At 55.9% G+C, this 57,671-nt stretch carries 46 protein-coding genes (1 of these 46 running past the window's edge); 19 read left to right on the top strand and 27 right to left on the bottom strand.

Annotation, left to right across the window (positions count from 1 at the left end):
- A protein-coding gene (locus ACQ4N8_RS06705; protein ID WP_430703561.1) for a hypothetical protein crosses the window boundary here: on the top strand, positions 1 to 109 show its final stretch. Its footprint begins 767 nt before the window's first position; the window shows 109 of its 876 coding nt (coding positions 768-876); its start codon lies beyond the left edge, outside the window; it ends in the stop codon at positions 107 to 109.
- A gap of 9 nt (positions 110 to 118) precedes the next feature.
- Here ACQ4N8_RS06705 and ACQ4N8_RS06700 read toward each other — a convergent pair whose 3' ends face one another.
- From ACQ4N8_RS06700 to ACQ4N8_RS06685, 4 genes are all read right to left on the bottom strand, one after another.
- Positions 119 to 286: a CxxH/CxxC protein gene (locus ACQ4N8_RS06700; RefSeq protein WP_430703560.1), complete on the bottom strand. Its 168-nt coding sequence runs from the start codon at positions 284 to 286 to the stop codon at positions 119 to 121.
- 184 nt (positions 287 to 470) lie between these two features.
- Complete coding sequence (locus ACQ4N8_RS06695; RefSeq protein WP_430703559.1) at positions 471 to 1,901, bottom strand: CAP domain-containing protein; 1,431 nt, start codon at positions 1,899 to 1,901, stop codon at positions 471 to 473.
- 105 nt (positions 1,902 to 2,006) lie between these two features.
- On the bottom strand, positions 2,007 to 3,815 hold the full coding sequence (locus ACQ4N8_RS06690) for a glycerol-3-phosphate dehydrogenase/oxidase (RefSeq protein WP_430703558.1): 1,809 nt from the start codon (positions 3,813 to 3,815) through the stop codon (positions 2,007 to 2,009).
- A gap of 96 nt (positions 3,816 to 3,911) precedes the next feature.
- Positions 3,912 to 5,192, bottom strand: coding sequence for a S1C family serine protease (locus tag ACQ4N8_RS06685; RefSeq protein ID WP_430703557.1), 1,281 nt, complete (start codon positions 5,190 to 5,192; stop codon positions 3,912 to 3,914).
- Between the two features lie 418 nt (positions 5,193 to 5,610).
- On the opposite strand from ACQ4N8_RS06685, the gene ACQ4N8_RS06680 reads away from it, so the two are divergent.
- From ACQ4N8_RS06680 to ACQ4N8_RS06640, 9 genes are all read left to right on the top strand, one after another.
- Positions 5,611 to 5,820 carry a hypothetical protein gene (locus tag ACQ4N8_RS06680; protein WP_430703556.1) on the top strand — a complete coding sequence of 70 codons (210 nt, stop codon included), beginning with the start codon at positions 5,611 to 5,613 and terminating at the stop codon, positions 5,818 to 5,820.
- A 706-nt stretch (positions 5,821 to 6,526) separates the two neighbouring features.
- Positions 6,527 to 7,381, top strand: a complete 855-nt coding sequence (locus ACQ4N8_RS06675; RefSeq protein ID WP_430703641.1) for a carbohydrate ABC transporter permease — start codon at positions 6,527 to 6,529, stop codon at positions 7,379 to 7,381.
- Complete coding sequence (locus ACQ4N8_RS06670; RefSeq protein ID WP_430703555.1) at positions 7,382 to 8,272, top strand: carbohydrate ABC transporter permease; 891 nt, start codon at positions 7,382 to 7,384, stop codon at positions 8,270 to 8,272.
- Between the two features lie 50 nt (positions 8,273 to 8,322).
- Entirely contained in the window at positions 8,323 to 9,726 is a 1,404-nt protein-coding gene (locus ACQ4N8_RS06665; RefSeq protein ID WP_430703554.1) for an ABC transporter substrate-binding protein, read from the top strand.
- Positions 9,727 to 9,925: 199 nt separating this feature from the next.
- Positions 9,926 to 10,918, top strand: coding sequence for a LacI family DNA-binding transcriptional regulator (locus ACQ4N8_RS06660; protein WP_430703553.1), 993 nt, complete (start codon positions 9,926 to 9,928; stop codon positions 10,916 to 10,918).
- Positions 10,919 to 10,924: 6 nt separating this feature from the next.
- Positions 10,925 to 11,941: an N-acetylglucosamine kinase gene (locus ACQ4N8_RS06655; RefSeq protein ID WP_430703552.1), complete on the top strand. Its 1,017-nt coding sequence runs from the start codon at positions 10,925 to 10,927 to the stop codon at positions 11,939 to 11,941.
- Positions 11,942 to 12,149: 208 nt separating this feature from the next.
- Positions 12,150 to 13,502, top strand: a complete 1,353-nt coding sequence (locus ACQ4N8_RS06650) for a 6-phospho-beta-glucosidase (RefSeq protein WP_430703551.1) — start codon at positions 12,150 to 12,152, stop codon at positions 13,500 to 13,502.
- A gap of 538 nt (positions 13,503 to 14,040) precedes the next feature.
- Complete coding sequence (locus tag ACQ4N8_RS06645; protein ID WP_430703646.1) at positions 14,041 to 14,418, top strand: hypothetical protein; 378 nt, start codon at positions 14,041 to 14,043, stop codon at positions 14,416 to 14,418.
- Positions 14,327 to 14,680 carry a transposase gene (locus ACQ4N8_RS06640; RefSeq protein WP_430703640.1) on the top strand — a complete coding sequence of 118 codons (354 nt, stop codon included), beginning with the start codon at positions 14,327 to 14,329 and terminating at the stop codon, positions 14,678 to 14,680. Before ACQ4N8_RS06645 ends, ACQ4N8_RS06640 begins: the two co-directional genes overlap by 92 nt.
- Positions 14,681 to 14,948: 268 nt before the next feature.
- On the opposite strand, the gene ACQ4N8_RS06635 is transcribed toward ACQ4N8_RS06640, so the two are convergent.
- From ACQ4N8_RS06635 to ACQ4N8_RS06625, 3 genes are read right to left on the bottom strand one after another with little or no spacing between them, the layout of a single operon-like run.
- The gene (locus tag ACQ4N8_RS06635; protein ID WP_430703550.1) at positions 14,949 to 15,794 is read right to left on the bottom strand and encodes a carbohydrate ABC transporter permease; all 846 of its coding nucleotides are present in this window, start codon (positions 15,792 to 15,794) and stop codon (positions 14,949 to 14,951) included.
- Position 15,795: 1 nt separating this feature from the next.
- Positions 15,796 to 16,686, bottom strand: coding sequence for a carbohydrate ABC transporter permease (locus ACQ4N8_RS06630; protein ID WP_430703549.1), 891 nt, complete (start codon positions 16,684 to 16,686; stop codon positions 15,796 to 15,798).
- 38 nt (positions 16,687 to 16,724) lie between these two features.
- Complete coding sequence (locus ACQ4N8_RS06625; RefSeq protein ID WP_430703548.1) at positions 16,725 to 18,095, bottom strand: ABC transporter substrate-binding protein; 1,371 nt, start codon at positions 18,093 to 18,095, stop codon at positions 16,725 to 16,727.
- 259 nt (positions 18,096 to 18,354) lie between these two features.
- Between ACQ4N8_RS06625 and ACQ4N8_RS06620 the strand changes: the two genes are divergently transcribed.
- Both ACQ4N8_RS06620 and ACQ4N8_RS06615 read left to right on the top strand, forming a co-directional pair.
- Entirely contained in the window at positions 18,355 to 19,107 is a 753-nt protein-coding gene (locus tag ACQ4N8_RS06620; RefSeq protein WP_430703547.1) for a response regulator transcription factor, read from the top strand.
- Positions 19,104 to 20,870: a sensor histidine kinase gene (locus ACQ4N8_RS06615; RefSeq protein ID WP_430703546.1), complete on the top strand. Its 1,767-nt coding sequence runs from the start codon at positions 19,104 to 19,106 to the stop codon at positions 20,868 to 20,870. Before ACQ4N8_RS06620 ends, ACQ4N8_RS06615 begins: the two co-directional genes overlap by 4 nt.
- A 70-nt stretch (positions 20,871 to 20,940) precedes the next feature.
- Here ACQ4N8_RS06615 and ACQ4N8_RS06610 read toward each other — a convergent pair whose 3' ends face one another.
- Positions 20,941 to 21,810: an AraC family transcriptional regulator gene (locus ACQ4N8_RS06610; protein ID WP_430703545.1), complete on the bottom strand. Its 870-nt coding sequence runs from the start codon at positions 21,808 to 21,810 to the stop codon at positions 20,941 to 20,943.
- 174 nt (positions 21,811 to 21,984) lie between these two features.
- Here ACQ4N8_RS06610 and ACQ4N8_RS06605 point away from each other — a divergent pair, with 174 nt between their 5' ends.
- Positions 21,985 to 23,382 (top strand): alpha-glucosidase/alpha-galactosidase, encoded by a 1,398-nt coding sequence (locus tag ACQ4N8_RS06605; RefSeq protein WP_430703544.1) that lies wholly within the window; start codon positions 21,985 to 21,987, stop codon positions 23,380 to 23,382.
- 206 nt (positions 23,383 to 23,588) lie between these two features.
- On the opposite strand, the gene ACQ4N8_RS06600 is transcribed toward ACQ4N8_RS06605, so the two are convergent.
- On the bottom strand, positions 23,589 to 24,962 hold the full coding sequence (locus ACQ4N8_RS06600) for a transcriptional regulator (protein ID WP_430703639.1): 1,374 nt from the start codon (positions 24,960 to 24,962) through the stop codon (positions 23,589 to 23,591).
- A 104-nt stretch (positions 24,963 to 25,066) separates the two neighbouring features.
- On the opposite strand from ACQ4N8_RS06600, the gene ACQ4N8_RS06595 reads away from it, so the two are divergent.
- On the top strand, positions 25,067 to 25,402 hold the full coding sequence (locus ACQ4N8_RS06595) for a hypothetical protein (RefSeq protein ID WP_430703543.1): 336 nt from the start codon (positions 25,067 to 25,069) through the stop codon (positions 25,400 to 25,402).
- 762 nt (positions 25,403 to 26,164) lie between these two features.
- Here ACQ4N8_RS06595 and ACQ4N8_RS06590 read toward each other — a convergent pair.
- The 5 genes from ACQ4N8_RS06590 to yycF form a co-directional block, all read right to left on the bottom strand.
- A complete protein-coding gene (locus tag ACQ4N8_RS06590) occupies positions 26,165 to 26,971 on the bottom strand; it encodes an MBL fold metallo-hydrolase (RefSeq protein ID WP_430703542.1) in 807 nt (268 codons plus the stop codon).
- A gap of 9 nt (positions 26,972 to 26,980) precedes the next feature.
- Complete coding sequence (yycI, locus tag ACQ4N8_RS06585; RefSeq protein WP_430703541.1) at positions 26,981 to 27,730, bottom strand: two-component system regulatory protein YycI; 750 nt, start codon at positions 27,728 to 27,730, stop codon at positions 26,981 to 26,983.
- A 460-nt stretch (positions 27,731 to 28,190) separates the two neighbouring features.
- On the bottom strand, positions 28,191 to 29,504 hold the full coding sequence (locus ACQ4N8_RS06580; protein WP_430703540.1) for a YycH family regulatory protein: 1,314 nt from the start codon (positions 29,502 to 29,504) through the stop codon (positions 28,191 to 28,193).
- Positions 29,501 to 31,249, bottom strand: a complete 1,749-nt coding sequence (walK, locus tag ACQ4N8_RS06575; protein ID WP_430703638.1) for a cell wall metabolism sensor histidine kinase WalK — start codon at positions 31,247 to 31,249, stop codon at positions 29,501 to 29,503. Before walK ends, ACQ4N8_RS06580 begins: the two co-directional genes overlap by 4 nt.
- Before the next feature lie 76 nt (positions 31,250 to 31,325).
- The gene (gene yycF / locus ACQ4N8_RS06570) at positions 31,326 to 32,042 is read right to left on the bottom strand and encodes a response regulator YycF (RefSeq protein WP_430703539.1); all 717 of its coding nucleotides are present in this window, start codon (positions 32,040 to 32,042) and stop codon (positions 31,326 to 31,328) included.
- Positions 32,043 to 32,215: 173 nt separating this feature from the next.
- Between yycF and ACQ4N8_RS06565 the strand changes: the two genes are divergently transcribed.
- The 4 genes from ACQ4N8_RS06565 to ACQ4N8_RS06550 all read left to right on the top strand — a co-directional run bounded on the left by ACQ4N8_RS06565 (position 32,216) and on the right by ACQ4N8_RS06550 (position 38,490).
- The gene (locus ACQ4N8_RS06565) at positions 32,216 to 32,902 is read left to right on the top strand and encodes a response regulator transcription factor (protein WP_430703538.1); all 687 of its coding nucleotides are present in this window, start codon (positions 32,216 to 32,218) and stop codon (positions 32,900 to 32,902) included.
- A complete protein-coding gene (locus tag ACQ4N8_RS06560; protein ID WP_430703537.1) occupies positions 32,899 to 34,260 on the top strand; it encodes an ATP-binding protein in 1,362 nt (453 codons plus the stop codon). The genes ACQ4N8_RS06565 and ACQ4N8_RS06560 overlap by 4 nt, the downstream gene beginning before the upstream one ends.
- Before the next feature lie 68 nt (positions 34,261 to 34,328).
- Complete coding sequence (locus tag ACQ4N8_RS06555; RefSeq protein ID WP_430703536.1) at positions 34,329 to 37,442, top strand: efflux RND transporter permease subunit; 3,114 nt, start codon at positions 34,329 to 34,331, stop codon at positions 37,440 to 37,442.
- Positions 37,435 to 38,490, top strand: a complete 1,056-nt coding sequence (locus tag ACQ4N8_RS06550; protein ID WP_430703535.1) for an efflux RND transporter periplasmic adaptor subunit — start codon at positions 37,435 to 37,437, stop codon at positions 38,488 to 38,490. The genes ACQ4N8_RS06555 and ACQ4N8_RS06550 overlap by 8 nt, the downstream gene beginning before the upstream one ends.
- Before the next feature lie 93 nt (positions 38,491 to 38,583).
- On the opposite strand, the gene ACQ4N8_RS06545 is transcribed toward ACQ4N8_RS06550, so the two are convergent.
- From ACQ4N8_RS06545 to ACQ4N8_RS06535, 3 genes are all read right to left on the bottom strand, one after another.
- A complete protein-coding gene (locus ACQ4N8_RS06545) occupies positions 38,584 to 40,149 on the bottom strand; it encodes a peptidoglycan DD-metalloendopeptidase family protein (RefSeq protein ID WP_430703534.1) in 1,566 nt (521 codons plus the stop codon).
- A gap of 239 nt (positions 40,150 to 40,388) precedes the next feature.
- Positions 40,389 to 41,063, bottom strand: coding sequence for a hypothetical protein (locus tag ACQ4N8_RS06540; RefSeq protein ID WP_430703533.1), 675 nt, complete (start codon positions 41,061 to 41,063; stop codon positions 40,389 to 40,391).
- A 110-nt stretch (positions 41,064 to 41,173) separates the two neighbouring features.
- Positions 41,174 to 42,877 (bottom strand): MFS transporter, encoded by a 1,704-nt coding sequence (locus tag ACQ4N8_RS06535; RefSeq protein ID WP_430703532.1) that lies wholly within the window; start codon positions 42,875 to 42,877, stop codon positions 41,174 to 41,176.
- Between the two features lie 158 nt (positions 42,878 to 43,035).
- On the opposite strand from ACQ4N8_RS06535, the gene ACQ4N8_RS06530 reads away from it, so the two are divergent.
- On the top strand, positions 43,036 to 43,662 hold the full coding sequence (locus ACQ4N8_RS06530; protein WP_430703531.1) for a TetR/AcrR family transcriptional regulator: 627 nt from the start codon (positions 43,036 to 43,038) through the stop codon (positions 43,660 to 43,662).
- Between the two features lie 133 nt (positions 43,663 to 43,795).
- Here the strand turns inward: ACQ4N8_RS06530 and ACQ4N8_RS06525 are convergent, their stop codons facing one another.
- From ACQ4N8_RS06525 to ACQ4N8_RS06480, 10 genes are all read right to left on the bottom strand, one after another.
- A complete protein-coding gene (locus ACQ4N8_RS06525; RefSeq protein ID WP_430703530.1) occupies positions 43,796 to 45,082 on the bottom strand; it encodes an adenylosuccinate synthase in 1,287 nt (428 codons plus the stop codon).
- Between the two features lie 381 nt (positions 45,083 to 45,463).
- Positions 45,464 to 47,131: a methyl-accepting chemotaxis protein gene (locus tag ACQ4N8_RS06520; RefSeq protein WP_430703637.1), complete on the bottom strand. Its 1,668-nt coding sequence runs from the start codon at positions 47,129 to 47,131 to the stop codon at positions 45,464 to 45,466.
- Positions 47,132 to 47,227: 96 nt separating this feature from the next.
- Positions 47,228 to 48,889, bottom strand: coding sequence for a pyridoxal phosphate-dependent decarboxylase family protein (locus ACQ4N8_RS06515; protein WP_430703529.1), 1,662 nt, complete (start codon positions 48,887 to 48,889; stop codon positions 47,228 to 47,230).
- A 684-nt stretch (positions 48,890 to 49,573) separates the two neighbouring features.
- Positions 49,574 to 50,938, bottom strand: coding sequence for a replicative DNA helicase (dnaB, locus tag ACQ4N8_RS06510; protein ID WP_430703528.1), 1,365 nt, complete (start codon positions 50,936 to 50,938; stop codon positions 49,574 to 49,576).
- 1 nt (position 50,939) lies between these two features.
- Positions 50,940 to 51,383, bottom strand: a complete 444-nt coding sequence (gene rplI / locus ACQ4N8_RS06505; protein WP_430703527.1) for a 50S ribosomal protein L9 — start codon at positions 51,381 to 51,383, stop codon at positions 50,940 to 50,942.
- On the bottom strand, positions 51,380 to 53,362 hold the full coding sequence (locus tag ACQ4N8_RS06500; protein ID WP_430703526.1) for a DHH family phosphoesterase: 1,983 nt from the start codon (positions 53,360 to 53,362) through the stop codon (positions 51,380 to 51,382). The genes rplI and ACQ4N8_RS06500 overlap by 4 nt, the downstream gene beginning before the upstream one ends.
- 11 nt (positions 53,363 to 53,373) lie before the next feature.
- On the bottom strand, positions 53,374 to 54,294 hold the full coding sequence (locus ACQ4N8_RS06495; RefSeq protein ID WP_430703525.1) for a DUF2232 domain-containing protein: 921 nt from the start codon (positions 54,292 to 54,294) through the stop codon (positions 53,374 to 53,376).
- Positions 54,295 to 54,300: 6 nt separating this feature from the next.
- Positions 54,301 to 54,603 carry a MazG-like family protein gene (locus tag ACQ4N8_RS06490; RefSeq protein WP_430703524.1) on the bottom strand — a complete coding sequence of 101 codons (303 nt, stop codon included), beginning with the start codon at positions 54,601 to 54,603 and terminating at the stop codon, positions 54,301 to 54,303.
- Between the two features lie 144 nt (positions 54,604 to 54,747).
- Entirely contained in the window at positions 54,748 to 55,176 is a 429-nt protein-coding gene (locus tag ACQ4N8_RS06485) for a CBS domain-containing protein (protein ID WP_430703523.1), read from the bottom strand.
- A 245-nt stretch (positions 55,177 to 55,421) separates the two neighbouring features.
- Entirely contained in the window at positions 55,422 to 56,525 is a 1,104-nt protein-coding gene (locus ACQ4N8_RS06480; RefSeq protein WP_430703522.1) for an LCP family protein, read from the bottom strand.
- Between the last annotated feature and the right edge of the window lie 1,146 nt (positions 56,526 to 57,671).

The following is a 57,671-nucleotide window of genomic DNA, read 5'->3' as shown; positions in this document are numbered from 1 at the left end:
CCATATGGCGGCGGTGGAAATCATTCTGTTCCCCGCGTTTAACCTGGCTGGCATCGCCATTGCGATCCTTCTTTTCAAACATATCAAAGAGCCCGAGACGACGCCCTAAACGCCGCTATTATACCACCAAAAACCGCGCCTCTCGCTCGCATTCCTGGCATTTCACCGGGGGCTCCCAGTCGATGAACTTCGTGTGCTCCAAATCGACCACATCGGGGGCTTCCTCAAATTCATCCACGAACATATCGATGGCCAGTTCCACATGATCTTTGCATACGACGTACATAATTCCAAAGCATCCTTTCTCTGCGCCGCACTCCCGCGGGGCTTGCGTATTAACAGGTTGTCCTTTATCTTTTCTACCATACTCCGCGCAAAAAAGGAACCGCCCCGGTCACATCGACCGGACGATTCCCCTTCGCTTCTGCTGTCGCAACCGAGCTATCGACCGGCTTTCGCGCCCACCATATTCAATTCAGCGGCGTGTAGAAGTTTTGCGTATAGTACGTGTCGTAATCGCTGCTATCCAGACCATCCACCACACCGACGCCGAGGGTCGTAAACGCGGGCTCCAGCAGGTTGTGCCGATGCCCCAGGGAGTTCAGCCAGCCGTAATGCCCGTCAATGGCATCCAGGTAACCCGCGGCGATATTTTCGCCCCAAGCCCGGAACGCCCCGATCCCTCTCGCCATCATGCGGTCGCCGGCCGACTTGCCTTCGGGATTGTCATGCTCGAAATAATTCCGTTCCGCCATATCCTTGCTGTGCAAGCGGGCCACTTCCGCGACGGGCTCGTTCCAGGTCAGCACGTTCAGCCCTTTTTGCGCGCGAAACGCATTCGTCAGGTCAAAAATTTCCCGCTCCGTCGCTTTCAGCGATTCCGGCGTGGAAGGCTCGTAGACGTTCGTCTCTACAAACATTTTGTCCATCAGCAGGACCCCGTCGACGCGGTTGTTCTCGTGCTCGTCCAGATACAGATTCACATACAGGCCTCTCGGCGTATACGTTTCGATATAGTCCCGCGGCGGATTTTCGCTTTTGTCCCACAACGCGGCCAGACGGGTCTGCAGCTTCTCCAGTCCCTTCTCCCCGTCGGGCTCGAACCGCCACTCCTCATGGTTGCCGAACAAGCCGACCACGCGCCCGCCCTGGATGCCCACCTGCGTATAATGCTTATAATCCTTGTTGTAAATGTACCATTCCAGCCCGTAGTTGGTGACATCCTTGCGCACCGGTTCGCCAAGCAGCTCGACGACGCGGGCCGCCGTATCGCCGATCTCCACGCCCTGCAGCTGGATATTCGGCTTGATCAGATCCGGGCTCGTCGCCTTCGGCAACGTCAGTTTCAAGCGATACAGGAACGTTTGCGCCTCCGCCCGCGACAATTCGTCACCGGGAGCGAAGCCTTCCACGCCGCCGCCGGTTTTTCCTTGGGCCAAGCCCTGATTAAGCACCCACTGAACCGCTTCGTCTTCGGACAGGGTTTGCCCGTAGAATGCTGCCAGCAAGCGGGCTACCTCGCCGCGGGTGATCGGCAGGTTCGATTTGTGCGTCACCGGCCATTCCATTTCCATCGCCAAATAATAATAGGGAGCGAACCACGCCTCATCCTCTCCCGGCGGGAGCTCGTCCAATACGATTTCCGGGTAAGCCCGAACCAGCATTCCCAGAAACTCCGCTTCCGTCACCGGCTGGGCAGGACGAAACGTGCCGTCCGGATATCCGTCCGTGACCCCGTTTTCCTTGGCCCACATCACCTTGTCGTAAGCCCAATGGGACGCCGGCACATCGGAAAATCCGGCTTCCGCCGCATGAACCGGCTGCCCTGCCCCCAGCATAGCTAAGCCTGCTGCCGCGAGAATTGCCAAAGCGCAAATGCCTCGCATCCATGTTATCTTCATAAACACCCTGCCCTCTCCCCCTACCCTAACATGTACCTGCATCCAATCATGGTTCGACAGAAAAAGGACAGATTCCTTGTTCCTACAAAAAATTCACATGATCTGTTACCTTCCACGCTTGACCCCATCCGGATTGATTCCATCGGCCTGATCCGCGTCCGTCGGAACTACCGCCTCAACCAGCGCCCGCTCCAGCTCATCCGCATACCGGCCCTTCTCTTCCTCCGACCAGCCGAAATAACGCGCCATCGCCGCGATAACCGGCTCCTTCCAGCGCCGGACCCAAGCGATATCAAACAACAAAGCTCCCGTTCTTCGCACGAAAAAATCCACCGGCGTCATCGCCATCTCCGCCTCCAAGGCATACCGCAGCGGCGCCGATACCTCCACCGGCAGGCTCTGTGCAACGGCAAACGAAACACCCCCGCTTCCCCCGCAATCGTTCCGATCCTCGGCCGCCCGGTCCGGCCCGGAACCGATTCGCGCCGCGGGAACCCACCCCTTCGCTTCAAGCGAAATCTCGATCAGCCGGTCCGCGTTCGAGCCGTATTTCTTCGCCCACTTGGCGGCCAGCTCCCGCGGGAGGCCGCTCTCCGCCGCTTCCTGCGCCTTCCGCGCCACAAAGCCGGGCAAAGCCGCAGCACCGCCGACCTTCCCGCCGGAAATCGGCAGCGTCCGGGTGGAGCAGGCCGCGAAGCTTAGGCCAAGCTCCTGCTTGAGCTTGGCGGCTACGCGGTCGACGACCGTCTCGGCCATTTTGCGGTAGCCGGTCAGCTTGCCCCCCGCGATCGTGATCAGGCCGGACGCCGACTCCCAAATTTCGTCCCTGCGGGAAATTTCCGAAGGCGACTTGCCTTCTTCGTAGATCAGCGGCCGCACGCCCGCCCAGCTCGATTCGACGTCCGCCTCGGTGATGGCGAGGCCGGGAAACATGCCGTTGATCGCGCCGAGGATATAAGTGCGATCCGCCGCCGTCATGCGCGGATGGGCGATATCGCCGCGGTATACGGTGTCCGTCGTCCCCACGTACGTCTTACCCTCCCGCGGAATGGCAAACACCATGCGGCCGTCCGGCGTATCGAAATACACCGCCTGCCGCAACGGAAACCGCCCCTGGTCGATCACCAGGTGCACGCCTTGGGTCAGCTCCAGCATTTTGCCCTGCTTCGACCGATCCATTTCACGCAGCGCGTCCACCCACGGTCCCGCCGCGTTCACGATCTTGCGGGCCCGCAGCTCGTAGCTCCGCCCGCTGAGCAAATCCGTCACTTCGGCGCCGCTCAGCCTCGCGTCCTCGTACCGGAACCCGGTCACCTTGGCATAGTTGACCGCCAACGCCCCGCGGGCGGCCGCTTCCTTGAGCGCCTCGATCGTCAGGCGGGCGTCGTCCGTGCGGTACTCCACGTAATAGCCGCCGCCGAGCAATCCGCCCTGCTTCAGCAGCGGCTCCTTCGCCAGCACCTCCGCCGCCGGCAGCATGCGGCGCCGCTCCCCGCGCTTCACCCCGGCGAGGAAGTCGTATACGCGCAGTCCCAGCGAGGTGCCGAACCGGCCGAACGTGCCGCCCCGATAAATCGGCAGCAGCATCCGCTCCGGCGTCGTCACATGCGGACCGTTCTCGTAGACGATCGCCCGCTCCCGCCCGACCTCGGCCACGACGCCGATCTCCAGCTGCTTCAAATAGCGGAGCCCGCCATGCACCAGCTTCGTCGATCGGCTCGACGTCCCGGCGGCAAAGTCCTGCATTTCCGCCAGTCCGACGCGCATCCCCCGGGCCGCCGCATCCAGCGCGATCCCGGCCCCGGTAATCCCACCGCCGATCACGAGCACATCCAGCGGTTCATCCGTGCCCGCCATTTGCGCCAGCAGGGCATTCCTGCTCTTGCCCGAAAACGGTATGGTCACCTCGATCATCCCTCTTTTCTCCGCCAGCTCTCAAAGAGAGACCCCGACTACACCTCAGTCGCTTGTTCTACGGCTGTCATGTAATGGAGTCTCTTTGGCTTGCCTTTACTTCTCGTCCTCCAGCCCGTCTTCGATTTCCGCATCGGACGGTTTGTCGGTTAACAGCAGCGTCATCTTCTGCAGTTTGCCTTCCCGGTAGTACGTAACTTCCAGCTCGTCGCCGATCTTCTTGTTCTCATACAAGTAGCGGCGCAGTTCCATCGTGGACTTGATCGGCTGCTTGTCGAGCTGGGTAATGATATCGTTGAGCTGCAAGCCCGCTTTCTGCGCCGGGCCATGGGCCTCGAGCACGATCACGCCTTCCGTCACGTGGCTGGGCAGCTGCAAATCCTCGCGCTGCTCGTCGGTAATCGGCGAATAGGGATTGTTCAGGTCCAGCGTATATACGCCCATATAAGGTCGAACCACTTTGCCGTGCAGCAGCAGATCGTCGACCGTCTTCATCACGTCATTAACGGGGATGGCAAAGCCAAGACCTTCCACGCCGGTATCGGCGATCTTCATCGTGTTGATGCCGATCAACCGGCCGTTCAAATCGACCAGCGCCCCGCCGCTGTTGCCTTCATTGATCGCGGCATCGGTCTGGATAACCTCCTGCTCCCAGTCGTAAACGCCATCCTGGTTCAGCGACACCGGAATCATCCGGTTGGTATAACTCACGATGCCCGACGTCAGCGTCCCCCCGAGTCCAAGCGGATTACCCACGGCGATCACCGTTTCCCCGGCCCGCAGCTTCTTGGAATCCCCAAGCTCGATCACCGCATCGATGCCTTTGCCGTCAATCTCCAGCACCGCGATATCGTTGATGGAGTCCTGCCCGGTCACCTTGGCTACGCGCGAATGTCCGTCGCTGGTCACGACCTCCAAATCCTCCGCGCCGCTAATGACATGCGTGTTGGTAATGATGTAGGCCTTATCTTTATCCTTCTTGAAAATCACGCCCGAACCCAGAGCCGCCTGCTCCGGATCGCCATTCGAAGGCTCCCCGTGATTGAGGATGCTTACGACCGCCGGGGCAACCTTTGCCGCCGCCGCGCTGATCCGTTCATACGGATCGGCGGCATCCGCGCTTACAGCCACGCGTTCGGATGCGGAATGCCGGGAGGTATAGGAAGGAAGTCCCGTGATCAAACTGAACAGCAGCACGGCAACTACCGCGCTTAATACGGAAGAGATCAATGAGATTTGCAACGTGGACAGCGAAAGCCCGGGCCGGTGGTTCTTCCGCCTTCCGCCCTGCCAACGCCGGCGGCCGCCGCCTTCGGATACGCGCACACGGCGTCCGGTCACCTTGGTGGAATAAAAATCATCGTCAAACAATCCCATCTCTACTCTCCCCCTCCATAACTCTACCCCAAATATCCGGTGGCCATTGTCTGTCTCGATCCCCTGCAAGCAAAGGTCCCCTTCAACTGTATGCCGATACGGCAAAGCTATATTCACGAGTTTCCCTTTATTACCTTAACGTCATGAACCGGGCATAAGTTGCCGTGATCTTGGGAAGTTTGCAGCTTTTTTTCTGTAAATTGGAATGTTTGACTTCCTTGCGGACTACACTAATACCAATGCGATAGATTGATAGATTTATTTTACCATATTTTGATGGCTCTGAAGCATTTATCTATCAGGGAATTTTCGGGATTCACGCGTGGATTCCGGCGAGCAGCCAACCCGTCGCAGGCTTGATTTATCAAGGAAAAACTGCCGTCGCCACCGACGGAAGCCTACCTGAAGGAGGTTAATCATGGATTCCTATTATTCCACTCCGATGAATGAGGTTAACGTGCTCGCCAAGCTGGCGGATATGAAGGAAGAGCATTACCACCAGCTGGTCGCCCTGAGCGCAATGATGGAGCTGCTGATCGACAAGGGCATTTTGACCCGCGAGGAAATCGAGAAAAAAGCGCTGGAAATCGACGGATTTCTGACCCAGCCGCCGCATCCCCCCGTTTAAGCCGAAAGCAGATCTACCTTGCGGACGCACTCCTGCCATCTTTAGCGCTACCTCGCCGGAAATAGCGGAACCAAAGGGCCTTATTTTCGCAAAATCACAAGTTTTCTTTAAAATAGGGCCATAAAATGGCCTTATTTCACTTTGCAAGCAGGAAAAAGGCCATTCACCCTGCCGACCGGGAAAAATAAGGCCCTATATTACCTCTATTTTTGGGGTTAGCGGGGATAGACCGGAAATAGCGTCCAAAAAGTCCCTTATTGCCGCTCGAAATTACCGCTTCCGCTCGAACCCTCTCGAAATGCCTCCGTTGCCCCTTCACTCCGAATACCAAACCGAGCATCCATAATGACTCACAGTGTCGTTTGACGTTATACAACCTGACATAGACTCTCCGCAATCCATCGAGTTTCTCGAATTATCCCAGCAATCACTTGCGAAAATTTTCAATTTCCCGCCCTTTATGTCACATATCTTTACAGAAAGCGATTCCATTTCAAAAAAAGAGGGTTGATTATTTCCATAGCATCCCCTATGATAGGGTTAACGACGGATCAAAATTAAAGCACTTTAACTTTAATCCGTACAAACCTTACACAATCTATGTCTAACTCTATTTTGTTATTCGAAAGTTAAAGCGCTTAAACTTTTAATGAGAAAGGTTGGTGGTTCCGTGACTCATCGTGAAGGCCGGCGGCAAACGTTCTACATGTATCTGTTCATCTCCCCCTGGCTCATCGGCTTCCTGGTGTTCGCCTTGTATCCGATCCTGGCCTCGCTGTACTACAGCTTTACCGATTACGACATTATCCACCCGCCCGAATTCGTCGGATTCGCCAACTACGCCGAGATGTTCCGGGACGATTTGTTCTGGCAGTCCGTGGCGGTGACGCTGAAGTTCACCTTCCTCAGCGTACCGGTGCAATTGCTGCTGTCGCTGGGATTTGCGCTGCTGCTCCATCAGACGATGCCGCTGCGGGGCTTTTTCCGGACGGCGATGTATTTTCCCAGCATGGTCTCCGGGGTGGCGATGTCGTTGCTGTGGTACTGGATTTTCAATCCGCAGATCGGCCTGTTCAACTACATGCTGTCCTGGTTCGGCATCCGCGGACCGGCCTGGCTCATGGACCCCGACACCGCCCTCTATGCGCTGATCATCATGACCTTCTGGACCGCCGGGTCGGGCATGATCCTGTTTCTCGCGGGGCTGCAGGGCGTGCCGGCCAGTCTGATCGAAGCCGCCAAGCTCGACGGTGCCGGCCGCTTGCGGATCTTCCGCAACGTGACCCTGCCGATGATCTCGCCCGTCCTGCTGTTCCAGCTCATCATGGGCATCATCGATTCGTTTCAGGTGTTCACGCAGGCCTTCGTCATGACACAAGGCGGTCCCAATTACTCCACCTGGTTTTACGTTTACAACCTCTACACCAGCGCCTTCAAAGAGTATCGCGCCGGGTACTCCTCGGCCCTCGCCTGGGTGCTGCTGATCGCCGTCATGCTGTGCACCGCCCTCATCATGAAGGTCTCGAACCGTTACGTTCACTACGAAGGAGGGGGACGATAGATGAACCCTTTTCCGGCAGCCATGTCATCTTCCCGCTCCACCGCCGCAAGGTCCCGCCGCCGAAAGCCGGACGCGGTAAAAATCGTCAGCTTCATTGCCTTGGTCGCAACTACATTCCTGATGCTGCTTCCTTTGTTCTTCATGGTTTCCACCTCGCTCAAATCGCATCGGGAAATGCTGAAGTTTCCGCCGACCTTTCTGCCGACCAGCTGGAGCTTCGGCAATTACGTCGAAATTTTCGATACGCTGCAGTTTGCCACCCTGTACAAGAATAGCTTGATCATCGGGGTAATGACAGTGGTAGGCACGCTGCTCTCCTCCGCGTTGGTAGCCTACGGGTTCGCACGATACCGCGGCCGGGGCAATAACTTCTGGTTCATGCTGCTGCTCAGTACGATGATGCTGCCTTACCCGGCGATCATGGTTCCGCAGTTCGTGCTGTTTTCCAAGCTGGAGTGGATCGATACGTTCCTGCCGCTGATCGTGCCGGCGTTTTTCGGGTCGGCGTACAACATCTTTTTGCTGCGCCAATTCTTCTCCACCCTGCCCGAAGAGCTGTTCGACGCCGGTCGCATCGACGGCTGCAGCGAGTTGCGCATGTGGTACACGATCGCCCTTCCGCTCTCCGGACCGGCCCTGGCCACCGTGGCGATCTTTGCTTTCATCTACAGCTGGAACGACCTGTTGACCCCCGTGCTCTACTTAAGCTCGTCCGATCTGTTTACGCTTCCGGTCGGCATGGCCTCCCTCACCTCGTCGCGGTTCCGCATCCCGCCGTGGCATCTGCTGATGGTAGCCTCCTTGCTCGCGATGGTCCCGATCGTCACGCTGTTCGCCGTCGCCCAGAAGCAGTTCGTCGAAGGCATCGTACTCACCGGCATCAAGTCCTGACTGCCGCAACGGGCGGCGTCCACCACATAAACCAAGGAGGATTCGGCATTATGACAAAGAACCCCGCAGCACCGAAGCAAAAGTTATCCGTTTTAGTAGGGACCATCCTGCTCCTTGCTACCATCCTGTCCGCCTGCAGCGGCGGCAAATCCGCCGGCGACGTCGGCTCCGGCACCAGCTCCGGCGGGGACTCCGGCAATGGCGGGGGCAACACCGAACAGGTCACGATCACGCACTACACGATCGACTCGCCGGACCGCACGTTTATCGAAGAGCTGATTCCGGAATTTGAGGCCGCCCACCCGAATATTAAAGTAAAAGTGGAGAAAGCCCCTTACGAGCAGTTCGACAGCAAGCTGCAGACGCTGATCGCCGGTGGCAATTCCCCCGACGTGACCAGCCATTACGGCTACGGCGGCTTCGCGGAGTACTACAACAAAGACATGCTGCTCGACCTGACCGACCTGATGGCGGAGGATGGCTTTAACGCGGACGACTACAGCATTCCCTCGCACCTGATGGACATCTACAAAGTAAACGACCGCACGTACGGCATTCCCGTAAACATCTACGTCACGCTGATGCTGTATAACAAAGACATGTTCGATGCGGCCGGGGTTCCTTATCCGCCAAGCGACTTCGAAGACAAGAGCTGGACGTTCGAGAAAATGGTCGCGGATGCCAAGCAGATGACCGTCATCTCCGACGACATCGCCAAAACGCAGTACGGCGTGGACTTCACCTGGGCCGAACGCGACATGCGTCCGCTGTATTTCGGCGCGGAGCCTTATTCCGCGGATACCTGGACGAACGGCGGCGTGCCGTCGGAAACCCATTTTGACTCGCCGGAAGTGATCGCGGCCTACAACAAGCTGTTCGATCTTATTTTCAAGGACAAGGTGTCGCCGAACTCCGAGTGGAGCAAAAGCGTCGCCGGCCAAAACGGCGATCCGTTCGTCGCCGGCAAAATCGGGATGTCCGTCGGCGGTTCCTGGAACCTGGCCGGAGCAAACGATTTTCCGTTCAAAATCGGGGTAGCGGCCGTGCCGTGGGGCGGCAACGACAAGGTGCGCAGCACGCTGTTCGTCGACCCGCTGCTGATCCTGAAGGACTCCAAGCACCCGAAGGAAGCGTTTGAGTGGATCAAATTCCTGCTCACCGACGACGTACAGGAGAAGTCGATCGAGCTGAGCGGCGGCAATCCGCCGGTGAATACCCAAGCGGCCGAAACGTATTACAAGCATTTTGAAGGCATCGATCCGGCGGACGTGAAGAAGGTGTACGAAGGCGCGACGAAATACGGGTTCGAGTCCTACAACCATTTGGTCACCAATTATTCGCAAATCAACGATATGTTCATCAACGAAATGCAGCCGATCGAAACCGGCCATAAATCCGTAGAGGAAGTGATGCCGACGATACAACAGAAGGTCGAAGAAATTCTTAAACGTTGATCCGCAACCGCCGTTCATTATCCAGGAGCCGCCGACTGCGGGCGAATCCAAAGCGGAAGATGCCGCCCCGGCAGGGGCGGTCTTCCGCGCCTTATCGTGCAACCCAGAACAAGCGGACAGCGTAGCCGGGCCTGATATATACTAAAGATAACGAGATAGCGTTCCAGGTACGGAAAATCCGCCGCAAGGAGAAATTGAAATGAAGGTTAGCATTTTTGACGTCGCCAAAAAATCCGGGTTGTCCGTCGTTACCGTGTCCCGCGTCCTGAACGGCGCGGAAAGCGTGCGCGAGAAGAACCGGCAGAAGGTGCTGGAAGCCATGAAGGAGCTGGACTACCGCCCTAACGCGGCCGCCCGCAGCCTCGCCAGCGGGAAAACCGGAATTATCGGCGTGATCGTGACGACGCTGCAGGATTCTTTTTTCGACCAGGTCGTCAAGGAATTGAACGAAGTACTGGCCCTGCACGGGTATTTCCTGGCGATTTCGATTACGACCGGGATCGATAGCGACGAGACCCACTACCTGATTCAGGAGGACCGGGTGGACGGCTTGATCCTGCTCTCCCCGATGGAGGAGGACAATTACATCGTCGAGCTGAAGCGCCGCGGCATCCCGTACGTGCTGATCGACAACCAGAAGCCGGAGAACGACAGCTTCTCCGTGACGATCGACAACTTCAAGGGCGGGTATGCGGCCGCCAAGCATTTGCTGGAGCTCGGCCATACGTCCATCGCCCATTTGTGCGGACAGGAGATGTTCCGCAGTACAAGGGAGCGGCGCAGCGGATTTCTGCAAGCCCTCCAAGAACAGGGGCTGGAACCGTTCGACATCGTGAACGGGGAATTTGAAATCGCCTTCGGTTACGACACGTGCAAACGTTGGATTGGCGAAGGGCGCCTGCCCTCCGCCGTGTTCGCCGGCGACGACAACATCGCCCTCGGAGTGATGAATGCCCTGATGGAAGCCGGCATTTCGGTGCCGGGCCGGGTCACGGTCGTCGGCTACGACGATCACTATATCGCTTCGCGGCTGCGTCCGCAGCTCACCACCGTCCGGCAGCCGGCGGACCGAATCGCGCTGGCGGCAGCCGACATGCTGTTGAAGCGCATCGACGGGCGCATGAAGCGCGGCGCCGGTCAGCGGATCGATCCGGAGCTGATCATCCGCGAAACTACCGTCCATAAGGAGTGACGACGATTGGCTTATTATTTGGGGATCGACGGGGGCGGCACGAAAACCTACGCCCTGTTGACCGATGAGCACGGCCATGTGCTCGGCAAAGGCCGCAGCGGGAACGGCAACCATCAGACTGGTGCCGCTACGGCGGCCGCCAGCATCCGCGAAGCCGCGGAGATGGCCCTCGGCGAAGCCGGACTCCGCCTGGAGGACCTGCGGCACGCCTATCTGGGGCTGGCCGGCGCCGACCGCGAGGCGGATTACCGGATTCTCCACCCGATGGTGCAATCGATCGGGTTTACGACATATACGATCAACTGCGACACGATGATCGGGCTGCGCGCGGGCACGAACCGCCCTTACGGCGTCGCCCTGATCTGCGGCACCGGCACCAACTCGGCCGGTCGCAATCCGCAGGGCGAGCATGTCCAATGCGGCGGATTCGACTACATGTACGGCGATTTCGGCGGCGGCGGCGCGCTCAATATCGAGGTGTTCCGCTCCGTCATCCGCGCCTGGGACGGGCGAGAGCAGCCCACCCGGCTGACCGGGCTGCTGCTGGAGATGCTCGGCTACGCGCGCGTGGACGACATGTTCCATGATTTCCTCGATCATGGCAAGCACGTCCCGGTGGACGCGGCGCGGCTGTTGTTTGCGGCGGCCGCGGAGGGGGACGCGGTGGCGCTGGAGATTTTGCTCCGCCAGGGGATCGAGCTCGGCAAATCGGCCGTGGCGGTGATCCGCAGGCTGGGAATGAAGGACGACGCGTTTGACGTCGTCCTGGCCGGCAGCCTGCTCACCCGGGGCGACCGCGGCTGGATCCGCGGGCCGATCGAGCGGGCCGTTCGGGCGGAGGCGCCGCACGCCGCCGTGGTGACGTTGGCCACGGAGCCGGTCGTCGGCGCGGTGTGGGCGGCGATGGAGGAAGACGGCCTCGCCGTCTCCGGCGAAGTGCATGAGCGGATGGCAGCGTACCGCGACTTTGACGCCATTAAGTGCGAGTTCAAAAAGTCGGGTTTCCAGGACCGAGAAGGTTGAAAGAAGCTAGGGACGAAAGTAGCGGAGCGTAGACAGATCTACGTGAGCAACTCAAATGTTTCCGGAGGAAACATGCATCGGAAGCATAGGCTTGGCCGGCTGAATTCAAGATTCGACGTCGATTCCGCTCCCTGTACTGTTTCATCATGGGAAGACGACTTTTTTGAACAACCTCTTTAAACTAACGACAAGACAGGAGTGATCAATCTTGGCAACGACGGAACAAGGTTTAAAGATCGTCGTCATCGGCGGCGGATCATCCTATACGCCCGAGCTGGTCGAGGGCTTTATTCTGCATCACAACGAGCTTCCGGTGCGCGAGCTGTGGCTCGTCGACATCGAACCGGGCTTGCGCAAGCTGAACATCGTCGGCAACCTGGCCAAACGGATGGTCGAGAAGTCCGGTCTGCCGATCGAGGTGCATCTGACGACGGACCGCCGCGCGGCCATCGCCGGCGCGGACTTCGTCAGCACGCAGATGCGCGTCGGCATGCTGGACGCCCGCGCCCGCGACGAGTCGATCCCGCCGAAATACGGCGTGATCGGCCAGGAGACGACCGGCCCCGGCGGCATGCTGAAGGCGCTGCGGACGATTCCCGTGCTGCTGGACGTCTGCCGCGACATCGAGGAGCTGGCGCCGGACGCCTGGCTGCTGAACTTCACCAACCCGGCGGGCATGGTGACGGAAGCGATCCTCAAGTATTCCAGGGTGAAGAGCATCGGCCTCTGCAACGCCCCGATCGGCCTGATCAAGCAGGTGTCGGCCAAATACGGCGTCGCCGCCGACCGGGTCTATGCCGAATTCGTCGGCCTGAACCATTTGCATTGGGTGTCGCGGATCGACGTGAACGGCGAAGATAAGCTGGACGAAATGCTGGCCGATACCGCCGGTTATAGCGCCAAAAACGTGCCGGCCCGCGAATGGAACCCGGATTTCCTCCGGTCCCTGCGCGCCCTGCCCTCCTACTATCTGAAATATTTCTACATGACCGACGCGATGCTCGAGGAGCAGTTGGATTCCCTGAAGCAAGGGCAGAATCGCGCCGAGGTCGTCAAACGCGTCGAAGAAGAGCTATTCGAGCTCTACAACGATCCCGAGCTGAAGGAGAAACCGAAGCAGCTGGAACAGCGCGGCGGCGCGTTCTACTCGGAGGCGGCAGTCAACCTGATGCGTTCGCTGCATAACGGCACGAACGACATCCAGACGCTGAACGTGGCCAACAACGGCATCCTCGATTTCCTGCCGGACGACGCCAGCATCGAGGTGAACTGCGTGGTCACCAAAACCGGCCCGCTCCCCCTCCCGTTGACGAAAATCCCGCCGATGGCCAAAGGCTTGATCCACGCGGTCAAGACTTACGAGCAGCTCGCCATCGACGCCGCCGTGACCGGCAGCCGCGACCTCGCCCTGCAGGCGCTGGCCCATCATCCGCTCGTCCCGTCGGTGGAGGTCGCTATCCAACTGCTCGACGAAATGCTGGGAGCGAACAAAGAGTACCTGCCGAACTTCTTTAAAGCGGAAGCGGCTGGGGCCGGCGCTTCCGGGAAGCAGTTAGGGTAGGCTGCCCCGCAGCCCCGTAGGTTTGAATGGAGTGATCCCCTCACGGTTGTCGCCGGAGGGGATTTTTTATGAACAAGGTCTTGCATGAAAAACCTGGCGAGGTACAGAGGTTTGTATGAAAAATCGTATAAAACGCTCATGTCACAGCCGGTTGTGGGAATTTTGAATGAAAAATCGTACAAAATCACTCATGTCACGGCCGGATGCAGGGATTTTGTACGATAAATCGTACAAGAAGCATTCGTGTAATCACCAGGTGCAGGATTTGTACGATAAATCGTACAAAGTCACTTGCAAAACCCTGGCGATTAACAAAAAAATCGACCGCTCCCCTGTCCAACAGGAAAGCAGTCGCTACTTAGTGACGCGGATTCGGATTGTTGCATAACGTACAACATTTTTCCGGGCCCAGTGTCCTCACACGCGCTAATGTTGCATTTTGTACAGGCCTGTTGATTAGCCAAAAAAAGGTAGAAAAAAGGCCGCCGATTCGGTAAAGTGTTTGTACCCCTACAAACATCCGAAACGAGGCGACCTCATGAAAAAGTCTACTTCATTCTCCAATATTCTGCAAACGGTATTCTCTCGTGAGCAAATCACCGATTTGCTTGCAGAAGTTGGCTACACGGATGTTGCCCGAAAATTCACAGGATATGACCTGTTTTTGTTCTTGGCCGAAGCGGCCTTTCAGCGGTGGAGCGGCTATCGGGATGCAGCCCCCCGCCTAGCAGACAGTGGCCTCAAGGTGGTTGACCACTCCACGTTGTCCAAGAAAGCTAAAGATGTGCCGTTTGGTGTGTTTAAGCGTCTACTACACGCGGCGATTGCTCTTTGCAGTCCTGATTCTGGCAACGAATTTGCATCAGCATTCAGCAGAGCGGATCGCCCACATTTACAAGACCCGGTGGCAAATTGAAGTTCTTTTTCGCTGGATAAAACAGCATCTGAATGTCACTAAACTGTTTGGGACAACGCCCAATGCGGTGTACGGCCAGTTGTATACGGCGTTGCTCGTCTATGTGTTGCTTAAGTTTTGGTTTGAACAGGGCAACTCATGGGTACACGTTTCCGCCCGGTTGTCGTTTGCCCAATTCGATCGTTTATTTAAGTTAGAGAAATTACCTGTTGAGTGGAAATCGTATTTGATGAACGAAATCTCATTTCCTAATATTGGTTAATCAACAGGCCTGCATTTTGTACAACAATTTCGCTCTATACCTCGGTATACGCCCCAAAATCCTGCACAAAATGCAACATTTCGGCTTCCAGAGGCGATATTGCGGCTAAAATGTTGTACGGAATACCACATTTTAGGCAGAATCAGCTAAGGCAGAATCAGCTAGTTCAACTCATCCCGCCCGCGACTCATCCGCACCATTGAGAATTCATGCCTCCCGCTCAGCTCCCCGCACGGATTGCGCAGCTCGGCAAGGTCGCCGCTCTCCCCTACCCCTTCAACCCGGTCGTCGAGATCCCCTCGACGAAATATTTCTGGGCCAGGAAGAACAGCAGGACGCAAGGGACGATGCTGACCACCGACATGGCGATGACCTGATTCCAGGATACCGCCGACGAGGCGTCCAGGGACAGCCGCAGCCCCAGCGACACGGTGAATTTCCGCACGCTGCTGATGTAGATGATCGAGTTGAAGAAGTCGTTCCACGTCCACATGAATTGGAAGATCCCCACCGAGAAAATCGCCGGCTTGCTGAGCGGCAGCAGCACCCGGGTCAATACCGTAAACGAATTGCAGCCGTCGATCGTCGCCGCTTCGTCCAGGTCCCGCGGGAGGCCGCGGATGAACTGGATCATCATGTACACGAAGAAGGCCCCCGTGGCAAAAGCCGCCGGTATAATAAACGGCAAATACGAATCCAGCCACCCCAGCTCATTGAACAAAATATACCGGGGAATCATGATCGAAGCGTTCGGCAGCATCAAGGTAGCGATCATGATCGAGAACAACGTCGTTTTCAGCGGAAACTCGAACCGGGCGAACCCGTAGGCGACCACCACGCTGGAAAAAATCGTAAACAGCACGGTCGGCACGACCAGAATAAACGTGTTGACGAAGAAATCCTGGAACCCGTATTGCCCCGTCCCCTGCCAGCCCAGCGCATAAGCATCCCACACGTACGTGCCGGGCAGCAGCTTGCTGGACCCGAAGATGTCGGCATTCGTCTTAAACGAGGAGGTAAACAGCCAAATGAGCGGGTAGATCATGACGAGGCCGAGCAAGATCAGAAACACGTAGTTGAATAAGCGGCCTTTAACTGTACTGGAACCTCTCATATTAACCCCTCCCGTCCTCGTAATGCACCCAGTTGCCCGAGGTTTTGAAAATGATGGCCGTCACGCCCATGATGATCACGAACAGAACCCAGGACAAGGCCGAAGCGTAACCCATATTAAAGAACGTAAAAGCTTCCTCATACAGCTTCAGCGCGTATAAATACGTCGACTTCAGCGGCCCTCCGCCCGTGATGACGAACGCGCCGGTAAATTCCTGGAACGCGTTGACCATCTGCATGACCAGATTAAACAGGACGATCGGCGTTAGCAACGGCACCGTGATTTTGAAGAACATTCTCGTCTTCGAGGCCCCGTCAATCGAACCCGCCTCATACAATTCGCTGGGGATCTGCTGAATCCCGGCCAAGAACAAGACCATCGACGAGCCGAACTGCCATACCGTCAGCAGACCCAGCGTATACAGGGCGACGTCCGGGCTGCCCAGCCAGTCGACCGGGCCTAAGCCCAGGCCGCCCAGCATATGGTTTACCACGCCTTCTTTCATAAACAGAAACCGCCACAACACCGATATCGCCACGCTCCCCCCCAGAATGGAGGGGAGATAATACACCGTACGGAAAAAGTTGATGCCCTTCAGCTTCGCGCTTAACAGCATGGCGATAAATAAAGCGAAGGCCAGCTTGACCGGAACGGCCAGCACCACGTAGAGTCCCGTCACCTTCAATGACTGGTAAAATTCCGGATCCCCCGTGAAAATTTTGCTGTAGTTATCGAACCCGATCCACTTCGGCGCGCTCACCATATTGAAATTCGTAAACGAATAATACAGCGAGGACAGGAACGGATAGAACTGAAACAACAGCAAGCCGATGATCCATGGCGAAATGTAAAGCAGTCCGACGTATTGGAAGTTCTTCTTGCGCTTGATCACTGCGGACTCTCTCCCTTCCTACCGCTAAACCCGTATATTTATTGTCTGTCCTTGATCTCGGCCAACTTGGAGGTCAGGCTGGCGATCAGCTCATCCGCCGCTTGGTCCGGCGTGGATTTGTTATAACTGACCTTCTGAATCACGTCCTCCAGAATTTTGCCGATTTCCGAGTTGTTGGAGAGGCTGTTGTCGACCAGGCCCGCATGGCTCAATCCCAGCTCGACCGCATTCGTGATGGCGGCATCGATTTTGCCCGCCGCAACGGCAGCCTCCTGCGAGGACTTCACCGGCGGAATCGAGCGCACGCCGCCCAGAATGACCGCCGCATCCGGATCGTTCATGAACCAATTGAGGAACTTCACGGCTTCCTCTTGATGTTTGCTATTCTTGCTCACCGCGATCAGCTGCGACGGACGGACGACGACGCCGCTATTCTTCGCGTCCTTGGCGATCGCCGGCAACGCCGTGACGATCTCCGTCCCTTCCGGCAGCACCGTTTTCAAGGTAGGCAGCGTACTGCTCATCGACGTGGTCATCGGCATTTCCTGATTGATCCATTTCGGGTTCTGATCCAGCTTGCCGAAGAACAGGTCGGCTTCGCCGATCGGTTGGTACACGCCCGCCTCCATCGCCTTCTGCAGCCATTCGAAGCTGGCGGCGGCATCTTCCTTCGCAAATCCTACGGTGTAATCCTCTTTGATCCACTGCTCGCCCGTGCGCTGCTTCAACATCGTGCGGAAATCCTGGGTCAGGGCCGCATGGTCGGCGAGCAGCAAATATTTGCCGCTATCCGCTTCATGCAGTTTCTTGCCTTGTTCGTACAGCGTATCCCAATCCCACGCGATGTCCGCCGGAATCCCAAGCTGGTCGGCCAGCGTTTTGTTGATGATCAGGCAGTACGCGTTGACGCCGGTCGGAACCGCAACAAGCTTGCCGTCATAAACGCCGAAGTTGTCCAGGAACGTCGGGTCGAATCCCGTCGCGTCGAAATCCGACATCGTTTTCAGGTCGAGGAAAAAGTCCCCTTTCGTCACCAATTCCTGCACCCATGGCAAGTCGAGCTGCATAATGTCGGCCGACGTTCCGCTGGTCAGCTGCGTTTTGATCTTTTGCTCGTATCCGTCAAAGCCTTGATATTCCGCTTCGATCGTGACGTTCGGAGCGATTTTCTTGTAGGCCTCGATCGCCTCCAGCGTCGCCGCGTGCCGGTCCTCGCCTCCCCACCAGCTGAATCGCAAAGTAACCGGTTCACCGGAATCCCCGGCGCTTGGAGCGTTGCCCGCGTTACCCCCATTGCCTGTATTGCCGCCCGATGTCGCTGCGTTATTCCCCCCGGAAGAACAGCCGCCCAGAAGCGAAAGAAGGAGTGCCAAAGTGATGCCCCATGCCCAACCCTTTTTCCTTTTCATCATTCATTCTCCTTTGACCGCATTTAATGTAAGCGCTTTAAGTATAAAATTGATTTCCGTGCAAAGTAAGGTAGCTGGTCTTAGAAAAAGGTATCCTTTTCCGCGCAATCCTCGGCCGAAGGTATCCTCTTGTTATAAAAGGAATCGTTTCTTCAGATGTTTCCCTCCGTCTATAAAATCGCTTGCAATCCGATTCGGACGATCTGATATAATGAATGTAAGCCGTTACATTCAACTTCTGAGGACCTGGGGTGAGAGGATGTATAACCTGTTGATCGTGGATGACGAGGCGGAAACGCGGGAGGCGTTGTCCAGTTATTTTCCGTGGAGCGAAGTCGGCTTTCATGTGGTCGGCCAGGTGAACAATGGACAGGAAGCGCTCCGGTTCATCGCCGGCGGAGAACGCGTCGACATCGTACTGACCGATATCAAGATGCCGGTCATGTCCGGGATCGAACTCGCCGAAAATTTGTACAACCACAAACGGAATATCAAAATCGTCTTCCTCAGCGGGTACCGGGATTTCGAATATGCCCAGCAGGCCCTGCATTACCGGGTCAAAAACTATGTGCTCAAGCCGGCCAAATACCATGTGCTCATGGACGTGTTCGGCAAGATCAAGGAAGAGATGGAAGCCGAAGCGGCTCCGGAAGCGCGCCAACCTGAGACCGGCCTGGCCAAGGGCGATGAAAGCCTGATCATCCAGAAGATCAAGGACTACGTCAACACCAACTATAGAGACGCCTCGCTCGAGGAAGTGGCCCGGATGGTGCATATGAACGCGAATTACCTCAGCTTTTTTTTCAAACAAAAAACGGGCCAGAATTTCTCCGATTATCTGCTGAAGACCAAAATGGAAGCGGCGGTTGGCCTGCTCCGGGACGTCAGCTATAAAACGTACGAAATCAGCGAAAGGGTCGGGTACAGCAACGCCAAAAATTTCACGCGGACGTTTAAGAGCTACTTCGGCCAGACGCCCAGCGAATACCGGAACGGCCATACGGGCCCATGAGAGAGAAATATTTCGTTAAACAGCTGACGGCCTTCCTCATCCCGCTGCTCGTTCCCATCGTCATTCTCGGCTCGCTGTCTTTCCTGACCACGCAGCATGATATCAAAAAGGACATCAACCAGAACAGCAGCTTTCTGCTCCACCAGTCGGAAACCCAGCTGGAAATGATCCTGAACGAGCTGGATACATTGTACCTCGCGCTATACGATAATACCTCGATCTTCAACGAGCTGTCGACGGTACTCAAGAATCCCTATTACACCTATGAAAGCTCCACCTCTTACCGGATCATCTCCAGCTTCCTGAACGGATTTACCAGCTCCAAGCCGTACATCCAGTCCTTTTACCTGTACGTCGACAATCCGTATGACCGGTTCTTGTCGTCGGTGGGCGGGCTGGTGACGCTGGACCATTTTTACGATACCGCCTGGTATGACGACTTCATGGAATATACGGGGCCGCCGGCCAAATGGACCTCGCGCCGGGCCATCAAGTTTTACGATTTCGAATCGGACGCGACGCCGATCGTCACCTTCTATAACGTGCTCGTGCCGCAAAAAATCGCCATCATTCTGAATATCAAGCCGAAGTATATCGAAGGCATTCTCGACGATATCACGAAATACCCGGGCCAACAGCTGTTCGTGCTGGATGAGGAGAATCACGTTATTTTCTCCAACCATCCTGACAAGCGTCTGCAGACTCCGGAGCTGAAAGCGATCGCCGGCAATCCGGCGTCTTTTTTCGATATGGATACGCCGCAGGGCAAAGTAAACGTGACCAAAGTCGAATCCGAACGGTACAAGTGGAAATACGTGTCGGTGATTCCGCATGTGGAGCTGTACAAGACGCCGACGCGCATTTTTAACTATACCCTGATTTTCGTCGCGATTTCCGTCGTCTGCGGGTTCCTGCTGACCTATTACCTGATCCGCCGCAACTACAAGCAGTTGAAGATGATCCGGACACTGATCAAATCCGCCGACGATAGCCGCGTGTCGCTGGGGCCGCCGCCCAAGGTCAAGGACGAATATTCCTACATCATCCGAAACATGATCACGCATTTCATCGAACACCGGTTTATCAAAACGCAGCTGCTGGAGAAGAAATACCGGCTCCAGGTGATGGAGCTGCTGGCGCTGCAATCCCAGATCAATCCGCATTTCCTCTACAACACGCTGCATTCGGTGTACTGGGAGTCCGTCGCGCTGACGGGGAAGCCAAACAAAGCGAGCGAAATGATCGAGGATTTATCGGACATCCTGTCCTATTCGTTCAGCGACCCGACCAAGATCGTCACCTGGAGCGAAGAGATCGCCAACACCGTCAGTTACGTGAATATCCAGAAAAAACGGTACAAGGACAATTTCGACGTTCGGTTCGACTATGAGGAGGATATCACCGGGCTGTACACGATCAAGCTGGTGCTGCAGCCGTTGATCGAAAACAGCATCTATCACGGCATCAAGGAAAAAGGCGGACACGGCCTCATTAAAGTGAAATTAAAACGGATGGGCGACCTGCTGACGATCACCGTGCTCGACAACGGCAGCGGCATCCCGCCGGAAGAGCTGCGCGAGCTCCTGCAGCGGCTGCATTCCGATGAAGAGCGCACCGAACATGTCGGCTTGTACAATACCTGCAAAAGATTGCGGCTGACCTATGAGCATCGTTTTGCTTTCCGCATCCGAAGCAAGCTGGGTTTCGGCACGATGGTGGAGATCGCCGTACCGGCGATGGAGGAACCGATGCAGCCGGCGTAAGCCGGACGGGTTGCCCTGCCTGCCCTATCTGCCCACCTCCCCCGCTTGCCCCGCCTGTCCGCCGCAAGCGTCACCCGAACAGCCGCTGCTCCCGCCGGTACGCTTGCGGCGAGACGCCTTTGGCCTTTTTGAACACGCGGCCAAAGTGGGTGACGCTTTGATAGCCGACGCGGTAGGCGATGTCGGTGACGGGCTTCTCCGTCTCGCGCAGCAGGCGGCAGGCCTCTTCGACGCGGACGCGGTTGATGTACGCGACCAGCGTCAGCCCCGTCACCCGGGGGAAAATGTGGCTGAGGTAATACGCGCTGATATGGAACCGGCCCGCCAGCCCGCTCAAGCTCAGGTTCTCTTCGTAATGCGCGTTGATGTACCGGGCCACCTCGGTAACTTCCCGGTACGGGCGCTTCCCCGCCTCCGCTTCTCCTTCGCCGTCATTGCTTGGCCGGTTCTGCGCCAGGCGGAGCAGGCTCAGCAGCAGTTGGGACAGGAGCAGGCGGCAGTACTCCTCGTAGCCGCTTTCCTGCTGCTTCTGCTCGGCCAGCATGCGGGCCAGCAACGGCTGCACGAGGTTCTGCTCCTCGGCGCTCAGCCGGATGACCGGGAAACGGCCGAACAGCCGGCCCAGCTCCTCCTCCCGCCCGGGCAGAAGCGAGCTGATCGCCTCTGTGCGGAAATTGACCAGGATCCGTTCATGCGGCTGCGACAGCCTCCCCGAAGGCGACGTCTTGTGCAGCACGTTCATCGGAATCAGCACCAAATCGCCGGCGCGGAGATGATACGTTTGATCCTTGATGAAATAACAGCGCTCCCCCGAGGCAAGATAATAAATCTCCCAGGCATCGTGGAAATGCTCCCCGTCCATGGAAAACCGTCCGGGCTGCTTGGCCGCCTCGATGCTGAAATGGCGGCGTATGGGCGCCAGCTGTCCCTCCATGTTCATTTTCGTCCCCCCCTTGCCTGCCTGATGAATTCCGCGGGTTTCGAGACCCGCTAAGCCTTTCTCTATTGCAGCAAAAAATGTAGAGTTCAGGTGGAAATCAGCAATATTCGTGCGGTAACTTTGCCGATTTTGCTCTATGTTTATTGTAACACCAAAACAAGGGAGTGACTTAACATGCATGAGGCATCGACCATAAAAAATCTGAAAATCGCGTATATCGGAGGGGGCTCCCGCGGCTGGGCCTGGGGTTTGATGAGCGATTTAGCCCTCGAACCAGCGCTGTCCGGCAATGTGGCCTTATATGATATCGACTTTGCAGCGGCCCAAGCCAACGAAGTCATTGGTAACCGCTTGCAAGATCATCCGGAGGCAGTGAGCCGCTGGCAATACGAAGCGGTTCGGACGTTGCCGGAAGCGCTGAAGGGCGCCGACTTCGTCATCATCTCCATCCTTCCGGGGACGTTCGAGGAAATGCGGTCCGACGTGCATGCGCCGGAAGCGTACGGCGTGTACCAGTCCGTCGGCGATACCGTAGGACCGGGCGGAGCGATTCGCGCCTTGCGAAGCATCCCGATGTACGTGGAAATCGCCGAGGCGATCCGCGACCACTCGCCTAACGCTTGGGTCATCAACTATACCAACCCGATGAGCGTGCTGACCCGTACGCTGTACGAAGTGTTCCCGGGCATCAAAGCCTTCGGCTGCTGCCACGAGGTGTTCGGCACGCAGGAGTTGCTGGCCGAGATGCTGCAGGATATGGAGGGGCTGTCCGACGTCCGCCGCCAGGACATCGAAGTCAACGTCCTGGGCATCAACCATTTCACCTGGCTCGACCGCGCCTCCTACCGCGGCACCGACCTGTTCCCGGTGTACCGGGCTTTTGCCGAGAAGTACGCCGAGGAAGGCTTTAGCGGCCACGGGCAAAAAGACCACTGGATGAACAACAGCTTTACGTCGGCTAACCGTATCCACTTCGACCTGTTCCGCCGCTTCAACCTGATCGCCGCGGCCGGCGACCGCCATCTCGCCGAATTCATGCCAAACACCTGGTATTTGCGCAGTCCGGAGCACGTCAAACAGTGGAAGTTCGGCCTGACGCCCGTATCGTGGCGGATCGACAACCTGCAGAAGCTGCGGGAACGCAGCCGCCGCCTTGTCGCCGGCGAAGAAACGTTCTCGCTCAAATCCAGCGGCGAAGAAGGCATCGCCATGCTGCGCAGCTTGACCGGCGCCAGCGCCCCGATGGTCACCAACGTCAACCTGCCGAACCGCGGCCAAATGGCTTCGCTGCCGCGGAACGCCGTCGTCGAAACCAACGCCGTGTTCGGCGCGGACAGCGTCCAGCCGGTGCTGGCCGGCGGCCTGCCGGAAGACATCAACAACCTCGTCACCCGCCACGTCTACAATCAGGAAGCCATCCTGAAGGCGGCCTTGGCCAAAGACCGGTCCCTGGCTTTCCGCGCCTTCCTGAACGATCCGCTGCTCTCCGGCCTGACCCCGGACCAAACGGAGGAGCTGTTCGCGACGATGCTGAACAACACCAAGGCTTATTTGCCGGGGTGGGAGCTGTAGGGGTGCTATAGTAACCTCGTATATTCAAATCACAACTAGAAAAAGAAAGCATCCCGGATTTTCTGATCTGGAGATGCTTTCTTTATTTGAGTCTTATTGATATTTAACTTCCCGAACCGTGAGAATAAGTGGTAATAACAATAGGAATGGTCTGCTTTCCAGTAGGGATAAGACTAGTAGCCGGGATCGCCGCGGCAACCATCAAACTACATGCAGCTACCACTAAAGCCAATTTTCTCTTCATTCAGTTTTTGCACCTCACCTATTAAAATTTTGTACCGCCGGTTCGCTGCTTCAGTTACAAAATCTCGGTATTGTTCAAATAGACCTACACTTTTTAGCATACCGTGTCCACTACAAATTTCAATAGCAAATGCAAAACCGTCCAGAACCCACTCCAATCCTCGTTCAAAATCTTTTTTCTTTAAAAAATACACTCCCAAACCCGTTAGTAAACGTAAATATCGGTCATCGGTATAAAGCTCGCTAATCTTGCCAATACGGCTGTTTTGCTCTTGATACTTTAAATAGGGCTCGTATTGCTCAAGCACAAAATCGATGTTCATATCAAACTTATTAGCTGCGACCACAATTTCGCATAAGGCTGGGAATACTTCGTTTTCCCTGGTAGAAATATACTTCATATATTCCGGAAGAATCTCCATATTACCGGACATTAATTGATACAAATAGCGATTGCCCTCAGCCCATTCCTGAAACTGGAGAATTGTAGCCAGTTCTTCTTCATTGGGTTTTTTCACCCAACTGCAATCCGAATAGAAGGAGACATGATATAAAGCATTCTCATAATCTTCTAAATTGAAATGCGCATCGCCCAGTTCTAAATAGGCATACATAATATAAAAAACAATCTGTTTTTGGGTTTCCGCTGATTTTTTTCGGCCATTTAACTCGTAATGAATGGTTGCTTTAATCTTTAATTTCTCCGCCAGAACCTTTACCTTATCCCATCGTCGCAGTGAAAGAAATACATTGATTAAATCATTAAGCGCATCCAATTGATAGGGTTCGTCGAGGCGATCCGCAAAATATTCAAATTGTGAAGCCAGCAATAAATTTCGATTCTGATCTTTGGATAAGCCCAGCGTAAATAATCGATAGTGGCAAAGCGCCAGCCGCTCGGAATGCTGTTTCGGTTCACTTTCCGCTATACATTCATAAAGTACGGCAGCCGACTGCAAACTGCCTTCGTGAAAAAGTTGTTCGGCCAAGTTAAAGAGTAACGGTATGTAGGCCAGGTTATCCATCAATAATCGAACAGCTTGCTTAATACAATCCAGCTTATTCAATTCGGCACAGCGATGCAAAAAGGGCCCTAGTCTACGCCAGTCCGGCGTGGCTTGGAAAAAACATTCATCAATATACTTTTCGTAAAAAAATCCTTCAACCAACCCCATCCCCGAAGTGATCCGGTCAAGCTGATGCATGGCAATAGGGCGATGACCATTGATAATACCGCTTAGCGTTCCGGCATTGATCTGCGATATTTCGGCAAACTGACTAAGCGTCAAGTGATTCTGTATCAAAAAGTCTTCTAGCTGCGCACGAATCGTAACCACTGGCTCCAAACAAACACCTCCCTTACGTCATAAACTAACGGATGGTATTATTAACCATATAATTCTATAATATGGTTTAATATACCTATGGTCAATAAGAGGGTTTGATTATTACAGGATCCCTACATTTTATTTGGATAGGATTATGGCAAAGAATTAATGAAAACAATGAATTCCCCCTCCAAATTATGGGCGGAACCGTTGAAAAAGCAAAATTTGAGTTTTCCGCTCCTGCCGGTAAAGAGGATGTCCCTTTTCTTTCCGAAAAATATAAACTTCTTCTAGCTCAATATTATGTTGATTTCTTACTCTTCCACAATGGAGCTAAATTATTTGATATTGGCTTTGGAGAATACACTGAAATTTATAGTATAAATCCCCGATATTGCTCCACATTTATTACCTATTGCACGCTGTCCTTCATGCCTGGTATTTCTTGATACTAGTCGAGTAGAGAAAAAATATATTTATTCAGTCAGGTGGCTCGGAATTCAATTATTTATGTATGGGCTTTAAAGATTGGCTAGAAGCATTGATTATAGCAAACGGCAGTAACTTTGTAGAATGGGCACCACTTTTATTATATAGGACGATTGATGATAATGAATTAAAGGTTAAGGACTGGCTTATTGAAGGTTTTAAAATGGATTCCGAATGTGTAAAATTTCCATTTCATGCCCAAATTCCGCCTCAACCTAATAAACCGTGCTTGACAGTCAAAGCCGGCAACCGATTTTGGCGTAAGATCAACACTTGTTGTCCGGACGCTTTTGCACGATTATACCGTTTGATCAGGTGGCAGAGAAACAGATCGGTTCGAGATCATGAGACAGGTTTAGGACAAAGAGGCGGGTTGGGGGTCGCATGTCGAGGCAGGTATCATCTCAGACGGAAGGGTTTTATACTGCAGCAAACTCACGGTCTTTTCGTTTCCACCGCATCTTGTGCTTGCTTGATCTCCCGTGCGGTCTGTATCCTTTCTCCTAACCCCCGCCCCTGCTCCCTTACCGAGAGGGATAATCGTGCAAAGGAGCATGCAGAGACAACAATACACGGGCCCTATAGATAGCCACCCCTTGGCCCGTCACGGACCAAGGCGACCTTATCGAGCGCCTAACTGCTGAAAACGCCTCTTTGGGAGCCGAAAAGCGTTACCCGGCTCCGGACCCCCCACTATATCGGGGCACTGCCCTCCGACGTCCTTACCGCTCGCTCAGCACGTCCCACGGCGTCGGGCGGTCGTAGTACGTCTCGCACAGCTTGAACTCGCTGTCCTTGAAGAAGCAGCCGCGATCCTCCATGGCGCCGCGGACGGACATTTTGGCCAGGTCGAGCATGTTATGCTCGCGGCTGAGGTGGGCCAGGTACGTCCGCTTCAGCCGGCCGTTCAGGATCTCGCTCATCAGCTCCCCGGTCGCGTCGTTGGACAAGTGGCCCAAATCGCCGAGGATGCGGCGCTTAATGTTCCACGGGTAACGGCCCATCCGCAGCATCTCGATATCGTGGTTGGCCTCGAGTACCAGCACGTCCGCGTCGCAGATCGCTTCCTTCACCTTGTCGCTGGCATAACCGAGGTCGGTGCACACGCTCAGCTTCTCCTTGCCGTCGTAGAAGTTGTAGCCGACCGGCTCGGCGGCGTCATGCGAAATCCCGAACGACTCGACCCGCAGCGAACCGAAATCGCGGGTTTCTCCGGTGCCCAGCACGCAGCGGTGCTCGTCCGGAATCACGCCGATCGTTTTTTCCATGGCCGTCCAGGTCTTCTCGTTCGCATAGATCGGAAGATTATATTTTCGCGCCACCGCGCCCAGGCCTTTGATATGATCGGAATGCTCATGCGTCACCAGAATGCCGCTCAGTTCCTGACCGGTCACTCCGCGCTCCAGCATCAGCTCATCGATTCGTTTCGCGCTGAACCCGGCATCGACCATCAGCGTGACTTCCCCATTAGCGACCAACGTTGCATTGCCTGTCGAACCGCTCGACAGCACCGAAAATCGTATCCCCATAATCTCCCATTACTCCTTCGTCTTCTCTGTGTTCGGACTGATCACGTCTCCGCTGATCCCTTGCACGTAATACTCCTTGCCGCTCTCCAGCATGAACCTCCACGCCGGGGAGGCCGGCAGATGGGCGTCCGAGTCAAACACTTCCCCGTAATAACCGAGCTCCGCCTCGGTTACGACCGAACCCTCCGGCAGGAAGTTCTCGATCAGGTTGCCGAGCGCCTTCGAGGCCGACAACACCTGCTGCGGCTTCTCCTCCACCGGATAGGTAATCTCGATCGCCTGGCGCTGGTACGAAATGATCTTCTGATTGCTGTTATACAGCTTCAGCTCGATTTTGAACAGCGGCCATTTCCCGTCGACCAACGGGTGCAGGACGAATACGTCCGAACTGCTCGCCACCTCGTCGTAACGATAGCTTTCGATGTCCGGCAGGCTGTTCTTCAAGGCGGCGGCCAAATCCCGCGGCGTAAAAATCAGCTTGCTGTCGACCGGCGCCGCCAGATCGACCATTTTGCCGTTTTGCTCCCCGTCCACGAACCGGTAAGCAATCTTCGGCAGCTCCGGCGTGTCGGTCGGAATTTTGGCCAATACCCGGATTTGCTTCTCGTCCATCGCTTTTTGCGTATTGTTCTCGAGGGTGGTGATATCCAGATTGGAGTCCCTCTGCTCCCGCAAATCGTTCCACAGCTGATAGCCGAGCACCAGGTTCAGCAGCAAAAAAGCATAGATCAGCACGTTTTTCGCACGACCCCAATCCATGATTCATCCTCCCTTCGTTTTTGTATGCGGCTTAGGATGCCGCGCCTGCAAGCAAAGCGTCCAGTCAGGCAACATCTTGTCCGCGTTCTGCGCCTGCCGTAACCCGCGCGTACCATAAAACCTTGTGCCGTACGGACAATGACCGCTGCCGGTGACTGTTGCGTCCGTAACGTTATCACTGGCCGCCACTCTTAGCGGACGGTCCATGTTCTCCGTGCTGCTCCAAAACGTACCGTTACCACGGGCGGCCGTTCCCGTAACGGACCGTAGAGACGTTATCCGTCCATTTCCCGGCTATTTCCCAACCTAACGGACTCTACGGATCTTATTCGGCTCCAAATGAGACGATTGGCGATAATTTGAATAAAATAACGTCTCCTGGGTCCGTTACATTTCAATACTGCCCATATAGCGCCATTTAGCGCCTCTGGAGTCCGTTACAAGTTGCGCCCTGCTGCCGCTACTCCTCGACCGGGCCCAAGCTTAGCACCCGCGTCGCCCCGTTGCTGAGCTCGACCACCCACATCGGCTTCAGCAGCAAGCCTTGTTCGGTGAGCGAAGGCAGATAGGCCGGGTACAGCCCGGCGATGCCCGCTTCCGTCTTCAGCGCCGCGATCTGCTCTTGCAGCAACTTGCCGCCCGGCAGGGAGACGACTTTCTTCTCCCAGGTTCCGCCCGCGCCGTAGATGAGCGAACGCTCGTAGCCGGTGATCGTGCCTTGGCGCATTTCCAGCGAGATCGCCCCGTAGTGGAACGACGACAGGTCGATGATCGGAAAAGCCCCGAACTGTCCGGTCCCGTAATACTGCTGGAACACGACCCGATGCTGGTCTTTATCCACCCCGTCATCGGTTTGCTCCAACCGGTATTTGCCGTTCCAACCGCCGTGATCGTTGACGAAGTCGACCGCCGACAGCACGTTTTTGCTCGGGCTGTTCTCACCCGCCGAAGGCGCTGCCGGATCGGTGTAATTGATCCAGTTGCGATCCTGTTTCACCTGGAGGCTGCGCTTGCTGTCCGTGTAAATCTCGGAGCCGTCTTTTTCCCGGATATAGCGGGTGATGCTGGGGTCGAAGAACAAGTTTCGCTGCATCTGCTCCGTCGTATAAAGCCCAATGTCGAGGCCGGTTTCGACCATATCGACCGCTTCCTCAGGGACGTAGTACCCATCCGTCAGCGTGTACGGCACCCAATCCTTGCCGAAATCCACCTGCTGCTGCACGTCCTGCACCGTCAGGTCGGCTTTGGTCGCCTCATACACCACATCCCCCTGCGAGCTGAAGAAGAAGACGCGCACCTGATCTTCCGTCCCCGTGTTGTAAATGAGCAGGCGGTTGATATTCTCCGCGTCGAACAGCGGATCGGGCGCAACCTGCATCACCTTCTGCAGCAGGGCCACCGGGACGCCCCCGCCGAATTCCAGCTCCACGCCGACATGCTTGCCGCGGATGTCCGTCCAGTCGATATTGTCGATATCATACCGCTGAAATCCGTCAAACTGGCGGCCTTTGAGCCGGGAATAAATCAAATTGTAAAACGTAGAGTCCGGGTAAAACACGGTGTGCCGCTCCTCGCCCATATGCACGGCGATTTGCGCCGGAAACAGCATCGCCTCCGCCTCCAGGGTCGTCCCCATGTTTTCCGTGCGGATGTAGTCGCTCTCCGATTTCACCACCGGATTGCTCCCCGGCAATTGGTAGATCAGAAAATAGCTTTGCACCAGGCTGCACGCGACCAGTAAGGCCAGCGCCAGCGATTTGACCCTCTCCTTCACCGCGCTTCGCCTCCTTGCTTCTCCATCGGCAGCGTAAAGGTCACCTTGGTGCCCTTGCCGAATTCCGACTGCAGCGAGATGGTCCCGCCGTGCGCCTTCACAATTTCCCGGGCAATCGACAGGCCGAGGCCCGTGCCGCCCATATTCCGCGAACGCGCTTTGTCCACGCGGTAAAAACGTTCGAATATCCGGTCCAGGTCCTTCTTCGGAATCCCGATCCCGTTATCCTCCACCGATACGGCCAGCTGGCGGTCATCGGTAAGGCGAGCCTCCAACGCGATGGCACCGCCTTCCGGTGTGTATTTCATCGCATTGGAGATCAGGTTGTCCAGCACCTGGTCGATTTGATCCCGGTCGATCCAGGCCGTATCCACGTCGCTGGCGATAAACAGCGTAGGCTTGATATCCTTTTCCTGCATCTGAAAAGAAAACCGGTCCGCCACTTCCTCCAGCATTTCCATCACGTTCGTCGGCTGCTTGCGCAGCTGGGCCTCCTGGGAGTCGAGCCGCGACAGGTGCAAGAGATCGGTGACGAGGCGGATCATCCGCTCGGTCTGGTTCTGGATGACGGAGATGAAGCGAGACCCGAGCTCCGGATCCTCCATCGCGCCATCCTCCAACGCCTCCGTGTAGCTCTTGATCGTCGTCAGCGGCGTGCGCAGCTCATGCGAGACGTTCGCCACGAATTCGCGCCGCGACGCCTCCAGCTTCTCCTGCTCCGTGACGTCCTGTAGCACGGCGATCGTCCCGATGATCCCGATTTCCCGCCGGTGGATCGGCGTAAACGTCACGCGGATCAGGAACACGTCGCCGTCCGGCGCGTCGTTCTCCAGAATCGTCGAATGCATCCTGCCTTGCTCCAGCACGCCCTGCTCCTCCGGCGGCAAATGCAGCAGGGACATGATATCAATTCCATCGACCGGTCGGTCCTCTACCATCAGCATTTCGCTCGCCCGCCGGTTCATCAGGATGACCCGACCGTTCTCGTCGGTCGCGATCACCCCGTCGCTCATGTTCGTCAGAATTGAAGCAAGCTTCTCCTTCTCCTCTTCGTTTTGCGCGAGCGCATCGCGCAGGCGGCTGGTCATGTAGTTGAACGCTTTGCTGAGCTGCCCGATTTCGTCGTTGCCGAGCACAGGCATCTTCTGGTGGAACTCCCCTTCGGCCACCGCGGTGGCCCGCCGGGTCAATTCCTTGATCGGCGACGTGATCGTATGGGCTAGAATGACGCCGAGCACGGCCGTCAGTCCCAGCGCCAGCAATATCCCGGAAATAAAGATGTTGTTAATCCGCTCCATCGTGCTGTACAAATCGCTCATGGAGGCCGCGATGTAGATCGCGCCGACGATTTTCCCGCCGCTCACGACCGGCTTGGCCACGACTTTCTTGCGGATGTTGTCCTCGTCGATGATGTATTCCTCGTTGTCGCGAATGCCCTGCAGGGCCCGGCTGACCACGGTTTGCGTATTCTTCGTGCCCACGTAATCGGCGTGCGAGGGCTTGGACGTCGTCAGCACCTTGCCGCTCGCGTCCAGGACCTGAATTTCCGCGCCGTTGATGTTAAACAAGTTGTTGACCAGCACGCGCAGGTTCTCCATCGATTCCTCCGCCGACTCTCCGGTCACGCCCAGGTTTTGCGCCGCCAGCACGGAGAGCAGTTCCGCCCGCTCCTGCAGCTCCTTGGTGAAGTTGCTGGTCAGCGAGGTTTTCATCGCGCTCACGAAATAGACCCCGATCAGTTGCATCGCAATCAGGATCAGCAGCACGTATATGATGATCAGCTTGGCCTGGATCGTGCGGAAGAAGGAAGGCAGATTCATCCTAGAATCCACCCGCCTTGGAGCTCCGCATCATATAACCCAGTCCCCGCCGCGTCAAAATATATTCCGGCTTGCTCGGGTCCTTCTCGATCTTCTCCCGCAGCCGGCGAATGGTTACGTCGACCGTCCGTACGTCGCCGAAATATTCGAAGCCCCACACCGCTTGCAGCAGGTGCTCGCGCGTCATCACTTTCCCGGCGTTCTTGACCAGGTAATGCACCAGTTCAAACTCCCGGTGCGTCAGATCCAGCGGCTCGCCGTTCTTATGGACCGTATACATGTCCGTGTCGATAAACAGCTCGAACAGGGTGATGCCCTGCTTGGTTTCCTCCGCGCCCTCAGCGGCCGCGGGCTTCTGCTGGCGGCGCATCTGCGCCTTGACCCGGGCCAGCAGCTCGCGCGTGCTGAACGGCTTGGTAACGTAATCGTCGGCGCCCAGCTCCAGGCCCAGCACCTTGTCGATCTCCCCGTCCTTGGCCGTCAGCATGATGATCGGCGTCTGCAGCTTGGCGCGCACCTCCCGACACACGTCCATCCCGTCTTTGCCGGGCAGCATCAAATCGAGCAGGATGAGATCCGGCTGTTCGGAGAACGCCAGCTCGACCGCTTTGATGCCGTCGAAGGCCAGCACAACTTCGTAGCCCTCTTTTTCCAGATTGAATTTCAAAATATCCGCAATCGGCTTCTCATCGTCCACTACCAAAATTTTCCCTTGCATGACTCCCGTTCACCCCAAACTTTCAGCCATGGGCTTTTGCTCCCTCTATCTTACCATATCCGGAGCCGCATCAGCTATCCGCGGAACCGGCAACTATTGAATGCTTCTACCGGGAACTGGTAATCTATTGATATCCTGCAAGAGAGACGGAAGAAGGAGGAAGATTAAAGCCCATGGCCAAGATTATGATCGTTGATGACGATCCCTATATACGCGAATTGATCGGCTTGTATTTATCCAAGGAAGGGTTCGACCTGATTCAGGCCGACAACGGGGCCGACGCGCTGGAAAAAATGGAACAAGCCCCGGCCGACCTGGCGGTGCTCGACATCATGATGCCGGTAATGGACGGCTGGGACCTGTGCAGCGAGCTGCGGCGGCGATATCCCGATACGCCCCTGCTGATGGTGACGGCCAAAGGCGAAACCGGGCAGAAAATCAAAGGATTTAACCTCGGCACCGACGATTACCTGGTCAAGCCGTTTGATCCGCTTGAGCTGGTCGTACGCGTCAAGGCCTTGCTCAAGCGGTACAAAATCGCCGCTTCCCAAAGCGTCCAGCTCGGAAACGTTTGGCTCAACCGCCAAACCTACAAGGCGACCCGCGGCGAGGAAGAATTGACCCTGCCGCCCAAGGAATTCGAGCTGTTGTTTAAGCTCGGCAGCTATCCGGGGCAGATTTTTACGCGCGAGCAATTGATCGAACAAATCTGGGGCCCCGATTACGAGGGGGATGACCGCACGGTCGACGTGCACATCAAGCGGCTGCGGGAACGTTTCGCCGGCGGCGCCGGTTCGCCCGCTCCCTTCCGCATCGAAACGGTCTATGGCCTGGGTTACCGGCTGGAGGTGGAGAAATGATCAAATCGCTCTATATCCGCATCGTGCTCATGTTCCTCTCCGCCATCGTGGTCAGCTTGGTGACGTCGGCGATCATTACAGGCTATCTGTACGAAAAATCGGTCCAGGAGCAAACGCAGGACAGCATGGTGTTGCTCGGCCAAGGGCTGATTCGCATTTACGATCGCGCCGGCTTCGACAACCGGGCGCTGGTGATGAACGACATCCGGGATTTGACCGGGGCGATCAGCGTGGAAATCTTCGACGGCAGCGGCAAATTGGAAATGTACGGCTCCGCGCCGGAGGCCGACATCCCGGACGATCAGGTGAACCGGGTGCTGCAGGGCCAGGACGTGCGGGGTCGGGTCGGCCGGAACGACGTCTACGTCGGTCTGAGCTTCGAAAACGGGGGCGAACGCTATGCCCTGTTCATCCAGCCCAATTCGGCCAATCGGATCGGATACCCGGTAAACGATATGATCTGGACGATGATCGGGATCGTACTGGCGGGGGGAAGCCTGTTTTTTATCGTGGAGGCCGGCTTCCTGGTCCAACCGCTGCGCAAAATGACGGAAGCCACCCGGCGGATGGCGAAGGGCGATTTCAGCACGGACTTGAAAGTGAAGCGCAAGGACGAGCTGGGGGTGCTGGTGCAGAGCTTCGACGAGATGCGCCGCCAGCTGCGGCAGCTGGAGCAAATGCGCCAGGACTTCGTATCCAACGTGTCGCATGAAATCCAATCGCCGCTGACCTCCATTCGCGGGTTTGCCAAAGCGCTGAAGGAAGAGCAACTGGACGCCGAAGCCCGGGACCGCTACCTGGACATCATCATGGCCGAAAGCGAACGGATGTCGCGGATGAGCGAAAACCTGCTGAAGCTCGCCTCGCTGGAGTCGGAGCACCACCCGTTTCATCCGGTCACCTACCGTCTCGACGAGCAGCTTCGACAAACGGTCGTGGCCTTCGAGCCGCAATGGTCGGCCAAGCGCATCCGGATGGATCTGGAGCTGCCCGTCGTGCAGATCGCCGGCGACCGCGACGGGTTGGAACAAGTGTGGATCAACCTGATCGGCAACAGCCTCAAATTCACGCCCGAGGAAGGCACGGTATCCATCCGCCTTCGACAGGACGTGAATCAGGTCGTGGTCTCGATCCGGGATACCGGGATCGGCATTTCCGAGGAGGACCAGCCGCATATGTTCGAGCGATTCTACAAGGCGGACCGCTCGCGCAGCCGCGCTCAAGGCGGCAACGGGCTCGGGCTGGCCATCGCCAAGAAGATCGTCGGACTGCATCAAGGAACGATCGCCGTACGAAGCCGCCTCGGCGCCGGGACGGAGATCAGCGTAACCCTTCCCTATCACAGTTATCGCGAGTAATTCCCCCCATTCATACTCAGTTCACATTCTTTCGGTACCCTTCCTAGGTGATAGGAGGAATACCATATATGAATAAACTGACCCACTTCTCGATGAAAAACATAGGCGCCGTCATCATCATCATCCTGATGCTGTTCGGCGGCGGCCTGTATGCCGCCGGCAACCTCAAAACCGAGGTCATGCCGGACATCTCCATTCCCTTTGTCATCGTGTCGACGCCCTATCCGGGATCGCCCAGCGACGTCATGGAACAGGTGACCAAACCGCTGGAGCAGAAAATCGCCAATCTCGAGGGCGTATCTTCCCTCGACTCCACGTCCAGCGACAATATCTCCACCATTTTCGTCAACCTGACGGAAAGCTCCGATCCGGAGCAAAAGAAGCTCGATATCGAAAGCCTCCTGCAGGAGGTGGCCTTGCCCGAATCGGCCGGCAGCCCCAAGGTCGCCACGCTGGGGTTCGCCTCCATTCCCGCTTATTATTTCGCCATTTCCGTCGATAACGGCATGAGCCAGACGGAGCTGGACCAATGGTTCGCGAACGAGATCAAGCCCGGTTTGCAGGCGATCCCCGGATTTGACCATATGGACGAGATCGGTTCCCGGGAAACGACCCTCCGCATCCGGCTGGATGCCGACAAGCTGAACTCGTTTGGGCTGACCCCGCCCCAGGTAGCGGGCCAGCTTCGCGCCAACCTTGCTTCCCTGCCGGCCGGTGCCGTCGAAATCGACGGCAATGCGATGATGGCCCGGGTCAAAAGCGAAACGAACAGCGTTTACGCTTTGGAGAACATGAATCTGCAAAGCGCGCAAGGTACGCGGGTGCGCCTGAATCAGCTCGGGACGGTCGAATCGATTACCGAATCCGGGTTCGTGGCCCGGCTCGACGGCAAGCCGGCGATCGGCGTCCAGCTGTATAAAACGAGCGAAGCCAACGCCGTGGATTTCTCCGGCGATATCGAAGCGCTGCTGAAGCAGTGGCATGCGCAAACGCCGAACATCAGCTTCAAGACGATCTTCGATACGTCGGTCGAGGTGAGCACCTCCATTCAGGGGATGCTGCGCGAAGGGCTGACCGGGGCGTTCCTGGCGGCGCTGATGATTCTGCTGTTCCTGCGGAACATCCGCATGACCTTGATCGTGCTGATCTCCATTCCGCTGTCGATCCTGATCACCCTGCTTGTGATGAATTACTTGAACATTTCGCTCAATATCCTGACGCTCGGCGGCATGTTCATCGCCATCGGCCGGGTGGTGGACGACAGTATCGTCGTCATCGAGAATATCTATTCTCATTTGCAAAAAGCGCAGGAACGCGGGGAATCGGTCATCAAGCTGGCGACCCGCGAGGTCAGCGCGGCCATCACCTCCTCGACGTTGACCACCGTCGGCGTGTTTGCGCCGCTCGGTATGGTCAGCGGCATCGCCGGCCAGCTGTTCCGGCCGTTCGCGATCACGTTGGCTTGCGCCATGCTGGCCTCGCTGCTCGTGGCCTTAACCGTGATTCCGATGCTGGCCAAACTGCTGGTGCTCCGCGGCGGCAACATCAAACACGAGGAAGGCGGAAGCGGCCGCATCCTGACCTTCTACCGCCATGTCCTGGAATGGTCGCTTCGGCACCGCATCCAAACGCTGCTGGCGGCGGCCGTCCTGTTCGTCGCGTCCATCGCCGGTTCCGTCCCGTTCTTGTCGGTCACGCTGATCCCCGAGAACGAGCCGCCAAGACAGTTCTATTACGAGGTCAAAATGCCGTACGAAACCTCGTTAAGCACGATGGATGCCAAGGTCAAGGACATGGAGAATATCCTCCATCAAGCCAGGGACGACCAAGGCAACCCGCAGTTTACCTTTACGGAAGCCCTGGTCGGGTTCGGCGGTTCTTCCGACCCGATGCCTTATCGGGCGCAAATTTTCACGGAAGTCAGCGAAGGCGGCGAAGTGAAGGAAGTCCGCGATCGCTTCAAGGAAATCCTGCTCGCCGAGCTTCCGGCAGGCTCATCGCTTGAAATCAGCACGCTGGGGAACACCTCGACGGGTTCGACCGGCTTCGAGTACTCTCTGAAGGGCGAAGACCTCAATCAGCTAACGGCGGCGGCGTCCTTGATGAGAGCCGAGATGCAAAAGTTTCCGGAACTCTCGGAGATCAAGGACTCGTTAAGCGACGCCAAAAAAGAGCTCGAAATCACCGTCGACGAAGCCAAAGCCCAGCAGTACGGCTTAAATGTATCCACGGTGCAGCAAACCGTCTCCAGTTGGCTGATGAAAAGCGAAATCGGCGAGCTCAAGCTGGATAACGTCACGTACAAAACGACGCTGGAGCTTAATAAAGCGGATTTAAACACCTTGACCAAGCTGGGCAATATTCCGTTCCAAACGGCCGGCGGCACGATCGTATACCTGAAGGAAGTCGCCAAGCTGGACAAAATCGACGCCGCCTCCAGCATCACGCGGAACGATCAGGAACAGGTCATCACCCTGACCGCGAAGATCAACGGTCAGGATAAAGGGGGCGTCAGCTCCAAGGTGGCCGCTGCGCTGGATCGGGTACAACTTCCCGATGGCGTCAGCCGCGAAGTCGGCGGCGTCAATGCGGAAATCGGCGACAGCTTCTCGCAGCTGTTCGTGGCTATGGCCGTGGCCGTGTTCATCGTCTACTTGATCATGGTCATTTCTTTCGGCAACACCAGCGCCCCGTTTGCCATCCTGTTCTCGTTGCCGCTGGCCGTGATCGGCGGCCTGGTAGGCTTGCTGCTCAGCGGCGAGGCGCTCAGCATCACCTCATTGATCGGCTTCATGATGCTGATCGGCATCGTGGTGACCAATGCGATCCTGCTGATCGATCGGACCCAGCAGCTCCGCCAGGAGGGTTACACCGTGCGGCACGCGCTCGTGGAAGCGGGAACGCTGCGCCTGCGTCCGATCATGATGACCGCGGTCGTCACGATGGTGGCCATGCTGCCGTTGGCGCTCGGCTTAACCGAAGGCGGCACGATCATCTCCAAAGGGATGGCCGTCGTCGTTATCGGCGGTCTTGTCTCTTCGACCATCCTGACGCTGGTCGTCGTTCCGGTCGTCTATGAGCTGATCGAATCGCTGAAGAACCGGATCGGGAAGCTGTTCCACCGCGGTCCCAAATCCAAAGCACATGACACTAACCTGGAGGGAGCAATAACCCATGAATAACAGAATGCGGCAGTGGAGAAAACGGATCGGCGGTCTCGGCGCGTTGGCCTTGGCTGCCGGCCTGTTGGCCGGATGTACGTCAGCCGGAACCGGCCAACCGTTAACGGAGCCCGTCGACCTTAAGCCGTCCGTAAAAATCGGCAAGGCGGAAACCCGAAGCATCGGCGACCCGCTGGAAATGGTCGCGGAAGTGTCGTCCTCGATGCAGCGGGACGTCGTGGTTAAGGTGAGCGGCGATGTCTTGAAGACGGCAAAGAAACGCGGCGATCAGGTGAACAAAGGGGATTTGCTGTTTGAGCTGGACCCCGCCGACGTGAAGCTGCAGCAGCAGAAAGCGGAGATTGCGCTGCGCACGGCCCAGCAGAAACTGAAGGAGGGCAAATTGGCCAGCCCCGATGCGGAATCGCTTGGACCGCTGAAGGACCAGATCGAACTTGCGCAAATCGATATGGAACAAATCGAACGCACGTTGGACAATTACCGGGTGACCGCCCCGGCCAGCGGCATCCTGACGGATTTTGCCGTTGAGTCCGGCATGACCGTAACCCAAGGGGTGGTCGGCAAAATCCAGCAGATCAACCCGGCCAAAATCAAAGCCAATCTCCCCGAGGAGCATCTCGGGTTGGTGCAGGGCAAGAAGCAGTTGGCTTTCTACGCGGCCGATCGGCCGGGCCAGCTGTATACCGGCAAAATCGTTTATCTCGCCGATATCATGGATGCCCAGCAGCGTACCTATGCCCTGGAACTGCAGGCCGATAACGCCAAGCTGGCGCTCAAGCCGGGCACGAAGGTGCAGCTGCGGCTGACCGGCAAAGCCGAGCAAGAGGTCCTTACCATCCCGACCACGGCCATCATCCGCGAGGAGAGCGATACTTACGCGTTCATCTTTGCCGGCGGCAAGGTAGAGAAGCGCAAAGTGCAGTTAGGCCGCTTGAACGGAGTGTACCAGGAGGTCACCGCCGGCCTGAAGCAAGGCGAACAGGTCGTCGTCTCGGGACAGCATCAGCTGAAGGATCAGCAGGCCGTGGACGCGGTGCCCGCGGAATAAGGCTGAATAGACGATAAAAAACCTGGATTGAGCTACCGTCCTTATCGGATGCGGATGCTTAATCCAGGTTTTTGCGTTGCCTGATATCGGGGATTACAAGTATTTCATCGGGTTCTGCTCGCTGCCGTTCTTAATAATTTCAAAATGCAGATGCGTCCCGGTAGAACGTCCCGTGTTGCCCATGACCCCGATTTTATCGCCTTTCTCGACGACCTGCCCTTTCTTGACGCTGATCTTGCTCAAATGGCCATACAGGGTTTCGTAGCCGTTCTTGTGGTCGATGATAATGACATTCCCGTATCCGGACTTCGTGCCTACGAAAGAGATAACCCCATCATCCGCGGCAAGGATGCTCTTATTCGAAGAGACCAGGTCGACGCCTTTATGCGTCCGTCCCCACCGCTCGCCGTAGCTGCTGGTCATCTTGGCGCTGGACACCGGCCAGGCGAACTGTCCGCTCCCTTCGCCCAGAACGACCTTTGTGCCCTTCATGACGATTTTGGGCGACGACTTCTTGGTGACCTCCTGACCCAGCCATTCCTCCTCGACAACCAAGCCGTTCTCCTTCGTGATCCGGTACTCCATCGTTTTCAGACCGCTGCTCCCTGCGGCAATGACCTTCGATTCGCCAGCCCGCATGCCGGCATTTTTCTTGATAATCACCTGCGGTTCCGTGACGATTTCCTCGGCAACGTGTTCCACCGTCCGAACCGTCAACGCCGATTGCATCGCCTTGACGTTCAGCACCGTACCGATTTGCAGCGTCAGTTCCTCGACGCCGGGATTATTCGCAAACAAGTCCTTCTGCGACACGTCAAAACGGGCCGCGATCGTCGAGATCGTGTCTCCTTCTTGCACCTCATACTGAATGGCTTCTTCGGCCCCCTGCAAGATCCGCTGCACCGCCTCTTCGGCGTTCAGCACCTTGTTTGGATCGGCCTTAACGGCATCCTGGGAGACCTCCTCTTTGATTTGGGCCGACTCCAGCGACACGCTGGTGCCCTTCTTCGCCTGTTTGGCCGCGCTGCCGCCGGTCAACTTGACCTTGGCCGCCAGCGTATTGTTCGACTTGTTGGTGTTGTTCTCGGCATACGGTATGTATTGCCCTTTCACCTGTTCCAGCACTTGTTGCGCAGCGGCCTCGTCCTTGACGATGGCAACCACCTTGCCGTCGACCTTGAGTTCCACGCCTTGGGCATATCCGCTCAGCATCCCGTACAACTCATTCAGCGTTGATTCGGCATCGATTTCGGCTTTATAGGCCTGCTCCGGTTTCACCGTAATTCCTTCGGTGTGAACCGCCATCTCCACGTCCGGATACTTCTCTCTATATTCCTGCTCCTTGCGTTCAAACAGAGCTTTTAATTGCGATTCGCTGGCAATCGTGCCAATTTCCTCCCCGCCCACGAAAACCCGATAGTAGGCTACCGTGTTGGCTTTGACGTACTGCTGACCCGCCAAATAGACGGTGCCGGCAATAAGCACGACTGCAGCCCCCGTGAGGACGACTTTGCGGGACCTGAGGAAGTAGGGCAGGTTAATCCCCTTCCCTTTCTGTTCGGACATCTCTGGATCGTTCTCCGGGCGGCCGTGTTGCTCCTCCGTCTGAGCTTTGTTTCCGCGCCACAGCTGCCAACGTTTTCCCGTCAAACCTCTCATACCGATCTCCTTTTCCCATCGACTCGATTCGACTAAAAAAGGTTTCAAAATTTTAACCTTTAGTCGCTATTGTTTACTTTAACACAGCCCTCCAAGGGATTTCAACCATGGGTAAAAATACAAATAACCCGTGCTGCACGCGGATTTGATGCCATTTTGGCTGCAGCCGGGTTATCGTTCCTTATTTACAATCCTGTGAATGTTAACGCTGCCATTGGCGAAAAACGGGAGGTTTTCCGCTATTTTTTCAAGAGCTCCATCACTTTGGCGTATTCCGTTTTATCCAAATGCTTGGACAAAATCTGCTCGATGTTGATCATTTCCGTTTCCGTCAGTCCGCCTTCCAGCGCCACGGTCAAAATTTGCATGTCCTCCTGGGGCAGCTTCGACATGAGGATGGCAAAGATCTCTTCCTTCTGCTTGTCGGGCAGCTCGTCCTTCTTGGCGACGAGGTCGTCCGGCGTTACTACGACCTCTTGATCCTCGCCAAGGTCATCGCCGGAGCCCATCCCGCCCATCACCGGCAAGGCGTCCTCCGGTACATCTTCACCGTCCGTCCTTTTTTCGCCCGAGCCGGAGTCCGAGCCCGTCCCCGCGGTGCCGGATGCGCCGTTTTGGCCTTCGTCCCCGGTGCCGCCGCTCGTGCCGCCTTTACCTGCGGCATCTGCCGAAGCGCCTCCGCCGGCGTCCGCGGTTTGAGGATCATCCTCCGTTGAACTTCCGCCGCCGCCCAAACCCAGCATCCCTTTCATGATCCCGCCCAAGCTCGGGGCATGCCCCGTAACAGGTATGTTATAACTGCCCAGCAACGATTGAACGTACGAATTTACGACGTAGCCCGTCGTCGCGACGGTCAACAGGCAGACCGCAACGATCGTGGCGCACAGTTTCAGCAGCCACCCGATCCATTTCATCCTATTTCCTCCTTCTGCCGTTCTAGCTTTTGCAGATTCTAGTCTCTCAACTTCAGTATGGACGGCAGAAGGAGATTTCAATCTAGTTCATGGGGCATATCCGGAAAAAACTATTGGGCTGATTCCGCTGCCGCGGATTCGGCAAGCTTACCTTTTTTCGCGTATCGGCGATCGCTGATCAGGGCCAGGGGAACACCGGCAAGGAGCATCCAACAGGAGAATTTAAACGAACGGCCGAAAGCGCGGGATGCCGCGTCCCGGTAATCCCCGACGATCTCCGGCAGAAGGCGCCCGACTTCCTCCGCCTGTTGCTGCATGACGGCTTGGCGAGCGGCTCGCTCGTCTTTGGGCGGCGCCGCGAGAGCACGCGCGTTTTCCTTTTCCATGGCCGTCGATAGCCGTTTCAGAATCGCGTCCGATGAAACCGAAGAAGCCCCGGAAGAGGCCAAATCGATCTCCCCTGTCAAAGAGGCTAGTTCCTGCTTAACCGAATCGATCAGAACCGGATTCGATTGAATCGTCCTTACCGCGTTCTGGCGGGCTTCCTCCATCTGCCCCGTCATCCCGGATTGCAGCACCGTTACGATGATCGCCACGCCCAGCACGCTGCCCAGCGCCTTGGTCATATTGACGACGCCGGAAGAGATCCCCACCTTCTCCTCCGGAACATTCCGGATTGTCGAAGCCATGACCGGGGCCATCGTTAATCCTAACCCCACGCCGGCCATAGCCAATCTAGGAATGACGTCGCCGGTGGTCGAAGCCGCATTCAGGCCGCCAAGCCAGTAGTTCGCTCCCATCATCAGCGCCACGCCGGCCGCGCCAAACCAACGGGCACCGTACTTGTTGGACAAGGGCCCCGAGAGAACCGAGGAAACCATCGAAAACAATGCCAGTACGGACAGGATGAGTCCGGCCTTCATTTCCGTCATTCCCAGGATGCGAGTCAGGTAAAACGAAGTTAAGAAAGAGAGATTCATAATGCCTGCGCCGGCCACCAACAGCGTCAAAGCGGCCCCGCTGAACGGTCTGATTTTCAATAACGACAAGGGCAGCATCGGTTCTTTTCCCTTCCATTCCGCCAGAACAAAGGCGATGCTAAGCAAGCCTCCCCCTACCAGCAGCAACATGATCCTGCTTGAATCCCACCCGAAGTCGTTGGCCTTAATCAGCGCATAGGTAAAGCAGAACATCGCTCCCGTGATGCTGATCGTTCCGGCGTAATCAAGTCTTTTGCCCGAAGTCGGGTCATACGACTCTTTAATGAGCAAAATCGTAAGCAGCATACTGATCAATCCAAGCGGAACATTCACCAAAAAGATCCACTGCCAGTCAAACTTCTCCGTCAGGATTCCGCCAAGCGCGGGGCCGCTCGCTGCCGCCAGCCCGGCAATCCCTCCCCACGCGCCGATGATGGCGCCATGCATCTCTTTCGGGAACAATTCGGTCGTGAGCGGTATGGTTACCGGTACGATAATAGCTCCAGCCAGTCCCTGGATAATCCGCAGCGTGATCAGGAACTCCATGGAATCGGCGAACCCCGCCAACAATGAGGCAAGCGTGAACAGGAACAACCCGATCAGGAACCATCTTTTCCGTCCAAATTGGTCCGCCAAACGCGATGCCGTGAGAATAAATACCGCAAAAGCCAAATTAAATCCGTTCATGATCCAGGAAATCTGTCCGACATCCCCCCCGAAATGCCGACTGATCTCCGGCAAAGCCACGTTTACGATGGTCGCGTCGAGCAGCGCCATGAAAAAACCGATCACAATGGCGATAAACGCCAATGTCCGGTAAAGCTTGATGTTCATATAACTCCACTTCCCATTCTCAAAATATGAACAGAAGTTCATGTTTTGATTATATGAACTATGGTTCATATTTGTCAACGAAAAAATGAACTATAGTTCAGTTTTGTTTGACGTCCCGGGAATTGTTTTCTACAATCGAATTAAAGGAGCGATTGAACGTGAGCGGAAACGGAAACGAAGAAAAAGTAAGGCTTCCCCGGCAAAGCCGAAGCATCAAAACGAAGGAATCCATTCTGAAGGCTGCGATGGAGCTCTTTTCAACAAAGGGCTACCATAATACCAATACCAAGGAAATCGCCGCAATGGCCGGGGTCTCCACCGGGAGCTTCTATTCCTATTTCGTGGATAAGCGGGCGGTGTTTATCGAGGCGCTGAAGCTTTACAACAAGGAGTTTAAAGATCGCCTATACCAGTCGCTCGGAAAGATGGACCTGGAGCACAGCGATAAATACGCCGCACTTTCCAGGTTTATAGACGGTATGGTCGACGCTCATCAGGTTTTTAATGAATTCCATAGCGAGCTGGCGCTGATGTATCATTCCGATCCTGAAGTGAAAGCTTTGATGGATGAACAATATCAGGGCGGCCGGCTTATGACCGAAATGAATATTAACAAATGGAAGGATCAACTGCGGGTAACGGATATCAATGCAGCCTCGATCGTCGTATTCGAGACCCTCAATCGGCTCGTGGATGTTATTGTGTTCGAACAACACGACCTGGACCCTGCACGCCTAAAAAAAGAATCGGTTGATATGATCATCAGCTATTTATTTCAACCGTAGACGGATTCAACGTTGATACAAGATACAACATTTGCCCACCACTATACTGCGGGTTATCGGTTCGCTATCGGTCTCCGCTGAAATGAAAGAAGCCGCTCAATGAGCGGCTTCTGCTTTTTCGTCCTTTTTCCTCTTATTCGTATATCGGCAGCACTTGGTTGGTTTGGCTGCGGTTACGGCCCACCGAGAAAATCGCGATCGGCACGCCGGTCAGCTCGGCCACGCGCCGCACATAGTTGCGGGTCGTTTCCGGCAGGTCCTCCAGCGTTTTGGCGCCGGAGATGTCCTCCGTCCAGCCCGGCAGCTCTTCGTACACCGCTTCGCATTCGGCGAGCATTTTCAAGCTGGCCGGGTAATGCGTGATGACCTCGCCGCGGTATTTGTAGCCCGTGCAAATTTTCACCGTTTGGAGGCCGGTCAGCACGTCAAGCGAATTGAGCGACAAGCCGGTCAGGCCGCTGACACGGCGCGTATGGCGCACGACGACACTGTCGAACCAGCCGACGCGGCGTGGACGGCCGGTGACCGTGCCGTATTCGTGCCCGGTTTCGCGGATCAAATCGCCGATCTCGTCGTTCAGCTCCGTCGGGAACGGACCGTCGCCGACGCGGGTCGTATACGCTTTGGCCACGCCGATGATCTGGTTGATCCTCGTCGGACCCACGCCGGAGCCGTTGCAGACGCCGCCTGCCGACGGGTTGGAGGACGTCACGTACGGGTACGTCCCTTGGTCGATATCGAGCATGACCCCTTGCGCGCCTTCAAACAATACCTTCCGGCCCTCATCGATCGCATCGTTCAGAATGACCGAGGTGTCCGCAACGTAAGGACGGATCACTTCCGCGTACTCCAGGTACTGCTGCAGCACCTCTTCCACGTCGAGCGGCTGCCCGCCGTAAACGTTCTCGATCACATGGTTTTTCTCTTTCATGATATGGCGCAGCCTGGTTTCGAACTCTACCGGATCCATCAGATCGGCGATCCGAATCCCGCTGCGGGCCGCTTTATCCATATAAGCCGGTCCGATCCCTTTGCGCGTCGTCCCGATCTTATTGTCGCCCTTGCGGTCTTCCTCCAACGCGTCAAGAACCAGATGGTAAGGCAAAATGACGTGGGCCCGGTCGCTGATGACGAGATTTTTCGCGCTGAACCCGTTTTCTTCCACGTAGTTGATTTCTTCGATCAGCGCGGCCGGGTTGATGACTACCCCGTTGCCGATGACGCACTGTTTATTTTGATTGAAGATGCCTGACGGAATCAAGGTGAGTTTGTACTTCTTGCCGTCGATAAGAATGGTGTGACCGGCGTTGTTGCCGCCTTGATAACGGGCCACCACATCGGCGCTTTCCGCCAGAAAATCCGTGATTTTACCTTTACCTTCGTCTCCCCATTGCGTTCCTACAACGACTACCGTTGACATGTACATTCCCCCGCCCGGTGCGTCAAGCACCTGTATTTGAGCATTGCAAAAGACAGCCTTCGATCCGCTCCTCGCAAATCCTCGGCCGATGAGTGATAACAACCAGCAAATTCATTAATCGCTTAAGGCGCGTCGAACGCGCTAACAACCTCGCCGCAAGCGCAGCATCGGGCTGAGCCCTCCATCTGCCGCTTTAACGCAGCAATACCAGTTTAACAGTCTCCATTTTCAAAGTCAAATTGAAAAGCGAACGATTTTTACGCTTCATTTTACAATCGTTCGGAAATACTGCGGTTTTGCCTAAAAAAGAGGATGCCCCTCCGAAGCCGCTTGGGCCTTGGTTGGAAAGGGCATCCCCTCTGGCTTACCCAGCCTATCCTTTTATAGCTTGAAGGTGGCCACGGCTTTCTGCAAATCCTCGGACAACGCCGAGAGCTGACGGATGGCGGCGGCAATTTCCTGCATCGCTGCGCTTTGCTGCTCGGACGCGGCGGCGACCTCCTCGGAAGAGGCGGCTTGCTCCTGCGTTACGCCGGAAATTTGCTGCACCGAAGCGGAGATGTTCTGGTAGGAGTTCTCCACCAGCAGCAGCGATTGCAGCAACTGATCCGTCCGGGACGAGAAGTCGCCGATTCCGTGAAAAATATCCTGGAAGTTCTGGTACGTCTTGCCCATCCATTTCTGACCTTCTTCGATCGCCCGGCTCCCCTCGCCGATGCTTTCGATGACGAGGCGGCTGTTCTCCTGCGTGCCCGCCACCAGTCCGGTAATCGACGAAGCGGCTTCCGCCGACTGCTCGGCCAGCTTGCGCACTTCGCCGGCGACGACGGCAAACCCGCGTCCCAACTCGCCAACCCGCGCCGCTTCGATGGAAGCGTTCAGAGCCAGCAGGTTCGTTTGCTGGGCGATGTCCGTAATCATGCCGATCACCTCGCCGATTTCGCGGGAGCGCTCCTCCAGCTGTCCGGCCGTCGATTCGGAATGGTGCATGACCTGCTCGATTTTGTTCATCTGGCGAAGCGTTTCATCGACCATATTCTGCCCCTCGGACGACTGCTTGCTGACTTTCTCGGCGATGGACTGCATATTATGGACGTCCGAAACCACGCCGGACAGCTGCTCCTTGATTTCGGCCACCGACGCGGAGCTGTCTGCGATGGACTCTACCACCTCGTTGATTCCTTCGCTCATGCTGTTCATCGAAACCGCCACCTGCTGCGCGCTTTCGCTGGATTCTTTGGCCACGTGCATCAGCTGCGAGCTGGTGCTCGATACCTCGCGGGAAGAGCCGGAGATATGGCCGATCAACTGCTTCATATTGCCGCTCATCGTACGGAAAGCTTCGGCGAGACGACCGACTTCGTCGTTGTTGTGGATCTGGATCTCCTGCGTCAAATCGCCCGTCGCGAAACGTTCGGTCGCATGCATCAGCGTTTTGATCGGTCTCGCGATGATCCGTCCCAACAGGTAAGCGAACAGCAAGCCGACCACAAGCACCAGCAGCGTGATGAGCAAGCTGTTCCACAACACCGTCGACGCCGTTTCCGGGATCACGGAAGCGTCGAGGTCGATTCCCAGCAGTCCCGCCGGCGAACCGTCGCTTTTTTTCAGCGGAACGAAAATCGACTTATGTATGCCATACTCGTCTTCATAGATGTCGCTGATCGTCTCCCGTTCCTCCGCGATCGCCTGTTTCATCTCCGCGGAGAACGGATAGTCCATGTTATAGTCCCCCTCCGTGTCGGACAAAGCGATAATGCGCTCCTTCCCCCCGTCGTTCGATAAAACATAGACGTTTTCCAGGTTGTACGTTTTTTTCAGATTGTCCATGGCCTTGCGCGTTTCCTGATATAGCGGGCTCTCCGGCCCGTCGATTTCCAGCTTGTTGCCTTCGATTCGCTCCAGCTCGCTTTCCACGATGCGGATATTGCTCTGCAGCCGGTGGTCAAGCTCGTTCTTGAGCTCGCCGCTCAGCGTGGAATTCACCACCATGAGCAGTCCGATGAAGCAGAGAATGGCGACCAGCAGCAAACCTGTCGTACCCAGCATAATCTTCGATGAGATATGCCCGAAAAGCAAACGTTTGATCTTGTCCTTCACCACAAGTTCATCTCCTGAGTTGTTAGTTATGAGTCGGCCCATAGGTTAATTTAACGCCGCCGCGTGAAACGCCTCGCATACCTCGGATACGCACTCCTTCAAATACTGCACGATCTCGAGTATGTGCTCCGGCCCGGTATGCGGCGATATGACGAAAAATTTGCTGACGTAAAGCGGAATTTCCCGGCCTTCTTGCGTGTTTACCAACAAGTGTTTTTTCGTGTCCCCGAAGAACATCCGGTCGCGGCGCTCGCCCAGCTTCTCGAACAACCGTTCATTCAAGCGGTTGCTGCGCTCGATCTCTTGGGATGAGCAGATGCCGGAGATCTCTTCGGCAAAACGCGGGCTTCCCGGCATATAAATGCGAATCAGCGTGGAGATGCCGGCGTTGTCCGGGTTGGCGATGTCGGCCTGCGGGATCTCCGCGGCCAGCTGCCGGCGGAACTGCCAGGTGACCTCCAGAAATTGCCCCAGCAACCGCTGATACCCTTCTGCGCCGAAAGACAGCAGCAGGCTGTACATGCTGATCGAGCTGGCCATGCGGGAGCATTCCAGCGTATAGCCGGTGTGATAATCGCCGTAACCGCGGTGTCCTACATAAGGCGTTTCTTCCTCTTCCAGATCCATCAGGCGGAGATCGGCCGCATTTTTAAGCAGGAACAGGCTGGATACGTACGGCGCCTGGCCGAGCTTCTGGAAGTCGAAGCACAGGGAGTCCGCTTGCGACAGCATTTGCATTTTTCTTTGAATCGGCCGCAGCATGCCGATGACGCCTGCGCTGAACTGCAGCGGGTTTTGCTCCAGATCATACTCGTTAAAGAAGGCAAAAAAGCCGCCCAGCGCCGAATCCGCATGGATATGCGGGCATGGCAAACCAAACCGTTCCGCGGTTTCCTTCGCGGCGGCGCGAATTTGGACGATATCGTCAATGCCGTTGGCATCCGTGGTGCCCGTGGTCGCCACGATGTAAATCGGGACGCCGCCCATTCTCGCGACCGTCTCCATTTTGCGCCGCAAGTCGGCCACGTCCATCGAGCTGTCCGGCAAGGTCTTGATCTTGACCAGATGATCGCTGCCGATCCCGGTCGCTTCCACCGACTTCAGCAGGCTGTAATGCGCCGACTCGGAGCAAAACGCGTACAGGTTGTTCGGAACCCCGCGCTTCAGCGCGTCCGGGGCGTATTTCGCAATGGCGATCCGCAATCCGGAGAACACCGCCCCCTGGCCTCCCCACGTCGTATAACCGCCGCTCGTCTTGGCGTCATAACCGACCAGCTTGGACATCATGGCGATGACCCGTACTTCCGCCTCGGCGCCCGCCGGCCCATATACATCCCACAGGTTGTTCCCGTTCACCAGCATGGCGGTAAGCATGCCCAGCATGCCGGGAATGGAAGCCATCGGCAATATATTCGTAAAAAAATATTTCGTATGATAGGGATGCCCATGCAGCAGCTTCAAGAGCTCGGCGTTAACCTCTTCCATCGGTGCCCCTGCATGGGGGATGTTGCTTTGCGCCGCCAGCTGGCCGTAAAAGTCGGGATCCCTCCGCTTCTCCCCTTTCAGGTTGACGCCTTCGGGATCTTTCAACTCATCCACGCCGCGGACCAATTGCTCGATCAGTTCCATCATTCGCTCGCGCTGTTCCGGATTTCCGTCTTCGCTCGGAAACCATTCTCTCACATCCGGCTTGCTGTTCATTTCCATCTGCTCCTCTCCTCTATTCTCCTGGTTGAGTTTGTCTCTATTGGATATCGCAGTTGAAGACTTTTCCTGGCCTGACCGTCTAGCCGTGAGCTTATAAGTTAGCCCCCTTTCGCAATTTTCATTTCCTTACACTACTAAATTATACAAGTTATCCTTGTCGCGTACAGAGAGTTAATAGGCATATATTCCATGATATGGAATGTGTCGAATTTTGATATATTGGTAATTAACGAGCTCTGCCGTAGCTCATTGCTGCCGCAAGCCGCCCCGCCGGATTACGTCCTCACCATGACGGGCAAAAGGGATAGGTGAAACGCATGTCATCCAAGGGTGGCAAAAAAGGGCTGACGACGATCGTCAGCCCTTCAAGGTTATTTTTGTATCGTAAATTATAGATATTGTCGTACAGAGTGCGGCAAGCTAGTAGATCAATCCGTAATAACGTGGTTCATCTGCTGGTGACTACTCCCATAGAAATAGCGGAACTTTATGGTCTTATTATCCATTAACGGTGCGAAAAGCGGCCATTCCCCGGCGATTCGAAGAAATAGCGCCATAAATGTCCCCTATTTCACGTAAAATGAGGGATATCACTGAAATAGCGCCATTTTTTTCCCTTAAATATTCGCCTGAGTTCATCAAAGGGCTAACTGGGCCTTTTTCCCAACCCAAAGATCCGGCCCGCTAGCCGGCGGCAAAGGCATCCGCGTGCATCCGCTCGTAGTTGGCGAATTTGTTGAAGTTCTTCAAGAACACCAGCTCGACCGTCCCGACCGGGCCGTTCCGCTGTTTGGCGATGATAATTTCGATGATGTTTTTCTTCTCGGTTTCCTGGTTGTAATAGTCGTCCCGGTACAAAAACGCCACGATGTCGGCGTCCTGCTCGATGGAACCGGATTCCCGCAAGTCGGACATCATCGGCCGCTTGTCCTGCCGCTGCTCCACGCCCCGGCTTAACTGGGACAAAGCGATGACCGGCACTTCCAGCTCTCGGCCGATTTGCTTGAGCGTCCGGGATATTTCCGAGACCTCTTGCTGGCGGTTCTCGCCGGCTTTGCCCCGGCCCTGGATCAACTGCAAGTAATCGATCACGATCATGCCGAGGCCGCGTTCCTTCTTGAGCCGGCGGCATTTCGCCCGGATATCGGCTACCGTGATGCCCGGCGTGTCATCGATATAGATCTCCGCTTCCGACAAGGCGGCAATGCCCATCGTCAGCTTCGACCAATCGTCGTCGCTCTTGAAATCGCCGGTCCGCATCACGCTGGCGTCCAGGTTAGCCTCAGCGCAAATCATCCGCTGCACGAGCTGGGCCGCGGACATCTCCAGACTGAAGATCGCCACGGTTTCTTTGGCCCGCACGGCCACGTTTTGCGCGATGTTCAGCGCGAACGCCGTTTTACCGACGGAAGGACGAGCGGCCACGATGATCAAGTCGCTGCGCTGGAAACCCGCCGTCATCCGGTCCAAATCGACGAAGCCGGACGGGATGCCGGTCGTCGTCCCGCGGTTCTGGTGGAGCGTTTCGACCTTGTCGAAAACCTCCATCAACACGTCGCGGATGGCGATAAACCCGCTGCCCGACCGGCTGTTGGAGATTTCCAGGATGCGCCGCTCGGCGTCGCTGAGCATGCCGGCCACGTCTTCGCCGCCGGTGTAGCCCTCGCTGACGATCTGCGTTGCCGTACGAATCAAACGCCGAAGCATCGATTTCTCCTCGATGATCCGCGCGTAGTATTCCGCGTTGGCCGCCGTCGGCACGGCATGGGCCAGCTTGGCCAAATAGCTGACGCCGCCGATTTCCTCGAGCTCGCCTCGGTCCTTCAGCTTCGCGGTTAGCGTAATAAGGTCGATCGGTTGGCCTTCCTCGCCCAGTTGAACCATCGCTTCAAAGATCAATTGGTGGGGCTTGTCATAAAAATCCTCGGTCCGCACCCGCTCCATCGCGGTAATGAGTGCTTCCGACTGCAACAGCACCGCCCCGAGCACCGCTTGCTCGGCTTCCAGATTTTGCGGGGGGATCCGATCGAAAAACAGATCGCCGCTCATCTTATTCCTCCGTGACTTGAACCTTGAACGTCGACTTCACTTCCGGATGAAGCTTCACCGGAACCTGCGTCACGCCCAAAGTCCGGATCGGATCATGCATTTCGATCTTGCGTTTATCGATCTTTACGCCGGCTCTCTCCAGCGCGTCCGCCACCTGCTTGCTGGTGATGGCGCCGAACAGGCGGCCGCCTTCGCCGGCTTTCGCTTTCAGCTGCACGGTCATCTCTTCCAGCTTCTTGCCGAGCTGCACCGCTTCTTCCTTCTCCTGTGCCTTACGCTTTTGCTCCGCCGCCGTCTGATGCTCCAGCGTCTTCACGTTGCCGTCGGTGGCCGGACGCACGAGTCCGCGCGGCATCAGGAAGTTCTGCGCGTAACCTTCGGATACTTCCTTGATTTCCCCTTTTTTGCCTTGGCCTTTGACATCCTTCAAAAAGATAACCTTCATTCGAATAACCCCTCTTCCTTCTCTATTTCATCCAGCACGGCGAGCAGCTTCTTCTCCGCTTCCGCCTGGGTTCCTTCCAACTGAACGGCCGCATTGGTCAAATGTCCGCCGCCGCCGAGCCGCTCCATCACCACCTGCACATTCATGCTGCCGAGCGAGCGGGCGCTGATGCCGATCAAGCCGTCCGGCCGTTCGCTGATCACGAACGAGGCCAGCACGCCCGTCATATTCAGCAGCGTGTCCGCCACCTGGGCGATCAACAGCTGCGGGATTTTGCGGTTCGGCTCCGTCACCGCCAAAGCGATGTGTGTATGGATCATGCGCGCATGCTTGATGATGTCGGCTTTGGCGATGTACTCCTGCAGGTCTTCCTTCAGCATGCGCTGCACCATCACCGTGTCCGCGCCGGCCCGGCGGAGGAAAGCCGCCGCCTCGAACGTCCGCGAACCGGTATGCAGCGCAAAATGCTTCGTATCGACCGTGATGCCCGCCAGCAGCGTGGTCGCCTCCAGCGGGCTGAGCTCGACCTTCTCGTGAATGTACTGCAGAAGCTCGGTCACGAGCTCGCAGGCCGAAGAAGCGTACGGTTCGAGATACACGAGCACCGCGTCGTTGACGAACTCCTCGCCGCGGCGGTGGTGGTCCACGATGACCACGCGGCTCGCCTCTTCGACCAGCCGGGGCTCCATCGTAATGGAGGCCTTATGCGTATCGACGAGCACGAGCAACGTGTGCTCGGTCATCATGTTCATGGCCTGCTCCGGCGAAATGAAACGCCGGACCAGGGCCTCTTCTTTGCCGATGCGCTCCATCAGGCGCTCGATGCCCGGGTTCGGGCCATCCAGCACGATGTGGGCCTCGACCTTGTACATATCGGCGGCCTTCAGCACGCCGATGGAGGCGCCGATCACGTCGAGGTCCGGCACGCGATGGCCCATGATGATGACGCGGTCGCTCTCCTGCATCAAATCGCGCAACGCATGCGCGATGACGCGGGCGCGGACGCGCGTCCGCTTCTCTATGGCGCCCGACTTGCCGCCATAGAAAGAGAGCCGCTGACCGGCCTTCACGGCGGCCTGGTCGCCCCCGCGGCCGAGCGCCATATCCAAGCTGGACTGGGCGAGTTCGCCCAGCTCGCTGAAGCGCTCGGTGCCGAAAGCGAGGCCGATGCTGAGCGTAATCGGCACCTTCAGGTCCGCGGTCATTTCGCGGACCTCGTCCAGGATGACGAACCGGCTTTGCTCCAGTTCGTCCAGCGATTTCTGATTCAGGATCATCAGATATCGCTCGGAGGACAGCCTCCGCAAGTAAACGCGGTACTGGCGGGCCCATTCCGTGATCGCCGTCCCCACCCGGGCGATCAGCGCGGTCCGCTGCTGGTCGTCCATGCCTTGCGTGGCTTCGTCGAGATTGTCCAGCAGCACGATGCCGAGCGCGGCGCGTTCGTCTTCGTACCGGCTGCGCAACACCGCCAGCTCCGTCATGTCATGGATATAGATCAGCCGCTCGTTGGCGTCGACGGTCAGCTCGTAATACCGTTCGCCCACCGCCGCTTCCACGGTCGTTCGTCCGCCGGTTCCATCCTTCTTGTCGCGGCTTGGCGCGGGTAGCTGCGGCAGCAGCTCGGCCAATGGCTGGCCTACCACCGAATCCTTGCCGTACATCCCGCCGACGAAGCGGTTATGCCACTCGACCGTCCGCTCCTCGCTGTATAGCATTATGCCGAACGGCAGGTGGCCGATCGCCTCGCCTTCGACCCGTTTGATCCGGTAATTGAGCTCGGTCACGTACCGCACGAGCTCTTTGCGGAACAACTGTTCCGCCCGCAGCATGCTGTAGGTCAACACCCCGACCAGGCACAGGCAAACGAGCCCCAGGATCCAATGATAATAGGAGACGAAGATGACAAGGAGCAACTGAAGCATGAACATCCACACGGTTTGGTACCCGTACCAACGTTTTTGCAGTAAATTTGGCATGCCTTCTCACCCTATCGTCTTGATCTAGTAATCATATCACGCAGCGGAAAAGCGATGTCCAAAATCCCGACGATCCTTAGCGGCGGAATAAACAGCATCACCACGATGAGCAGGATCGGAATAACCGGATTCCACTTGCGGTGATAGGCCGCAAAGAAGAAGAAGCTTGCCGTTTGAACCATAAAGAAAAACTGCAGCAGCGGCATCAAATTGAGCAAAATCGTACCCATGAACCCTTGCTGGGCGGCCTCTCCGCCAAACAACTGCAGCAGCAGGCCGATAAGGTAATACCAGATCAGCGAGCGCGGCAGCCTCCATTCGCGGATCGGCGCCAGCTTCGGCACCGCAAGCCCCAAGCTGGAGAGCGTCGGCCGGGATATGGCATGGGCTACCGTGGCGATCAGCAGACCGCAGACGACCATCGTAAACGGGATCATCCGCACCGTCAGGCTGGAGAATTGCGCGCTCATCTCGGGCGACCATACGACACCGCCGGCCAGCGAGCTGTCGGCGGCATCCTGTAGCGGGGCCAAGGCCGTGTTCACCATATCCTCGATCGCCGTAGTCAGATTGAACTTGAAGAATACCGTGCTGACCAGCAGGATCAGCAGAAATTCCAGCAGGATCGTGGCGGCTCCGGCCATGACGGTGCGGAAAGCCGGGCTTCTTTTCTTATAGAAATAGCCCATGACGATCGCAGGAATGATAAAATAGAGGGCCTGCAGCAAAATCACCGGCCCGAAAATAAGCGAAGCTGCCAGCCAGACCGCTGCGATATGCAGAAGAAACGCTCTGGTGGACAAGGTTGCGTAAAGCAGAATGACCGGTACAATCAGGAAAAAAATCGTAATCACGGTAAGCGGAGTAGCTAGTGACAGCAGAAGCAGCAAATAAACGACGCTCCAGGCCACCGATGTCCAGCGCAACTTCAAATGGGTTCACCTCTTACGCATATGTTCTTCCAAAGTAGATATATCTTGATACCAATCCTCGAGCTGGTGACCTTCCTGTTTATGTTTTCGCAGTTTTTCCAGAATGCTGTCGTCCATATCCCGATAGGAAACCCCAAGTCTGCGCCCCAAAATGTAGCTGCTGACGACCAGACTGGCAAGACTGTCCGTTACCCGCGACGTGCTGCCTTCCCATAGTGCTTTAAACAAACGGGATACGTGATCGACTACTTCGGTTTTGAGCCATTCAATCACCTTGGCGCGTTTGGCCACATCCATTTCCTTTTGCATGGCGGACAGCTTCCACCCTCCCCGAACAAGCTTTATTCTTCATTATAACACAAGAAAAATGCCTATCGACGCACATTCCGAGGCTGCGTTGCCTAATCCATTCTTATATCTTAAAGCAAACGCGCCAAAGGACGCAAACCCCTGTCATATATTGGACTTGGCGGCATCCTTGGTCACGAATTTTTCGCAATATTCGATGATCTGGCTGCGGCGGACGATGCCGATAAACCGGCCCCGGTCATCCACCACCGGCACAAAGTTTTGCACCTTCGCCAAATTGATTAAATCCTCCATGTCCGCATCGATCAGGACGGGTTTCATGTCCATCTTGAGCGGAACGTCCTTGAGCAAATATTTTGAAGCGGTCTCAAAAGTGATTTTGCCGTTCGAATTTTTCATGTGCCACAACAGATCGCCTTCCGTTACCGTGCCGACATAAGCGCCATCGCGGTCAATGATTGGTACGGCCGTATAGCGATGGAACTCCATCCGCTCCAGGGTTTGCCGCAGCGTGGAATCCAGCGTCACGGTCACCACATCATTTTTCGGAAGCAAAAAAAACGCGATATTCATGAGAACGAAATCCTCCTCATCCTTCTTTCAGACTCCCCTAATTGTTACGTTTCAAAACGCCATATGTTCCGGCCGGCGGCGTGAAATCGGCAGCCGGAGAACCGGACTGCCGAAGTCTGTAGTCTATAAGATGGCTTAATATAAAATATGATGCCCGGGCCAAGGTCATTCTTGCTCCCCGCCGCCGACGGGACGAAATTTGTTGATCCTTGTACGAATCGCACTTTGAACCTCGTGATCAGATGTTAATTCCGCGTAGATCCGGTTGAACCGTTCGTATTTTGTCCTGCGGTTGGCGAGTCGGCCAGGTCGGACGCGGCTTTCTCGGCATCGCGGGATTCCGGCGTGATCAGTTCGGTCGTCTCCGTATCCGGATTGAGCCAATTATCGATCATTTCTTTGGCGAAATCGACGTCCTCTTCATTGGCTTTGTCATAATAAACGCCGTTTATGCGCATACCCTCGCCCATAATCGTAAATCCGTCGATCTGCGGATGCTGCTCGCCGAGCAGCACTTGTTTGGACAAGTCGATGATCTGGCTAGGCGGCAGGTCCGTCTTAAAATTATCGCCCATCATGTTCATCAATTCAGGGATTTTTGTCACTTGGTCCAGCTTCAGCATCCGATCCACGATCGCGTTCAGGAACACCTGATGGCGTTTTGTCCGATTAAAATCGCTGTCCTCGCGGTATCTCACGAAGTTCAGCGCCTCTGTTCCGTCATACAACGGTTTGCCCGCCTCAATCGTGAACTTCTCATGGTCCGCTTGCTTGTTCACGATGGTCTCCGTAATCGGCAGCTCGATCCCGCCCAGTGCGTCCACGATCTCCCGCAGCCCCTGGAAATTGATGGCCGCATAATAATCCACCGGATATCCGATGAAGTTCTCCACGGTATCCTTGGCCATCTTCTCTCCGCCAAAAGCATAGGCATGGTTGATCTTGTCTTCTTTATCTTTGCCGACGATCTCCGTGTAAGTATCGCGGGGGATGGAAATAAGCAGCACCCTCGCCTCCTCCGGACGCACCACTGCGTAAATCATCGTATCCGAACGGGCCGGCTCGTTATTCCGTTGGTCGACGCCAAGCAACAGCGCGCTGAACGGCTTCGTTCCCTGCTCCTGTTCCTGCACCACCGGCTTCGTCTCTTCGCCTTCCAGCGGAGAATACGACCTTTCCAATGTCTGCTCGACCTTGCCCGAGAGGAACAAGTCGAACGCCATCACCGCCAGCGGCTTGCGGAACAGGTAAGCCCCCACGCCGACCACCAGCAGGACCGCCAAAGCAATCAACGCTTTTTTGCCCCGGTTCATCTTCTTACTCGCTTTTTTACTCTGTCGTCCTATCATATGCCCCTGCGCCTCCATCGCCATTCTAGTTGGATTGTCGTGCCTCTATCATTTGCTGCATTCTATGTCCCGATCCACTGATTAACGGCTTCTACGATAATAACTCTACCGCTTTGTACTATAACACATCGGGGAATTGGGGTACAACAAAGCTGAATTTATCTAGCTCGATTACCCGGGCAATAAGTTTGGCCAGACGCTAACTCCTGGGTTAAGACGAAAAAAAGGCCCGCTCTCTTAATTAGAGGCAGGACTCAAAAAGCCATGACATCAGACTATCAGATATTTTTATGAGCAAAGAACGCGAAACAAAGCGATTTATTTAACGATGGTTGTAATGGTCAGGTTCAGCAGAAACAGTTGTAATATAAATAGATACAGTGGTTAAAGCGAATAGAAGTGACGCAAGAGTGAATACAATAATCTTCACATATTAACCCTCCTTTCAAATAAAATTGTAAGATTGAATCATAAAACAACATTATGTTGTTCTATGTTCCCTCCCTCAGGAAATCAATGCTTCCTCAGTTTTTCTCTCGTTCTCGAAACACTTTCAAAATTGAAAATTGAAATTAGAAGATTCCTTCGTTCTAATTTCCAAAAGATGCCAGGTCTTTAGTTAAATTGATGCAGCTGAATTAGCCTTATATCCTAAATCCCCGGCCTCGTTATAATTTGGCCGGGGATTTAGGAATTATGGAAGGCAGCGAAGTGCTGCTCATATCTAGGGAGTTGCTTTAACACAACGGTAGTTGTAGAAATGAAGAGACGGGAGAATTCTCCCGCCAAATCATAAAATTAGTCAAGTGCGATACACGGTGAACGAATTCCGTTAGGGCAAGTAACACGGACCATGAATTCCGTTAGGGCAATAGGCAGGCGGAGGAGGGGGATTACCACCAGGAAGGTCCCTACCGCCCCCCCTACCATCTGCTAGAGCAGTACTAGATACTAATAAAACCATAACGGTTGCAATAATGATAGAAAGAAACTTTTTCATATTCTCACCTCCGAGTAATATAAATAATTGGGCTCTTCGCTCTACTGTGTGGGTTTAGTGCTAAATGTTAGTTTCATAACCCTTTCCGCCTGTAAGAGAATTTCAGAGATTGAAACAGCCCTCAAGGAGATCTCTTGACCGCTGTT

This window comes from Paenibacillus macerans (assembly GCF_050565405.1).
Taxonomy (GTDB): Bacteria; Bacillota; Bacilli; order Paenibacillales; family Paenibacillaceae; genus Fontibacillus; species Fontibacillus macerans_B.
Note: the sequence above shows the minus strand (reverse complement) of the source record. Positions and strands in the feature narration are given on the sequence as shown.

Bases quoted from the DNA above. Each gene is read 5' to 3' on its own strand.
- ACQ4N8_RS06675 (WP_430703641.1), top strand. From the start codon at position 6,527: ATGTATCTGTTCATCTCCCCCTGGCTCATCGGCTTCCTGGTGTTCGCC.
- ACQ4N8_RS06520 (WP_430703637.1), bottom strand. From the start codon at position 47,131: ATGCTGGGTACGACAGGTTTGCTGCTGGTCGCCATTCTCTGCTTCATC.
- ACQ4N8_RS06645 (WP_430703646.1), top strand. From the start codon at position 14,041: ATGAAAAAGTCTACTTCATTCTCCAATATTCTGCAAACGGTATTCTCT.
- ACQ4N8_RS06500 (WP_430703526.1), bottom strand. From the start codon at position 53,362: ATGCCAAATTTACTGCAAAAACGTTGGTACGGGTACCAAACCGTGTGG.
- walK (WP_430703638.1), bottom strand. From the start codon at position 31,249: ATGCAACTGATCGGGGTCTATTTCGTGAGCGCGATGAAAACCTCGCTG.
- ACQ4N8_RS06545 (WP_430703534.1), bottom strand. From the start codon at position 40,149: ATGAGAGGTTTGACGGGAAAACGTTGGCAGCTGTGGCGCGGAAACAAA.
- ACQ4N8_RS06605 (WP_430703544.1), top strand. From the start codon at position 21,985: ATGCATGAGGCATCGACCATAAAAAATCTGAAAATCGCGTATATCGGA.
- rplI (WP_430703527.1), bottom strand. From the start codon at position 51,383: ATGAAGGTTATCTTTTTGAAGGATGTCAAAGGCCAAGGCAAAAAAGGG.
- ACQ4N8_RS06535 (WP_430703532.1), bottom strand. From the start codon at position 42,877: ATGAACATCAAGCTTTACCGGACATTGGCGTTTATCGCCATTGTGATC.
- ACQ4N8_RS06525 (WP_430703530.1), bottom strand. From the start codon at position 45,082: ATGTCAACGGTAGTCGTTGTAGGAACGCAATGGGGAGACGAAGGTAAA.
- ACQ4N8_RS06550 (WP_430703535.1), top strand. From the start codon at position 37,435: ATGAATAACAGAATGCGGCAGTGGAGAAAACGGATCGGCGGTCTCGGC.
- ACQ4N8_RS06515 (WP_430703529.1), bottom strand. From the start codon at position 48,889: ATGGAAATGAACAGCAAGCCGGATGTGAGAGAATGGTTTCCGAGCGAA.
- ACQ4N8_RS06660 (WP_430703553.1), top strand. From the start codon at position 9,926: ATGAAGGTTAGCATTTTTGACGTCGCCAAAAAATCCGGGTTGTCCGTC.
- ACQ4N8_RS06555 (WP_430703536.1), top strand. From the start codon at position 34,329: ATGAATAAACTGACCCACTTCTCGATGAAAAACATAGGCGCCGTCATC.
- ACQ4N8_RS06565 (WP_430703538.1), top strand. From the start codon at position 32,216: ATGGCCAAGATTATGATCGTTGATGACGATCCCTATATACGCGAATTG.
- ACQ4N8_RS06485 (WP_430703523.1), bottom strand. From the start codon at position 55,176: ATGAATATCGCGTTTTTTTTGCTTCCGAAAAATGATGTGGTGACCGTG.
- ACQ4N8_RS06635 (WP_430703550.1), bottom strand. From the start codon at position 15,794: ATGAGAGGTTCCAGTACAGTTAAAGGCCGCTTATTCAACTACGTGTTT.
- ACQ4N8_RS06670 (WP_430703555.1), top strand. From the start codon at position 7,382: ATGAACCCTTTTCCGGCAGCCATGTCATCTTCCCGCTCCACCGCCGCA.
- yycF (WP_430703539.1), bottom strand. From the start codon at position 32,042: ATGCAAGGGAAAATTTTGGTAGTGGACGATGAGAAGCCGATTGCGGAT.
- ACQ4N8_RS06560 (WP_430703537.1), top strand. From the start codon at position 32,899: ATGATCAAATCGCTCTATATCCGCATCGTGCTCATGTTCCTCTCCGCC.
- ACQ4N8_RS06480 (WP_430703522.1), bottom strand. From the start codon at position 56,525: ATGATAGGACGACAGAGTAAAAAAGCGAGTAAGAAGATGAACCGGGGC.
- ACQ4N8_RS06590 (WP_430703542.1), bottom strand. From the start codon at position 26,971: ATGGGGATACGATTTTCGGTGCTGTCGAGCGGTTCGACAGGCAATGCA.
- yycI (WP_430703541.1), bottom strand. From the start codon at position 27,730: ATGGATTGGGGTCGTGCGAAAAACGTGCTGATCTATGCTTTTTTGCTG.
- ACQ4N8_RS06695 (WP_430703559.1), bottom strand. From the start codon at position 1,901: ATGAAGATAACATGGATGCGAGGCATTTGCGCTTTGGCAATTCTCGCG.
- ACQ4N8_RS06610 (WP_430703545.1), bottom strand. From the start codon at position 21,810: ATGAACATGGAGGGACAGCTGGCGCCCATACGCCGCCATTTCAGCATC.
- ACQ4N8_RS06620 (WP_430703547.1), top strand. From the start codon at position 18,355: ATGTATAACCTGTTGATCGTGGATGACGAGGCGGAAACGCGGGAGGCG.
- ACQ4N8_RS06665 (WP_430703554.1), top strand. From the start codon at position 8,323: ATGACAAAGAACCCCGCAGCACCGAAGCAAAAGTTATCCGTTTTAGTA.
- ACQ4N8_RS06540 (WP_430703533.1), bottom strand. From the start codon at position 41,063: ATGAAATGGATCGGGTGGCTGCTGAAACTGTGCGCCACGATCGTTGCG.
- ACQ4N8_RS06625 (WP_430703548.1), bottom strand. From the start codon at position 18,095: ATGAAAAGGAAAAAGGGTTGGGCATGGGGCATCACTTTGGCACTCCTT.
- ACQ4N8_RS06700 (WP_430703560.1), bottom strand. From the start codon at position 286: ATGTACGTCGTATGCAAAGATCATGTGGAACTGGCCATCGATATGTTC.
- ACQ4N8_RS06685 (WP_430703557.1), bottom strand. From the start codon at position 5,192: ATGGGATTGTTTGACGATGATTTTTATTCCACCAAGGTGACCGGACGC.
- ACQ4N8_RS06615 (WP_430703546.1), top strand. From the start codon at position 19,104: ATGAGAGAGAAATATTTCGTTAAACAGCTGACGGCCTTCCTCATCCCG.
- ACQ4N8_RS06490 (WP_430703524.1), bottom strand. From the start codon at position 54,603: ATGCAAAAGGAAATGGATGTGGCCAAACGCGCCAAGGTGATTGAATGG.
- ACQ4N8_RS06680 (WP_430703556.1), top strand. From the start codon at position 5,611: ATGGATTCCTATTATTCCACTCCGATGAATGAGGTTAACGTGCTCGCC.
- ACQ4N8_RS06690 (WP_430703558.1), bottom strand. From the start codon at position 3,815: ATGATCGAGGTGACCATACCGTTTTCGGGCAAGAGCAGGAATGCCCTG.
- dnaB (WP_430703528.1), bottom strand. From the start codon at position 50,938: ATGAGCGGCGATCTGTTTTTCGATCGGATCCCCCCGCAAAATCTGGAA.